Raw genomic sequence first — 56242 nt, 5'->3', positions numbered from 1 at the left:
CTCGCCGACCGCACCGAGCGCGATCACGGCGGCGCCGAACGGCGTTCTCAGGTCGCCCGAATCACGCAGGATCGGCATGATCGTGCCGAGGGCCGTGGAGGTCAGGGCGATGCCGACGAACGCGGCAGCCGACAGATGGGGCGCGATGAGGGCGGCCAGGCCGATCCCCGCGGCGAGCGAGATGATCCAGCCGATCGCCGCGCGACTGAGCGGCCGGCCGCGGATCGTACGGAAGTCGATCTCGTTGCCCGCGAGGAAGAAGAGCATCGCGAGCCCGAAGTCCGCGAAGAACTCCGCGAAGTCGTCGGGCACGATCCATCCGAGGATCGCGGGGCCGAGCAGCAGTCCCAGCACGATCTCGAACACGACGAGCGGCACCGCGACCCAGCGCGCGACGGCCTGCACGAGGAGAGGGGCCGCGACGGCCACGGCGGGGATGAGCACCAACGTGCCGATCGAGTACTCCACGCTCGCACCCCCGTGTCCGCCGCCGCCGCACGCACGTGCGTCTGCCCGCGATGCTAGCGGACCGGGCGACGCGCGGGTCGGGGTCGTCGGATGCCGCGAGCACGGGCGTTTCGTTCCGCGAAACGTCCCGGCGGTATCGTCGTGGAATGCGCGACCTTCAGGCGAGAATCATCGCGGAACTCAATGTCAGTCCGGCCATCGACCCCGCCGACCAGGCGCGAACCCGGATCGACTTCATGAAGGCGTATCTCCGCACGACGGGCGCGGCAGGCTTCGTGCTCGGCATCAGCGGCGGCCAGGACTCCACGCTCGCCGGGCGACTCTGCCGGCTCGCGGTCGCGGAGCTCGAGGCGGAGGGCGACCCGGCGCGATTCGTCGCGGTGCGACTCCCGTACGACGTGCAGCACGACGAGGCCGACGCACAGGTCGCGCTCGATTTCATTCAGCCGCCGGAGACCGTCGTCTTCAACATCGAGCGGGCGGTCGACGGCCTCGCCGCCGAGTTCGCCGACGCGACGGATGTGGCGCTGAGCGACTTCGGCAAGGGCAACGTCAAGGCCCGCACGCGCATGATCGCGCAGTACGCACTGGCGGGCGAGGGGCGGCTCCTGGTCGTCGGCACCGACCACGCGGCCGAAGCCGTCACCGGATTCTTCACGAAGTTCGGCGATGGCGGCGCCGACATCCTCCCGCTCACCGGACTCACGAAGCGCCAGGGGCGGGCGGTGCTGCACTACCTCGGCGCGCCCGAGCTCTTGCACCGGAAGGTGCCCACGGCCGACCTTCTCGACAGGAATCCGGGGCAGTCCGACGAGGCGAACCTGGGGTTGAAGTACGACGACATCGACGCCTACCTCGAGGGTGAGCAGATCGACCCCGCCGTCGCCGAGCGCATCGAGGCGCGGTTCCTGCAGACGCGGCACAAGCGGGCGGTGCCGGTCTCGATGTTCGACGACTGGTGGATCTGAGCCCTGCGTCGGCGCATCATCGGTCGTCACGGTGCAGAGAGCGACCCGGATGCCGCGGGCTCACGTCCGGGCGTCGTGGAGCGTCTGCGTCGGGGCGGTGTCGGTGCCCTGCGGGGCGGAGTCGAGCGACGCCGGGGCCTGATACCGCTCGTGGTGCTGCTCCGCGATCCAGGCGTCCTGCGCCACGACCGCGGCCTGCTCGGGCTCCTGGCGCTCGGCGCGCCACCGCAGGAGGTCGTTCTGGAACTGCTTGCGCGTCCGCGCCGGATGCCGCTGCCATTCGAGGAGGCGGTCGCGGAACTCGATGACCGCAGGATCGAGTTGGTATCCGAACGTCGCGGACGCGCGCTTCAGCTCGTGGAGCTGGTGCGCGGCCCAGTTCGCGGCGACATCCGACCCCGGATCGGCAGGAGTCTCACGACGATGTCGGCCTGGCCGACCAGGCGATCGGCGAGCACCTGCTCCTGCGGCGTGAGCGAGTTCCAGACGGACGCCTCGGTCGCGGCGTCGACGAGTGCGGCGATCGCCGTCGTTTTCGCCTCGCGGTCGCGCTGGGCGACGACGCGGCGGATCGCGGCGGTCGCGATCCAGGCCGCGAGCAGTCCGGCCGCGAGCACCGCGACGAAGAGCACGGCCGCCGTCAGCACGGTCGGCCGTGCGGCGTTCGAGGTGATCCAGGAGAATAGGTCGTTCCACCACTGCATGAGGGCAGGCTATCCCCGAGCGTCGCGTCGGAGGCGATGCGGCACGGCGCGCCCGCATCGTTGATCGGCATCGTCACCGCGACATCCGTCGGCGTGATCAGTCGGCCGCCGTGCCGTGCACCGCGAACGGCTCGATGCGGGAGATCTCGTCATCGGCGAGGGGAGGCGCGTCGAGGGCGGCGACGTTCTGCTCGAGCTGCGAGACACTCGATGCGCCGATCAGCGCGGAGGCCACCAAGCGCTGCCGCAGCACCCACGACAGCGCGAGTTGCGCGACGGTCTGCCCGCGCTCGTTCGCGATCGCATCGAGTCCGCGCAGGCGTTCGAGGTACTCGGTGCTGATCCGGTCGGGCGAGAGGAATCGACTCGTCGCGGCCCGCGAGTCCGCCGGGATGTCGCCCGACAGGTAGCGGTCCGTGAGGAGCCCCTGGGCGAGCGGCGAGTACACGATGCTCGCCGCGCCGACCTCCTCGAGCACGGGGAACAGGCCGTCCTCGATGTGCCGGTCGAACATCGAGTACCGGGGCTGGTGGATGAGGAGCGGCACGCCCTCCGCGTCGAGGGCCGCCGCGGCATCCCGCGTCTGCTCGGGGGAGTAGTTCGAGATGCCGACGTAGAGCGCCTTGCCCTGGCGCACGGCGCTCGCGAGTGCGCCCATCGTCTCCTCGATCGGGGTCTCGGGGTCGGGCCGGTGCGAGTAGAAGATGTCGACGTAGTCGAGGCCGAGCCGTGCGAGGCTCTGGTCGAGCGAGGCGAGCAGGTACTTTCGAGAGCCGAACTCGCCGTACGGGCCGGGCCACATGTCGTAGCCCGCCTTCGACGAGACGATGAGCTCGTCGCGGTACGGAGCGAGGTCGGTGGCGAGCAGCCGCCCGAAGTTCTCCTCGGCGCTGCCGGGCGGCGGGCCGTAGTTGTTGGCCAGGTCGAAGTGCGTGATGCCGAGGTCGAACGCGCGCCGGACGATCGCCCGCTGGGTGTCGAGCGGTCGGTCGTGCCCGAAGTTGTGCCACAGGCCGAGCGAGAGTGCAGGAAGCTTCAGCCCGCTTCGCCCCACGCGGTTGAAGGGCATCCGGTCGTAGCGGTCCGGAACAGCGGCGAAGGTCATGCCCGCTACTCTATGGGCGACGACTCGACCACTCGTCCTCGCCAGCGCCGTCGTGCCGAGAGTTGTGCACGATGGTGTTCCGTCTGGCCCGGTCGGACGGCGGGGGCCGCGATGCTGGGTGGCGACGCGGCATCCGGAGCCTGGTCCGGCACGAGCAGCTCCGGATGCCGCGAGCCGCCGACTCGCGGCGGCGAAACAGTCGAGGAGTGGAAATGACCGACAACATCACCGTGACCGGGGTCGTGGGCAGTGACCCGCGACTTCACGTCACGAACCAGGGACTCGCGATCGCGTCGTTCCGTCTCGCGTCGACGAGGCGGTACTTCGACCGCGCCAAGGGCACATGGGAAGACGGGGAGACGAACTGGTACACCGTCTCGGGCTTCCGCCAGCTCGCGCACAACGCGATGGCGTCCGTGGGCAAGGGAGAGCGCATCGTCGTGCACGGGCGGCTGCGGCTGCGTGCCTGGGAGAGCGGCGAGAAGTCCGGCACGGCGGTCGAGATCGAGGCCGACTCGATCGGCCACGACCTCGCGTGGGGCACGACGAAGCTCACCAAGGTGCGGGTGGCTCGCGAGTCCACTGGCGGCGAGCCGGTGGAGGAGGATCGAGGAACCAGCGTGGAAGCATGGCCGGGCGTCGCATCGGCCGTCGCCGAGCACGCGGTGGAGGATGCATCGGTCGACTCGGAGTTCGGTGCGGCCGAGGTGTTCGCCTCGGGCGACGAAGTGGGACGACACGAGGTCGCGGTCTGACCGCCGTGGACGACCGCCCGGTCGAGTCGGCACGTCGCATAGACTCGGCTGGGCGGCCGGCACCCGCCGAGGCAGGGGAACGGTGGCACGTCGACCGGGCATCCGTGCGTTCCTGGCGCTGGTCGCGGCCACAGTGTTCGTCGGCGCCGCGGGCTGCACGGTGTCGCCGTCCGCCCGACTGAGCGCGACGGCCACTGCCGAGACCTCGGCGGCGGCCCCGCCGACCGAACGGGCGGCGCACCTCCCGACCCTGGATCCGACGCGCTCGGCGGAGGAGAATCTTGCGTTCTTCGATTCGGTGAACGTCGGGGTCGTCGCCGCGAACGCGGAAGCCCGAGGGCGCGACTTCATCGACGCACTCGTCGCCGCGGGGTTCGACAGATCCCGGATGGAGATCACCGCAGATCGCACGACCGTCGACCTGCCGGCCGACTCGGTGCAGTTCGCTGTGCTCTTCCAGGGCCGGTGCCTCGTGGGCCAGTTCGGGGTTGCGTCGGGCGGATACCACGGCGCGGTGCGACCCGCGCTCGGCACCGGAGGCTGTCTCGTGGGCCAGACGCGCCCCATAGACTGGTAGCGACATGGCGGAATACATTTACTCGATGGTGCGCGCCCGCAAGGCGGTCGGCGACAAGGTCATTCTCGACGACGTCACGATGGCGTTCCTCCCAGGGGCGAAGATCGGCGTGGTCGGTCCGAACGGCGCGGGCAAGTCCACGATCCTGAAGATCATGGCCGGGCTCGACCACCCATCCAACGGCGAGGCACGGCTCACGCCCGGCTACTCGGTGGGCATCCTCATGCAGGAGCCCGTGCTCGACGAGACCAAGACCGTGCTCGAGAACGTGCAGGAGGGTGTCGGGCCTATCAAGGCGAAGATCGACCGGTTCAACGAGATCTCGCACGCGATGGCCGAGCCCGACGCCGACTTCGATGCGCTGCTGGCAGAGATGGGCACGCTCCAGGAGGACATCGACGCCGCCGACGCGTGGGACCTCGACTCCCAGCTCGAACAGGCCATGGACGCGCTGCGTTGCCCCCCGGGCGACGAACAGGTCTCGGTGCTCTCCGGCGGAGAGAAGCGGCGCGTCGCGCTGTGCAAGCTCCTGCTGCAGAAGCCCGACCTGCTCCTCCTCGACGAGCCCACCAACCATCTCGACGCCGAGAGCGTGCTCTGGCTCGAGCAGCACCTCGCCAAGTATCCCGGCGCCGTGCTCGCCGTCACCCACGACCGGTACTTCCTCGACCACGTCGCCGAGTGGATCTGCGAGGTCGACCGCGGCCGCCTGTATCCCTACGAGGGCAACTACTCGACCTACCTCGAGAAGAAGCAGGAACGACTCACCGTCCAGGGCAAGAAGGACGCGAAGCTCGCCAAGCGCCTCGCCGATGAGCTCGACTGGGTGCGCTCGAACGCGAAGGGCCGCCAGGCGAAGTCGAAGGCGCGCCTCGCCCGCTACGAGGAGATGGCGGCCGAGGCCGAGCGCACCAGGAAGCTCGACTTCGAGGAGATCCAGATCCCCGCGGGCCCTCGCCTCGGCGACATCGTGCTCGAGGCGAAGGATCTCGAGAAGGGCTTCGGCGATCGAGTGCTGATCGACGACCTGAGCTTCACCCTGCCGCGCAACGGCATCGTCGGCATCATCGGCCCCAACGGCGTGGGCAAGACCACGCTCTTCAAGACGATCGTCGGCCTCGAACCGCTCGACGACGGCAAGCTGAAGGTCGGCGACACCGTCAAGGTCTCGTACGTCGACCAGTCGCGCGGCGGCATCGACCCGAAGAAGACGCTGTGGGAGGTCGTCTCCGACGGCCTCGACTACATCCAGGTCGGCAAGACCGAGGTGCCCAGCCGCGCCTACGTCTCGACGTTCGGCTTCAAGGGGCCCGACCAGCAGAAGCCCGCCGGTGTGCTCTCCGGTGGTGAGCGCAACCGACTGAACCTCGCGCTCACCCTGAAGCAGGGCGGCAACCTCCTGCTCCTCGACGAGCCCACCAACGACCTCGACGTCGAGACCCTCTCGAGCCTCGAGAACGCGCTGCTCGAGTTCCCCGGCTGCGCGGTGGTGATCACCCACGACCGGTGGTTCCTCGATCGCATCGCCACGCACATCCTCGCCTACGAGGGCACCGACGAGAACCCGTCGTACTGGCACTGGTTCGAGGGCAACTTCGAGTCCTACGAGGCGAACAAGATCGAACGGCTCGGCCCCGAGGCCGCGAAGCCGCATCGGTCCGCGTATCGCAAGCTCACCAGGGACTGACATGCGGCTGCACGTCCCGACGCCGCTTCGCTGGTCCGACCTCGACGCGTACGGCCACGTGAACAACGCCCGGATGCTGAGCCTCCTCGAGGAGGCGCGCATCCAGGCGTTCTGGGTGAGCGACGACACCTCCGAGCATGCCGTCGGCGCCTCGACCGCGGTGATCGACGCGACCCCGGGCGCGAACACGATCACCCTCATCGCGCGGCAGGAGATCGAGTACCTCGCTCCGATCCCGTACCAGCGCCAGCCGGTCGACATCGAGCTGTGGATCGGTCGCATGGGCGGGGCGAGCCTGGACGTCTGTTACGAGGTCTACTCGCCCGCCGGGGTGGAACCTCGCGTGCTCTACACGCGCGCCGTGACGACCATCGTGCTCGTCGACGCCGCAACCGAACGCCCGCGACGCATCGAGGCGCACGAACAGTCTGCGTGGGCACCGTACCTCGGCGAACCAGTGGAGTTCCGCCGCCGCTGAGGCCGGATGCAGGCCGAGCCGGCCCCGCGAGCTCAGGGTTCGAGCGGCTCGTCGCTGAACGAGCCCTCCCACACCGCCCGGGTGCCGGCCTCCCCGATCCGCACGAGCGTCCAGGTGGAACCGACCGCGATCGCGAGGGCCGCGACGGTGAGGATGACGCTCACGATGACCCGGATGCCCCGGCCGAGACCGGTCCCCGCCGAATCCTCCGCGCGGCGTGCCGCGACGATCTCGACGACCGCCCAGGCGGCGATCACGACGGCGATCACGAGCAGCGCGATGAGCCACGGCACGATGTCCTCGCCCTGCGCAGTGTGCGCCTGGATCAGTGGGGCAGGGGGCACGCGCACCTCGAGCCACTTGCCGGCCTCGATCGTGAGGAGGCCGAGCGGGAGCAGCAGGGCGGCGGCGATGAGCACCGGAAGCCAGAGGATCCGCCTCGCCGCAGGCCACGCTGCGATCACGATGAGCGCCAGGGCGAGGAGGGGCGTCAAGACGATGACCGCGTGCACGAGCAGCACGTGCAGCGGCAGCCCCGCGAACGTGTAGCCCATCTCAGGAGGCCGCGACGATGCGATCGCCCGAGACCGCGACCGGTATGGGCGAGAGTGCGTCGAGAGCGGGCCCCTGGAGTACGTCGCCGGTCGCGGCGTCGTACCTCGAGCCGTGGCACGGGCAATGGAACTCATCGCCCGCGGCGGCCACGACGCACTGCTGATGCGTGCAGATCGCGCTGAACGCGACGACCTGGCCCGCCGTCGGCTGGGCGATCAGCGCGTCCTCGCCGTTGATCTGTGCGGAGATGCTGCCGCCGACGGGAACGTCGGACAGCGCCGCGATGTCGTCGCCCACGGCAGGCGCGTCGGGTGCCGAACTCGGCTGGGCGGGCGTCTCGTCGGTGACGGTGGGCGGAGGAGTCGTGTTCGGGGAGGCGGTGTCGCTCGGGGCATCCGCCATACAGCCGGCGAGCGCGAGCGCACTGCCGACCGCGCCGACCGATCCGAGCGTCAACACCGTTCGCCTCGTGAAGTCCGCGGGATCCGTCATCGCATGCGCTCCTTCGTTCACATCGCTCGCGCACGGTGCGCGACCGATGACCCCATTCTGGGCCTGCAACTGCAGCCAGACCGGGAACCCACAGGATTCATTCAGTCGAATACATCCGGGTCGGGCACGCGGACCATGCCCTCCTGCGCGACGCTCGCCACGAGCACGCCGTCGCGGGTGTAGATGCGGCCGAGGGAGAGTCCCCGCCCGCCGCTCGCGGAGGGTGACTCCTGCACGTACAGCAGCCACTCGTCGACGCGTGCATCACGGTGCCACCACATGGCGTGATCGAGGCTCGCGACCTTCAGGCCGGGGGTCGCCCAGGCGATGCCGTGGGCCCGCAGCACGGGCTCGAGGATGGAGTAGTCGCTCGCGTACGCGAGGGCGGCGCGGTGCAGCTTCGGGTCGTCGGAGAGCCGTCCGAACGCCCTCATCCACACCGCCTGCTGCGGCATCCGCTCGCCGTCGACCCTGAGGTAGACCGGTGATGGGATGTGCCGCATGTCGAACGCGCGTTCGTTCGACCAGTACCGGGCCACGTCGTGGTCGAGGCCCGCCAGCACATCGGCCGTGGTCGGGAGGGTCTCGGGGTCGGGCAGCTCCGCGGGCATGTCGAGTTGATGCTCCACGCCGTCATCGCCCCGCTGGAACGAGGCGATGAGCGACAAGATGGGTTGGCCGTTCTGGTAGGCGTGGGTGCGCCTCGTCGAGAACGAACGGCCGTCGTAGAGCCGATCGACCGAGAAGGTGATGGGGTGGGCGACGTCGCCCGGCCGCAGGAAGTATCCGTGCATCGAATGGATCGTGCGGTCCGCGGGCACGGTGTGCATCGCGGCGACGAGCGACTGCGCGAGCACCTGCCCGCCGAAGACGCGCCCGAGCGGCATCCACTGCGAGGGGCCGGTGAAGATGTCCTCCGTGGTGCGGGCACCCGTGTCGGTGAGGCGCAGGGTGCTCAGCAGTCCATCGATGGATCCCGTCATCGTTCCTCCGTGTCGGTGGGCGGTGACCGCCCGGCACAGGCGGACGCGGCCCGCCGGTGCGGCAGCGCACCCTTGGTAGTTTAGACAGCTGATGGTTCAACAACTCACGCTCGCAGACAGCTTCTCCCTCGGCGACCTGCACACCTACCTGCAGCGCGCCGGGCGCGTCGACGACGGCTCCGTGCGCCTCGTCGCCGGCTCCGGCATCCTCGCGGTGTACACGGCCATCCTCTATCCGCGCGGCATCCTCGACGAGAGCCCCACCGTGCTCGGCCTGCGCACCTTCGAGCTGTTCGAGACCGACGACTTCGACGTGGTGGTGCCGATGCGCTCGTTGGTCGAGCGCATCGTGCGGGCACGAGGCGAACTCGGCGACGACGAGTCGCGTCCGGTCGCGATGACGCGGCCGCCAGAGGTCAACACCGTCACTTGGGCGGGGATCTCGCCGCCACGAGGCGGGTGGCGGGCGCTCGGCGAGACGGATGCCGCGACGCTCGAGTCGGCGGCCCGGGCCGGCATCGAGGAGGTCGCCGAGGCGATCCCCGAGGGAACGGGCGAGCATCTCGTGCAGCGTGTGCGGTCCGAAGTGTGGGGCCGCGGCGTCGAGGGGCTCGAATACGTCCCCGCCGGTGCCGCGTTCGGCGCCTACAGCCTCGGCTTCCTCGGGGACGACCCCGTGCGCCTGTTCGAGACGGGCCCGTGGACGCGGCTCACGTCGCGACGGGGCCATGTGCTCGTGCGGCGCAGGCCGTGGACGCTGAAGTCCTGATCGGGTCTCGATACGCGTCGTGCTGCGCGCGGCGCTACCCGACCACCGTGCGGCCGGCGATCGACCGCCCCGCCGCACGGCCGGTGAAGAGGCATCCGCCGAGGAAGGTGCCCTCGAGCGCCCGGTAGCCGTGCACGCCGCCGCCGCCGAACCCTGCCGCCTCGCCGACCGCGTACAACCCGGGCACGACCGAGCCGTCGGCGCCCAGCGCCCGCGAGTCGAGGTCGGTCTGGATGCCGCCGAGACTCTTGCGGGTGAGCAGGTGCAGCTTCACCGCGATGAGCGGGCCGGCCTTCGGGTCGAGGATGCGGTGCGGCGTGGCCACCCGGATGAGCTTGTCGCCGCGGTACCTGCGTGCGCTGCGCACCGCGGTGAGCTGCAGGTCCTTGGAGAACTCGTTGTCGAGCTCGCGGTCGCGGGCGACGATCTCGCGCTCGATGTTCGCGACGTCGAGCGGCACGTCGGGTGAGAGCGCCCGCATGCCGTCGAAGAGCTCGGCGAGGTTGTCGGCGACGACGAAGTCGACGCCGTGTCGCTTGAACGCCTCGACCGGGCCGGGGGCGCCCGATCCGAGGCGGTCGGCGAGCAGCTTCAGGTCCTTTCCGGTAAGGTCGGGGTTCTGCTCGCTGCCCGAGAGCGCGAACTCCTTCTCGATGATCTTCTGCGTGAGCACGAACCAGGAGTGGGCGTGCCCGGTCGCCACGATGTGCTCGAGGGTGCCGAGTGTGTCGAACCCGGGAAAGAGGGGCACCGGGAGCCGGCGGCCCTCGGCATCGAACCAGAGCGACGACGGCCCGGGGAGGATGCGGATGCCGTGTGACGGCCACACCGGGTCCCAGTTGGTGATGCCCTCGGTGTAGTGCCACATGCGGTCGCGGTTGACGAGCCGTGCGCCGGCCCGCTCGGCGATCGGGAGCATGCGCCCGTCGACGTGGGCGGGAACCCCCGAGAGCATGTCGGCGGGCGCCGTGCCCATCCGTTCGGGCCAGTACTGTCGCACGAGCTCGTGATTGCCGCCGATGCCGCCGGATGCCACGACCACCGTGGGGGCGCGCAGCTCGAAGTCGCCGACGACGTCGCGGTTGCTGGGCCCGCCGCGCCCCGCGGCATCCGGGGCCAGGACCGCGCCGCGAACCCCCGTGATCGCACCTGACTCGGCGACGAGCTCGTCGACGCGGTGCCGATGGCGGAACTCGACGAGACCGGCCGCCGCCCCTGCCCGCACGCGTGCGATGAACGGCGCGAGCACGCCGGGGCCGGTTCCCCACGTGATGTGGAACCGCGGCACCGAGTTGCCGTGCCCGATCGCGTGGTATCCGCCGCGTTCGGCCCAGCCCACGACGGGGAAGAAGCGGAGGCCCTTCTCGCGCAGCCATGCGCGCTTCTCGCCGGCCGCGAACTCGAGGTAGGCCTCAGCCCAGCGACGCGCCCACTCGTCCTCGTCGCGGTCGAAGGCCGCCGTGCCCGCCCAGTCCTGTCTCGCGAGCTCGAGCGAGTCGCGCACGCCCATGCGACGCTGCTCGGGGGAGTCGACGAGGAACAGCCCGCCGAACGACCACCACGCCTGGCCGCCGAGACTCGCCTCGGGCTCCTGATCGACGATGACGACCCGCCTGCCGGCGTCGACGAGCTCCGAGGCCGCCACGAGGCCGGCCAGGCCGGCGCCGACGATGATCGCGTCGGGCTCGAAGAGGGGTGCGGGGGAGGCGGCCACGTGGACTCCTTCGTCTCGGGTGGTGCGTGTCGGTTCTGGCGAGCGCCCCGGGGCGCACGTCGTCTCAGTCGTCGAACGTGTTGACCATCGCGAAGGCGGCGCGCTGCAGGTAGTCCCAGAGCGTCTCCTCGGCGAGCGGGGGCAGGTCGAGCGTATCGACCGCATGTCGCATGTGGGCGAGCCAGCGATCGCGCGCCTCGGGATTCACCTTGAACGGCTGGTGCCGAAGGCGGAGCCGGGGGTGGCCGCGCCGCTCGCTGTAGGTGCCAGGACCGCCCCAGTACTGCACGAGGAACATCGTGAGGCGCTCGGCGGCGGGGCCGAGGTCCTCCTCGGGATACATGGGCTTCAGCACGGGGTCGCCGGCGACGCCGCGATAGAACTCCGCCACGAGTCGCTCGAATGTCGGGTAACCGCCGACGGTCTCGAAGAACGAGGGCCCGAGCGCCGCACCGTTCTCGCTGCCGCGGAGCGGGACGCTCGCGGGCCGCACGGGCCCGGATGCCGCGGACGCCGTCGTCTCGTTCACGTCACTCACGACCCGCCTCCCGTCTTCACGGCCGTCGGCGCCGTCTTCGGCGGCTTGGCCCCCTTGACCCTGGTCGCGCCCTCGAAACCGGTGAGCACGACACTGCTGAGGTTCGGGACCTTCACGTCCATCGCGTCGAGCGAGCGCTTCAGGCGCATCCGCAGTTCGCGGGCGATGTCGTCCTTCGCCGAGGTCCGCACCTTCATCACGACGCGGATGACCATCGCCTCCGCCGAGATCGACTCGAGACCCCACACCTCGGGCTTCTCGAGCACCCGGGAGCGCCACTTGCCCGAGTGCGAGAGCTCCGTCGCCGTGCGCAGCAACTCGGCCTCGACGGCATCGACATCGACGTCGTACGGTACGGCGAGGTCGAGGATGACGCGCGACCAGCCCTGCGACATGTTGCCGACGCGCAGGATCTCGCCGTTGCGCACGAACCAGAGCGTGCCGTTGACGTCGCGCACCTTCGTGATGCGGATCTGCACCTCCTCGACGATGCCGGTCGCGGGGCCGAGGTCGACGACGTCGCCGACGCCCAGTTGGTCTTCGACGACCATGAAGAGCCCGTTCAGCACGTCCTTCACGATGTTCTGGGCGCCGAAGCCCAGTCCGGCGCCGATGGCCGCCGAGAGGAGCGCGAACGACCCGAGAATCGAGGAGTCGATGACGTTCACGATCATGAGCGTCACGATGATGAAGAGCGTCACGTTCACGACGTTCCGGAGCACCGTGCCGAGGGTTCGGGTGCGCTGCACGACGCGCACGGCAGCGAGCGGCGAGGCCTGCAACGCCTGCGTGTCGGTGACGTCCTGCTTCTTCTTCACCCCCGAGACGATGCGGGTGACGACGCGGTCGATGACGAAATGCAGCACCCAGCGGATGAGGAGCGCGATCGCGAGGATCACCACGATCGCGAAGAGCTTCCCGACGATGGTGCCCCAGTTGTCCGCCCAGAACTGCGCGATGCCCGCCCAGAAGTCGCCGCTGAGCGGGGTCTCCTCGATCGGCGGCGCGATGGGCTCTGCTGCGGCGGACATGGTGTGAAAGTCTACTGAGTCGCGCCCGTGAGCTCGCTGGCATCGCGGGCGCGCGCCGCGAGCGCACGCTCGAGTTCGTCGAGCTGCTCCGAGACGAGGCGGTGCAGCGGCGCGGGGGCCGGGTTCGCGTCGAGCCACGAGCGTGCCATCGCGGCCAGCCCTTCGTCGACGAGCGGCGATGGGAAGAGCCGTGACACAACGAGCGACGCCATCGTGAAGCTCCGGTTCGCCCAGACATCCTGCAGCATCGCGAAGTACTCGCCGGCGGCCCCGGCGAGCAGCTCGGGCTGGGTCGTGCGGCGCCACCCCTCCGCGATCGCGCGAGCGAGGTCGTTCGAGAGGCCCGTATCGGTCGCGACGCGTCGCCACGCGGCATCCTTCACCGCCTGGTCGGGCCGTGCGGCGCGAGCGGTCTCGGCGAGCTGCCGACCCTTCGCGGTGTCGTCGAGGGCGAGCGCGGCGTCGATCTCGTCGTCGGATGCGGCGCCGAGCACGGCGCGCGCGGTCACGAGCTCCCAGCGCAGGTCGAGGTCGATCTCGAGCCCGTCGAGCTTGATCGAGCCGTCGAGGAGGCTGCCGAGCACGTCGGCGTGCGCCTGGCTCGCGGCGAGGCGCGTGAACGCCTTGACGAACTGCAGCTGCGCGTCCGAGCCGGCGGGCGCGAGCTCGGCGATGGCCCACAGCGCGTCGCCGGTCTCGGTCGCGAGGCGCTCGCGGTGGTCGCCGGCGAGGTAGCGGGAGACGGCGAGCTCGAGACGGTTGAGCGCGAGGCCGCGCGAGGCCGACTGCGTCTCGTGGCCGACGCTGCCCAGCACGAGCCGCACGAAGGCGCTCGCGGGCAGCTCGGCGTCGCGCACGGCATCCCAGGCGGAGCCGAGCACCACGGCACGGGCCACTGGATCGGAGAGCTCGCCGGGGCGGGCGACGGCGGTGGCGAACGACGTGGCGTCGAGCCGCACCTTCGCGTAGGTGAGGTCGTCGTCGTTCACGAGGAGGAGGTCGGGTCGGGGGAGCCCGACGAGCTCGGGCACGGCGGTGGTCGCGCCGTCGACGTCGAGCTCGATCCGCTGCGTTCGCACGAGCGCGCCGCGCCCGTCGGCGGTATAGCAGCCGATCGCGAGCCGATGGGGTCGGAGCGTCGGATGCGTCGGGGCCGCCGTCTGTTCGACGTGCGCCGTGGTGATGGTGCCCGCGCCATCCGTCTCGATGACCGTCCGCAGGGTGTTGACGCCCGCCGTCTCGAGCCAGAGTTCCGACCAGCGGGCGAGGTCGCGGCCGCTCGCACGCTCGAGCTCATCGAGGAGGTCGCGAAGGGTCGCATTGCCGCCCGCGTGCGCGGTGAGGTACGCCCCGACGCCCCGCTGGAACGCGTCGAGCCCGACCCACGCGACGAGCTGCTTCAGCACCGAGGCGCCCTTGTCGTAGGTGATCGCGTCGAAGTTCACCTCGACGTCGCCGAGGTCTTCGATGGACGCGACGATGGGGTGCGTCGAAGGCAGCTGGTCCTGTTCGGCGGCGTGCGTCTTCTCATCGCTCGCGAACGTCGCCCAGACGCCGGTGAACTCGGTCACCTGCTCGGTCGCCAGGGTCGACGCCCAGGTGGCGAACGATTCGTTGAGCCACAGGTCGTTCCACCACTTCATGGTGACCGAGTTGCCGAACCACATGTGCGAGAGCTCGTGGAGCACCACGATCGCCCGCTGCTCGCGGCGGGCGTCGGAGACCCGCGAGCGGAACAGGTAGCTCTCGTTGAACGTGACGGCGCCGACGTTCTCCATTGCGCCCCAGTTGTACTCGGGCACGAAGATCTGGTCGTACTTGCCATACGGGTAGGCCACGCCGAACGCGGTCTCGTAGAACGCGAGGCCGGCCTGCACCGTCTCGAACATCACGTCGGGCTCGGCGTGCTGCGCCAGCGAGGCGCGGGTGAACAGGCCGAGCGGGATGTCGCGGCCGTCGACGCTGCGAGCCGACCCGAGCCATGCGGAGTACGGCCCGGCGATGAGGGCGACGATGTAGCTCGAGATCGCGGGGCCGGCCTCGAACGACCAGGTGGCGGATGCCCCGTCGGCCGCGGTCCCTGAGCCTGTCGGACGGGGCGTGGGCTCCGGCGTCGGCGCGTTGCTCAGCACCGTCCAGCGTGCGGGCGCGGTCACGGTGAAGCGGAACGAGGCCTTCAGGTCGGGCTGGTCGAACACCGCGAAGACGCGGTTCGCCTCGGCGACGGCGAACTCGGTGTACAGGTACACTTCGCCGTCGACCGGGTCGATGAAGCGGTGCAACCCCTCGCCGGTGTTGGTGTACCGGGCGTCGGCGACGACACGGAGCTCGTTCTCGGCGGCCAGCCCGTCGAGACGGATGCGCGTCCCGTCGCTGACGAGAGCGGGGTCGAGCGTCTCACCGTTCAGCTCCACGGCGTGCACCGCGTCGGTGCACGCTTCGATGAACGTCGACGACCCCGGGATGCTGTTGAACCGCACGACAGTCTCGCTGCGGAAGGTGTCGCCGCCGTTCGTGAGGTCGAGGACGACCTCGTAGACCGGGGCGCTCACCGTGACGGAACGATCCGCCGCTTCGACACGCGTGAGGTTGGCAGCAGGCATGGATGAACCTTCCGTGTCGGGGTGCCCAGCCAGCCTACCGACGGTCGCCACCGGGGCGCGGCGCGAGCAGGCCGTGCTCATACGCGAGGATCACGAGATGTACGCGGTCGCGTGCGTCGAGCTTCTGCAGGATGCGCCCGACATGGGTCTTCACGGTCGACTCCGACACGTGGAAGCGTGCTGCGAGGTCGGTGTTGTTGAGGCCCTCGGCGATGGCGACGAGGATCTCCCGCTCGCGCGGTGTCAGCGTGTCGAGCAGCGACGGCGGGTGCGAGCCGGCGGCACCGGCCAGCGGCAGCTCGTCGGCGAACATCTCGATCATCCGCCGCGTGATGCGTGGGGCGAGGGCGGCCTCGCCCGCGTGCACGGTGCGGATTGCGCTCACGAGCTCCTGTGGGCGCACGTCCTTGAGGAGGAAACCGCTCGCGCCCGCGCGGATCGCGGCGAAGGCGTACTCGTCGAGGTCGAAGGTCGTGAGCACGATGATGCGCGGCGGCCGTTCGCCCGCCATCACGGCGGCGGTCGCGGCGATTCCGTCGACTCCCGGCATGCGCACGTCCATGAGCATGACGTCGATGGCCGTGGATCGTGCCAGGTCGATGGCGACTGCGCCGTCGCCGGCTTCGCCGATGACCTCGAGGTCGGGCTCTGCCTCGAGCACCATGCGGAAGCCGGTGCGCACGAGCGCCTGGTCGTCGACGATGGCGACGCGGATTGCGAAGGGTCGGTCGTCGGTCATGCGCCCTCTTCGGTTCGGTCGGATCCTATGTGCAGCGTGGAGCGGAGACGCCATCCACCTGCGGGCCGGGGTTCAGCGTCGAAGGTGCCGCCGTACAGTGCGACGCGCTCGCGAAGCCCGGCGAGTCCGCGACCGGCGCCCGCCATCTGGGGTGCGCTGTGCCGGGCGTCATCTTCGACCGTGACCTCGACCTCGTCATCGCGCCGCTCGATGCGCACGTCGACGTGCTGCGCCCCCGTGGCGTGGCGCAAAGCGTTCGTCAGTCCCTCCTGCACGACGCGATACATGGTGAGTTGCAGCGCGGGCTCGGTCACCGCGGGCCCCGAAGTGGTGAGGCGCACCGGCAGCCCCGCCTCGCGAAAGCCGTCGACGAGCGCGGGTATGGCCGCGACATCCGGCTGCGGCGATCGGTCGGCGGCCTGATCAGCCGGCCCGGTCAGCACGCCCAGCATGCGGCGCATCTCACCGAGGGCGTCGCGCCCGGCGTCGGCGACGTTCCGCATCGCGTCGGCGGCGCGCTCAGGATCGCGGCCGGCGGTCGCCGCCGAACCCTCGGCGAGCGTGATCATGACCGTCAGGCCGTGCGAGACGATGTCGTGCATCTCGCGGGCGATGCGCGAGCGCTCCTGCGCCGCGGCGAGCTCTGCCTGCTGGTCGCGTTCTCTCGCGAGGTCGTGGGCGCGGGCGATGAGCGCATCGAGGTACCGGCGGCGGTTGCCCACCGTCACGCCGATGAGCGTCGCGATGAGCATGAAGAGCGCGAACGCGATCGACGAGCCCAGCGGTTCGAGATCGAACGGCTCGACGATGAGGATGTCGCCGAGTCGAGCGGCGAGGAATGACGTCAGCGCGGCGACGCCCACCGACACGCCGAAACCGATCCAAGCCGACCGCGACGAGTCGTAGACGGCGACCGCGTAGAGGGCGAACAGGATCGCGATGATCTCGATGGATCCCGCCGGCGCCGAGACCAGGCACACGAGCAGGCCGAGCCCCAGCACGATCCGGGGGCGCGTGCGGCGGAGTAGGAAGAGCGCGACGGCCGCCGCGAGGATCGACGCGACTTCGACGATGGCGAACCACACCGGGAGTCCGTCGACGACGGCGGTGACGATTGCGGTGATGATCGTGAGGAGTCCGTAGGTGCCGGCGATGAGCCCGTCGCTGAGCCGCGGATGCCGGCCCCAGAACTGCCGGAACACACCGGGCGGCCGGGGCAGGCGCGGCTCGCCCCCGACCACGGCATCCGGGTGGTCGGGGGCGAGCCACGGCTGGGTCATGGACAGGACTCTACGCGTCGCGCTTCACGAGCAGCGTGGCAGCACCGGCGACTGCGGCGGCGACCCAGCCGAGTACGACGAGCAGGTCCTGCCAGGCCGCGAGGGTCTCGGTGCCGGTGACCTCGGTCGGTGCGAACATGTTCGTGCCCGCCGTCGAGAGCAGGTACGGATGGATGTCCTGGGCCCAGTCCGCCGGGACCAACTGCAGCACGGTCGGCACGACCAGGATGAGCGCGAGCACGACGCCGATGCCGCCGGCGCTCGAGCGCACCATGGTGCCGACTCCGAGCGCGAAGACGCCAAGCAGCGCCAGGTACAGTGAGGCGCCGAGCAGCGGCATGAAGACGTCGGGGTCGGTGAGGCTCGCCGAGACGTCCTGACCGGCGAACACCGCGGCCGAGACGACGTAGGCGCCGATGCCGGCCACGAGGCTGACCACATAGGTCACGACGAACAGCACGGCGGCCTTCGCCGCGAGCGCCGGGAGGCGCGTCGGCACCGCCGTGAACGTCGAGCGCGCCATGCCGGTGCTGTACTCGCCGGTGATGACGAGCACGCCCAGCACGGCGACGACGAGCTGCGCGAGGAACACGCCGAACGTCGAGGACTGCACGAACAGGCCGACCTGATCGGCGGCCGAGGCGCCGGGAGCGTCGGGTGCGCTGAAGCCGTCGTTCGCGATGGTGAACGACAGCATGAGCGAGAGACCGAGCATGATGACGACGACGGACAGGTACGACCAGACGGTCGAACGCAGGCTGCGCAGCTTGATCCACTCGGAGCGGAGGATGCCGCCGAAGCTCAGCGACATCGCGGGCGAGCGCAGGGCGGTTCGCGGTGCGGTGGGGGTGATCGTGGTCATCGGAGTGCCTCCGTGCGGTATTCGACGGCGTCGGCCGTGAGGGCCATGTAGGCCTCCTCGAGCGACGCGTTCTGGGGGGTGAGTTCATGGATGGCGAGCGAATGCTGCGCGGCGAGGTCGCCGATGCCGGATGCCTCGAGGCCGGTGACCTCGAGCACGCCCGCCTCAGCACGCATCACGGTGACGTCGGGCCCGGCGAGCAGGTCGGCGAGCTGCGTCGCGTGCGGCGATCGCACGTGCACGCGCGACCGGGTGCCACCGGCGATGACGTCGGAAACCGGGGCATCGGTGATGAGGCGTCCCTTCCCGAGCACGATGAGGTGGTCGGCGGTGAGGGCCATCTCGCTCATGAGGTGCGACGAGAGGAAGACGGTTCGACCTTCTGAGGCGAAGTGTCGGACGAACTGGCGCACCCACAGCACGCCCTCGGGGTCGAGGCCATTGACGGGTTCATCGAGGATGAGCGTGGCAGGATCGCCGAGCATCGCAGCCGCGATGCCGAGACGCTGGCCCATTCCGAGCGAGAACCCGCCCACGCGCTTGCGCGCGACGGATTCGAGGCCCGTCAGCTCGATGACCTCGCGCACCCGCTGCCGGCCGATGCCGTGCGTGGCGGCCATGGCCAGGAGGTGGTTCTCGGCGGTGCGACCGGTGTGCACGGCCTTCGCGTCGAGGAGCGCACCGACCTCGTGGAGCGGAGCGCGGTGGTGTGCGTACGGCTTGCCGTTGACCGTCACGCTGCCGCCGGTCGGGCCGTCGAGGCCGACGATCATGCGCATTGTGGTCGACTTGCCGGCACCGTTCGGGCCGAGGAAGCCGGTTACCTGCCCGGGGCGCACGGTGAACGAGATGTCGCCGACGGCGGTCTTCTCGCCGAAGCGCTTGGTGAGTCCTTCTGCAGTGATCATGTCGTCGACGCTACGGACGCTCCGAACACTGCACATCGGCCCCCGGAACGGTTTCGGGGCGGCCGGCGATGGTACCGAGGTACCATGCTCACCGCCCCGAAGGACGATCTGCGGCTACACGTCCTGCCCATCGCGCGCCTGCGCGGCGAGGGCGCGGTCGATCCCGGCGAGCCGCTCGACGACGAGGCGACGGAGCGCCGGCACGTCGGGGTGCGTGTCGAGCCATTCGCGGCTCGCGTCGGCGAGGGCGCGGTTCGCGAGCGGCGACGGGTACAAGCCGTCGACGAGCTTCTCGGCGATCGCGTAGCTGCGCTCATGCCACACGCGCTCGAGCATGTCGAAGTACCGCTCGACGAACGGCTCGAGCAGTGCCGTGTCGTCCGCGCGGAGGAAGCCCTCAGCGGTCTCGCGCACGACGGTGTTCGTCGCCGTGTCGACGTCGACGAGGGACGCCCAGGCGCGCTGCTTGCCCTCGGGGGTCTGGATCGCGGCGCGCGCGTGGGCGGCCGACTGCTGGCCGGTCGCGGTGTTGTCGCTCGCGAGCCGCTCATCGATCTGGGCGTCGCCGGCGCGGCCCGAAGCGACGAGCGCGATGAGCAGCTCCCAGCCGAGGTCGGTGTCGATCTCGAGGCCGTCGAGCTCGAGGGATCCGTCGTACAACGCCCCGAGTTCGTCGACATGCGAGCCCGCCTCGGCGAGGGTCGCGAAGTTCGTGACGAATTGGAACTGCGCGTCGCTGCCGGGCGCGGCCTGCTGCGCGAGCCTCCAGAACCCGTCGGCGAGCGTGCGGCGCGCCTCGGCGCGTCGTTCGGGTGCCGTGTAGGCGCTCGCCGCGAGCACTGCGTTCGCGAGCACGATGCGCAGCGTCGTCGACTCGGTCTCGCTCGCGATGTTGCCGAGCACGAGCGCGAGGAAGTCGCTCGCCCGGGTCTCGGCATCGCGCGTGGCATCCCACACCGATCCCCATACGAGCGCGCGGGCCAGGGGGTCCTCGATCTCGGAGAGGTTCGCGAGGGCGACGCCGTGCGACGCCTCGTCGAGCCGGATCTTCGCGTATGCGAGGTCGTCGTCGTTGATCAGCACCAGGTCGGGCCGTGCGGACCCGGCGAGCTCGGCGACCTCTGTGCGCTCGCCGTCGACGTCGAGCTCCACGCGGTGGTCGCGCACGAGCCTGCCGCCCGTGAGGTTGTAGAACCCGATCGCGAGGCGATGCGGGCGGATCGTCGGGTGCTCGGCCGTGGCCGACTGCAGCACCGCGAAGGAGGTGATGGTGCCGGCGTCGTCGGTCTCGATCTCGGGACGCAGCGTGTTCACGCCGGCGGTCTCGAGCCAGAGGCCCGACCAGCCGGAGAGGTCGCGTCCGCTCGCGGTCTCGAGCTCGGCGAGCAGGTCGGCGAGGGTCGTGTTTCCCCACTGGTGCTTCGTGAAGTACGCCGACACCCCGGCGAAGAAGGCGTCGACGCCCACCCAGGCGACGAGCTGCTTCAGCACCGACCCGCCCTTGGCGTAGGTGATGCCGTCGAAGTTCACCTGCACGTCTTCGAGGTCGTTGATGGTCGCGACGACCGGATGCGTCGACGGGAGCTGGTCCTGGCGGTATGCCCAGCTCTTCTCCATCGCGTTGAAGGTGGTCCATGCGCCTGCCCACTCGGTGGCCTCGGCAGTGGCGATCGTCGACGCCCACTCGGCGAACGACTCGTTCAGCCACAGGTCGTTCCACCACTTCATGGTGACGAGGTCGCCGAACCACATGTGCGCGAGCTCGTGCAGGATCGTGACGACTCGGCGCTCGCGCACGGCATCCGTCACCTTCGAACGGAACACGTACGACTCGGTGAAGGTCACCGCGCCCGCGTTCTCCATGGCGCCGGCGTTGTACTCGGGCACGAAGAGCTGGTCGTACTTTTCGAACGGGTACGGCACGCCGAACTTCGCCTCGAAGTACTCGAAACCCTGCTTCGTCTTCTCGAAGATGTAATCGGCGTCGAGGTACTGCGAGAGGCTCATGCGGCTGAACACGCCGAGCGGAATGGTGCGTCCGTCGGCGCTCGTGAGCTCATCGCGCACGACGGCGTACGGGCCGGCGATCAGCGCGGTGATGTAGCTGGAGATGCGCGGCGTGGGCTCGAACGTCCACGTCGCGCGGTCGATGCCGTCAGAGCCGGTCCCTGAGCTTGTCGAAGGGGGCGTGGGGGAGTTCGACACGACCTCCCAGTGCGCCGGCGCGGTCACGGTGAAGCGGAACGCCGCCTTCAGGTCGGGCTGCTCGAACACCGCGAACATGCGGCGCGAGTCGGGAACCTCGAACTGGGTGTAGAGGTACGCCTCGCCGTCGACGGGGTCGACGAAGCGGTGCAGGCCCTCGCCGGTGTTCATGTAGTTGCCGTCGGCCACGACGACGAGTTCGTTCGAGGCGGCGAGGTCGGGCAGCTGGATGCGCACGCCGTCGCTCACTTCGGCGGGGTCGAGCTCGACGCCGTTGAGCGTGACCGAGTGCACGGCGGCGGTGATGGCGTCGATGAACGTCGAGCCACCCGGCGCGGTTGCCGCGAACCGCACCGTCGTGGTGGTCTTGAACACCTCGGGTCCGGTGGTGACGTCGAGCACGACATCGTAGTCGTGCACCGTCACGAGCGCCGCGCGCTCCTCGGCTTCTGATCGGGTGAGGTTCTCTCCGGGCACGCGCGCTCCTTCGCATATCGACGCGGCTCGTGGCCGCGGGCAACGTGACCCAGCCTAGACCCGGCCGCAGCGAGCAGCAGCCTTGCCGGATCGCGTGAGGACGAGGTACCGCATGCCGACCCTCCGAACTCGGGTAGCGTGACCGCATGCGCGCCAGTGTCGATCCCAACGCACCGACCTCCGAGCGATACCGGGTGTTCGCCGAGGTGGAGGCACGGGGGATGTCGGCCACGTACGAGGCGTGGGCGCTCGGTCTGGCGGATGACCCGGGCACGATCGCCCTCGTCGACGAACTGCCGTCGGCGAAGCGGCAGCCGAACCTCGTGTTCTCGGCCGCCCGCTTCCATGGGGCGCCGCTCGGTCCGTACGCACTGTTCCGCGACTGGCTCCGCGCGCACTGGATCGAGGTGCGGGCGACTGCGCTCACCCATGCCACGCAGACGAACGAGGCGGCCCGGTGCGCATTGCACGTGCCCGCGCTCGCCGGGATACCGGGGCCGCTCGCGCTGCTCGAGGTCGGGACATCCGCAGGTCTGTGTCTGTATCCCGACCGATACAGCTACCGCTACTCGGGTCATCCGCAACTCGACCCCGCCGACGGCCCGAGCGAGGTCGTGCTCGACTGCGCCGTCAATGGGCCGGTGCCCGTGCCCGATCGCCTGCCTGAGATCGTCTGGCGCGGCGGCATCGATCTCAACCCGCTCGACGTGACCTGCCCGGATGACCTCGCCTGGCTCGACGCGCTCATCTGGCCCGAGCACGACGACCGGCGCACCCGATTGCAGGCTGCAGCACGCATCGCCGCGACCGACCCGCCCCGCGTCGTCGCGGGCGATCTCAACGAGCGCCTCGCCGCGCTCGCCGCCGCGGCGCCCGCCGACGCGACCCTCGTCGTCTTCCACACGGTGGTGCTGATGTACCTCGACCCCGCCGGCCGCGAGCGCTTCGCCGAGACGGTCCGCGCGCTGCCGGGCCACTGGCTCTCGGTGGAGCCGCGCACGGTGCTCCCGAGCATCTCCCTGCGTGACGACGTGGCCAACGACAGCAGTGACCTCGTGCTCGCCGTCGACGGCGTGCATCGCGCGTGGGCGCATCCCCACGGGCGAGCGCTGCGGTGGGTGCCGAATCCCTAGACTTGGGCCCATGCGCATCCATATCGCGACCGACCATGCCGGCCTCGAATTCAGCCGCACGCTCGTCGACCACCTGACCAACGGGGGTCACGAGGTCGTCGACCACGGCCCGACCGAGTACGACGCCCGCGACGATTATCCGGCCTTCTGCATCAACGCGGCCCTCGCGGTGGCTCGTGACCAGGCCGACGGCATCCGCACGCTCGGCGTGGTGTTCGGCGGCTCGGGCAACGGCGAGCAGATCGCCGCGAACAAGGTGCGCGGCATCCGTGCGGCCCTCGTGTGGAGCATGGACACCGCCATCCTCGCCCGGGAGCACAACGACGCGAACGTCATCTCCATCGGCGCCCGCCAGCACACCGTCGAAGAGGCGATCCGCTACATCGACGCGTTCATCGCCGAACCGTTCTCGGGCGACGAACGGCACGTGCGGCGCATCGCGCAGCTGGCCGAGTACGAGACCACCGGTGACATCGCCGGCAAGGGCGTCGACGCAGCGGTGGATTCGGCCGGCGAAGCGTAGGAGACCGCATGCCCGAGGGACATTCCGTCCACCGCATCACCCGCCAGTTCGAGCGCAACTTCGTCGGCCGTCTCGTACGTGCGTCGAGCCCGCAGGGCCGGTTCGCCGAGGGCGCGGCCGACCTCGACGGGCGACGGATGACGGATGCCCGCGCGGTGGGCAAGCAGATGTTCCTCGGATTCGAGGGCGACCGCTGGCTGCGTGTGCACCTCGGCATGTACGGCGCGTGGGACTTCGCGGGCGACATCCTCATGGACGCGACGATCGCGTCGGCGAACGGGCGCATGGGGCAGACGAACCAGCGCGGCACATTCCTCGAGGGTCCGAACCCCGATGCCGTCGTCTTCGACACGGCGGGCGAGAACTCGATCACCTCGATCGGTGCGCCCAGGCGCACGCGCCTGCGCATGTCGGAGTCGGAGACCCTTCGACAGGCTCAGGGACCGACGGGCAACGAGCTCGAGACGTTCCCGCCCGATCCCGTCGGCCAGGTGCGCGTGCGCCTGCTCACCGAGACCGTGAGCGCCGACCTGCGCGGCCCCACCGCGTGCGAGGTGCTCGACCCGGCACAGGTCGAGGCCGTCGTGGCGAGGCTCGGGCCCGACCCGCTCATCGACGAGGGGAAGGCCGCCGAAGACCGGTTCGCGGCATCCGTCACCAGGAAGTCGACGCCGATCGCGCTGCTGCTCATGGACCAGAACGTCGTCGCGGGCATCGGCAACGTGTACCGCGCCGAACTCCTGTTCCGCGCCCGCCAGAACCCGCACACGCCGGGCCGCGACGTGCCCGAGGAGCACGTGCGGCACCTGTGGCACGATTGGTCGAGGCTGCTGCGCATCGGCGTGGAGACCGGCCAGATGATGACGATGGACGACCTCGATCCCGAGGCGTACCGTGCGGCCATGGCGAACCGCGCCGACCGGCACTGGGTGTACAAGCGCGAGGGCCTGCCCTGCCGGGTGTGCGGCACGAACATCGTGCTCGAGGAGCTGGGCGCGCGCAAGCTCTACTGGTGCCCCTACTGCCAGGCCTGAGGAGACAGATGCGACAGAACCCCAGTTTCACTCTCGCGAGCGAGGAGGGCGTGAAGCGCCTCATCCGCGAGCATCCGTGGATGACGATCGTGAGCATGACGGATGCCGCGGGCCTCGTGGCGTCCCACTACCCGGTGCTCCTCGACGAGACCGCTGACGGCATCGTGCTGCTCACGCACGTGGGGCGCCCCGACGAGGTCGTGCACGAACTCGCTCGTCACGAGGTCATGGTGATCGCGCAGGGTCCGCACGGCTACATCTCACCGGGGTGGTACGACGCGAATCCGGCCGTGCCCACCTGGAACTTCGTGACCGCGCACCTGTACGGCACCCCCGGGCTGCTCGAGCACGACGAGAACCTGCGGGTGCTCGAGGCGCTCGTCGACCACTTCGAAGGCCCGATGCCCGAACCGCGACGCATGCGCGGCACCGCCGAGGACTCGGCCTACGCCGACCGGATCGCGACCGGCACGGTCGGCCTCCGGATTCCGATCACCCGGTTCGTCGCGAAGAACAAGATGAGCCAGAACAAGCCGGCCGAGACGGTGAACCGCATCATCGGCGAGCTCGAGGGCGACGGTCCGTACGCGAGTGCCGCGCTCGCCGCCGAGATGCGCCGCACGCACGAGGCGTTGCGGGCGGCCCGAGCATGACGGCGACGCCGAATCGGCCGGTGGCGGATGCCGCGCCGCCCCTGCTGCTCGCGAACGCGCGGATCCCGGCGCGCGACGGCCGAGTCGACGTACACGTCGACGGCGGCGTGATCGCCTCGATCTCGCCCGCCGGTGCCGCCGGTACCGTCGACCGGCCAGCCGCGGCGCGACGCCTCGACCTCGACGGCCGCTGGGTCATTCCGGGTCTGCACGACCGGCACGTGCACTTCTCGCAGTGGGCGATGGTGTCGCGCCGGCTCGACCTTGCCGGGGTGGACTCGGCGGCCGCGGCTGCTGCACTCGTCGCGGCATCCGTCGATGCCGGCGAGCGCGAGGTCATGGGCTTCGGCTACCGCGACGGACTCTGGGCGGATGCCCCGAGCCGGGCGATCCTCGACGAGGTCTCGGGCGACACTCCGGTCGTGCTCGTCTCCGCCGACCTGCACTCGTGCTGGCTGAACTCGGCGGCGGCTCGCCGGTACGACGTCGGGGAGGTCGCGGGGGAGAGCGGCGTGCTCCGCGAGGGTGACTGCTTCCGGCTCGTGAGGCGACTCGACGACGTCGCCGACGACGTGCTCGACGGCTGGGTCGCCGACGCTGCAGCGAACGCGGCAGCGCGCGGCGTCGTCGGCATCACCGACTACGAGATGCGCTGGAACCGCGACGACTGGGCCCGCCGCGTGGGCGGCGGCATCCGCTCGCTGCGCGTTTGCTTCGGCGTCTACACGCAGCACCTGGAGCGGGCGATCGCCGAGGGGCTGCGCACGGGCGACGAGGTGCCCGCGACGGGCGGACTGGTGACGGTCGGCGGTTACAAGGTCATCACCGACGGCTCCCTGAACACGCGCACGGCGTGGTGTTTCGACCGATACCCCGGGCTCGGCGACGGCGACCACCCGTACGGGCTCGCCACCGTGCCCCACGACGAGCTCGTGCCGCTGATGCGGCGAGCGGATGCCGCGGGCCTCATTCCGGCCGTGCACGCCATCGGCGACCGGGCGAACGCGGTCGTGCTCGACGCGTACGCTGCAGTCGGCTGCGCCGGCTCGATCGAGCACGCCCAGCTCCTCCGCCGCGAGGATGTCGCGCGCTTCGCCGCGCTCGGCATCGTCGCGAGCGTGCAGCCCGAACACGCCATGGACGACCGCGACGTGGCCGACCGGTACTGGGCCGGCCGCACCGATCGCGCGTTCATGCTCGCCGAGCTCGCCGCGGCCGGAGTCGAGCTCGCGCTCGGCTCCGACGCCCCAGTGGCGCCGCTCGATCCGTGGGTGGCGATCGCCGCGGCCGTCGGACGCACCCGCGACGGGCGCGAGCCGTGGCATCCCGAACAGGCGATCGAGGCCCGGGCGGCGCTCGCCGCATCGACGGGCGGCCAGGGCACCGAGGTCGCGGTCGGCGCCCCCGCCGACGTCGCAGTGGTCGAGTCCGATCCGCTCGCGGCATCCGTCGACGAACTCCGGCGGATGCCGGTCGCGATGACGCTCCTCGCCGGCCGCACCACTCACTCGGTGATCGAGTAGCGTCCGGGGGGAAACCCCCGCCCCGATCCGGCCGTTCCCCGGCTGGGGCGACGGGGTCTGCCTCGCGAGGCTGGAAGCATGTCAGCTTCACGCCCGCTCCCAGCCCGGATGCGCCGGCCCCGCGCCACCGCCGGCGCTCTCGCCGCCGTCGCCGCCGGAGTGATCGTGGCCGCGGCATTCGCCGGATGCGGACTCGTCGGACCGAGCCCCGTCTCCACCGTCGGCAAGGTCGACTTCGAGACGCCCCTTGCGATCCCGCCGCTCGCCGAGTCGACCGTCGACGCCGACGGCACCCGCGTCTTCATGCTCGACGCGCAAGCCGGCACCACCGAGTTCACGCCCGGCGTTCCGAGCGCCACGTGGGGGTTCAACGGCTCCTACCTCGGCCCCACCCTCGTGGCGACGCGCGGCGAACGCGTGCGCGTCGACGTCGCGAATTCGCTCGACGTGCCCACGACCGTGCACTGGCACGGCATGCACCTGCCCGCCGAGATGGATGGGGGCCCGCACCAGATGGTCGACCCGGATGCCACGTGGTCGCCCGAGTGGCGCATCGACCAGCCGGCGGCGACCCTCTGGTACCACCCGCACCCGCACGGCGAGACGGAGTCGCACGTGCAGCGCGGCCTCGCCGGGATGTTCCTGCTGAAGGACGACGCGGAGGCGGCGCTCCCGCTCCCGCGCGAGTACGGCGTCGACGACATCCCCGTCATCGTGCAGGACACGGGCTTCTCGGCCGAGGGCGTGCGGGAGGGTTCGCAGCGCGGGTTCGCGGGCGGTCTCGGCGACGAACTCCTCGTGAACGGCACCCGCGGCCCGTACCTCGAGGTCGGCGACGAGCTCGTGCGCCTGCGCCTGCTCAACGCATCGACCGCGCGCACCTACGCGTTCACGTGGAGCGACGGTCGCCCCGTGGAACTGATCGCCACCGACGGCGGGCTGCTCGAGGCATCCGTCGAGCTCGACCGCATCATACTCTCACCCGGTGAACGCGCCGAGGTGCTCGTACGGGTGACGCCGGGGGAGCGGCTCGTGCTGCGCTCGGAGATGACCGCCGACGCCGCGGGCATGATCGACTCGATCGCCGCGATGAACGGCGGCACCGACTCGTTCGACGTGCTCGAGATGCGCGCAGCCGACCGGCTCGACCCATCGCCGGCAGTTCCCGACCGACTCGCCGAGGTGCCGCCGGTGGAGGAGAGCCAGGTGGTCACGAGCCGCACGTTCCATCTCGACGGCTTCAACATCAACGGGCACCAGATGAAGATGGGCCGCATCGACGAGACCGTCACGGTCGACACCACCGAGCGCTGGACGGTCACGAACACGACGCAGATGCCGCACAGCTTCCACGTGCACGACGTGCAGTTCCGCATCGCGTCGATCGACGGCGCGCCGCCACCGCCCGAGCTCGCGGGGTGGAAGGACACGATCTTCGCCGCCCCCGAGACGGAGTTCGAGCTGATCCTGCGATTCGAGGACTATGCCGATCCCGACACTCCGTACATGTACCACTGCCACCTGCTGTGGCATGAGGACCAGGGCATGATGGGCCAGTTCGCCGTCGTCGAACCCGGCCAGTCTGCCACCATGACAGAAGGAAGCACCGACCATGAGCACTGAGAGCCTGACGACCGAGACCATGACCACCGAGACCACGACTGCCGGGCGAGCGGATGCCGCGCCGCGCCGCCGCGGCTACGGCGCCCTCTGGGCGAGCGTTCCCCGCGAGTTCGCGTTCCTCATCCTCACGATGCCCATCGCGATCATCGGCCTGAGCCTGATCTCGACCATCTTCTTCACCGGACTCGGACTCATCTTCCTCGTGTTCGGCATCTTCATCGTCGTGGCCGCGATGTTCATCGGGCGCGGATTCGGCATGCTCGAACTCGTGCGCCTGCGATGGGCGGGCCGACCCGCGGTCACCCCGCCGCGCTGGGACCACGCCGATCGCAACCAGGGCTTCTGGCGCACGATGTTCGCGCCGTTCATCGACGGGCACTACTGGCTGTACCTCCTGCACGGCCTGATCATCAACCCGATCATCAGCATCGTCACGTGGAGTCTCACAGTCGCGTGGACCGCCGTCGCACTCGGCGGCACGACCGGCTGGATCTGGCAGCGGTTCATCCCCGAGAACGAGCAGGACCTGTGGATCCACGACGTCGTGCTCGACTTCCTCTTCCCGGGCAACGTCTTCGACATCGACCCGGTCGTCGGCGAGCGCGTATTCGAGTTCATCGTCGGGGTGATCTTCCTCCTGACGCTGCCGTTCGTGTTCCGCGGCCTCACACTGCTGCACGACGTCATCGCGCGGGGTCTGCTCGGCGCATGGCGCTCCGAGGCCCTCGAGGTCGAGGTCGCCCAGCTGGCGGCCTCGCGCGGTGCCGCGGTGCAGGCGGAGGACGCCTCGCTCCGCCGGCTCGAGCGCGACATCCACGACGGCCCGCAGCAGCGTCTGGTGCGCCTGCAGATGGACCTCGCGACGATCGAACGCCGGCTCGAGCGCGATCCCGATTCCGCTCGGGAACTCCTCGGCGAAGCACGCGACCAGGCACGCGAGACCCTCGATGAGCTCCGGGCCCTCTCCCGCGGGTTCGCGCCGCCCATTCTGCAGGACCGCGGTCTCGCCGTGGCCCTCGAGTCGCTCGCGCTGCGGAGCCCCGTGCCCGTCACGGTCGAGATCGACCTGTCGGATGCCGCGCTCCCCGCGCCGATCGAACGCAACGCGTACTTCATCGCCGCCGAGCTCCTCACGAACGCCGCGAAGCACGCCGAGGCGAGCGCGATCCGCCTCCGCGTCGGCACGCGCGACGAGGGCGCGGCCGGATACTGGATCGACGTGTGGGTGACCGACAACGGCCGCGGCGGGGCGGCGCCCACGCCGGGGCATGGTCTCGCCGGCCTCGACGAGCGGGTGCGCGGTCTCCGCGGCATGCTCGTGATCGACAGCCCCGCGGGCGGGCCGACGTCGATCGGCGCGCACGTGCCGTTCGTGCCGCTCGCGGCATCCGACAGCGCATGACTCCTCGCTAGTGTTGGGGGCATGACGTATGCCGCCCGCAGCCCCTTGCGCATCGTGCTCGCCGAGGACTCGGTGCTGCTGCGCGAGGGGCTCGTGCGGCTGTTCGACGAGGCCGGCTTCGAGACCGTGGCCGCCTACGGCGACGCCGACTCGCTCCTTGCAGAGATCGACGAGACGAGGCCCGATCTCGCCGTCCTCGACGTGCGCATGCCGCCCACGTTCCGCGACGAGGGCGTGCGTGCGGCGATCGATCTGCGTCGGCGGATGCCCCGGCTCGGCGTGCTGCTGCTCAGCCAGTACGTCGAGGGCACGTACGCCCACGAACTGCTCTCGTCGGGCGAGGGCGGCATGGGCTACCTGCTGAAAGACCGGGTCGCCTCCCTCGACGAGCTGGAGGACGCGGTCGAGCGCGTGAGCCAGGGCGGCACGGTGCTCGATCCGCAAGTCGTGGCCGAACTCCTCTCGCGTCGCAGCGACCCGCTCGCGACGCTCACCCCGAGAGAGCGCCAGGTGATGGCGCTCATGGCGGAGGGGCGCACGAACGCCGGCATCGCCACGCAGCTCTACATCGGCGTGGGCGCAGTGGAGAAGAACGTGACCTCGATCTTCCAGAAGCTCGCTCTCGAGGACTCGGGCACCGATCACCGGCGCGTGCTCGCGGTGCTCACCTGGCTGCAGCGCTGACCTCTACTCAGGGTGCGGCGCGGCGCAACGGTACGTGAGTGCGCAGCACCTGCCGGTAGCTGCGGTAGCCCTTGAGCATCCACAGCACGAACTGCGCCGCGGCGATGAACGCGCCGACTGCGACAGACCACCCGATCGAGTCACTCGACGCGAAGACGAGCGCCCCCACGAAAAGCCCGACAAGGGCGGTGTTCACCACGAGCATCAGCATCATCGAGCTGGCGAACACCTGGGATCGGTCGCGCACGGCGAACGGATAGTAGGTCGCCACGGCACCCGAATCGTCGTCGGTCGTGCCCGTCATGAAATAGCGCCCGATGCCGGGGTCGAGATCGAGGTAGGCGCCGCGAAGGCGGTTCATCGCCAGGACGTAGACGAGGTCCTCGGTCGCTGTGTTGAAGACCCGGAGCTGCGTGATCACGCCGAGCAGCACGAGCAGGGCCAGCACACCGAGGGCGGCGACGCCGAACCATCCACGGAACCCGGTGGCGTTGCCGAGTACACCGAGGGTGATGAGCCCAGCCGACACGAGGGTGAGGAAGATCGCGATCCGCGTGAGCACCTCGCTCTGCGTCGTCGATCGTGAGGCGAGCAGGCTCCAGTGCTCGGTGGCGAGCATCTGCGCGCGCAACGACTTCTGCGCATCGGTGAGCCGTGCGACATCGTCGTCCGGGGACGACGCGGGCCCGGGAGCATCCGCCGTCATAGCGGCATTCTGCACCCGGGCCCGTTCAGCCCGCCATCGCGGGTCGGCTCGGCGGCTACTTCACGGCCACGTGCGAGAAGAGGAACCAGCGGTCTTTGTCGAGGCCGCGGCGAATCTCGATCGCGACGTCCTGGCTCGCGGGGTCGAGCTCCTCGAGTCCCTCGATCGCGTCGTTGACCTTCTCGGTCGCGAGGTCGATCTGCGCGACCACATCGGCGATCGCCTCGTCGTACGGCTGGAATCCGAGCTTCGGGTTCGCGGCGCCGCTCTTGTCTGCGACCGACTTCAAGCGGCCGTCGACCGGCAAGCCGAGCGCGACGACACGCTCCGCGGCCACATCGGCCCAACCCTGTGCGTGGGCGACGACCTCGTCGAGCAGCTCGTGTACCGCGATGAAGTTCACTCCGCGCACATGCCAGTGCGCCTGCTTGCCGTTGACGGCGAGGGCGACGAGCTCCTGCACCACCGGGGTCAGGTACTGGGCGACGCCCGCCGCGACATCCGCGCTGTTGCCCTTCGGGGCCTTGAGCGCCTTGCCGGCCTTCGAGCCCTTCGACTTCGGAGCGGCCTTGGTGTCTGTCATCGTGATCCACCTTCCTTGGAGCGTCGGTCGGGTTCAACGCTACGCCGACGGCCGGGCAATTCAAGGAAGGGAAGGCTCGGCTGGCCGGGGTTGACACGGGCGCCCGTCAATGCCGCGAGTCGGGATGCTCGTCGCCGATGTGCCCGGGTGCGTTGACGGAGAGGACGCGCTGCACGAACGCCTCGTACTCCGACATGTAGTGGCGCAGGAACTCGGCCGTGCTCTCGTTCCCGACCTCCCCGTCGTCGCCGAAGTCCTCAGAATTGAATGTGATGTAGGCCTCGGGCGCGTTCAACTGCGGGGCATCCAGGAAGCTCAGCACGCTGCGCATCGAGGACTGCATCACGGCGGTGCCGATGCCTCCCGGGGAGGCGCCGATGATGCCGGTGGGCTTCCGAGCGAACGAGTTCGTGCCCCACGGGCGCGAACCCCAGTCGATGGCGTTCTTCAGCGCGCCGGGGATCGACCGGTTGTATTCGGGGGAGACGAAGAGGATCCCGTCGGATGCATCGATGGCCTGCTTGAGTGCTCGCGCCGGAGCCGGGAAGTCCGCGTCGTAGTCCTGGCTGTACAGCGGCAGGTCGCGGATGGGGATCTCGGTGAACTCGAGCCCGTCAGGCGCGAGCTTGATGAGGGCCTTCGAGAGCACACGGTTGATCGAGGTGCTCGAGAGGCTCCCGACGAAGTAGCCGATCCTGTGCGTGGACATGGTGTGTCCCTTCCGGCCGATCCGGACGCGCGGGTTCGGCGTGTGGATCGCGCGAGTGGCAACGCATCGCGCTCCGGACTCGGACCCTCTCACAGTAGGCGCGTCGTGGCAGAGCTGCCAGGGCTTGGCCCGGGCGGATCGGCCCGACTTCAGCGACGACGTTCTCGGAGCGGATGACGGGAATCGAACCCGCGTAATCAGTTTGGAAGACTGAGGCTCTACCATTGAGCTACATCCGCGAGCGCCCGCGCGGCGGGCACTGGATCATCGTAGTACACGGCACGGGTCGGTCCTGCACGGTGCGCGCGCGGCATCCGTTCAAGGGAGCACGCGCATGGGTGGACGAGGGACGGTCGAGGCGCTGATCGCGACGCTGAACGCCGGAGACGTCGACGGCATGGATGCCGTCTTCCACGAGGATGCCGTCATGGAGTGGCCGCAGTCCGGTGAACGCATCGTCGGCGGCGACAACCGGCGCAGCGTGTACCGATCCTTCCCGCGACTTCCGAAGATCACGCCGAGGCGCCTGGTCGGGGAGGGCGATCTCTGGGTCGCCGAGGCCACCCTCGACTACGGCGACGGCGCGGTCTATCAGACGGTGTTCATCTTCGAGCTGCGCGATGGCAAGATCGCGAAGGAGACGGCGTACTGGAGTGAACCGTTCCCCGCACCGGAGTGGCGTGCGGAGTGGGCCGAGCGAATGTGACGGATGCCGCGGCAATCCGCTCGGCTATCGCAGCGTCGTGATCGAGCGGATGGTGCCGCGCGCAAGTCGCAGTTGCCGCTCGTACGTCGCCGCGAGCGCGATCAGGATCACGCCCGCGATGCCGAGCCACAGCCACCACCACACGGCTTCGTACAGCCAGGTGATCCACGGCCAGAGCTGTGCGATCGCGTGCACGAGCAGCACCGAGCCGCCGACGAGCAGCGGCGCCTGCAGCCGGCGCATCGTTCCGACGAGCACCGCGACCGCGGCGACGACGCCGAGGGCGACGATCCGCCACAGTTGCGGATCGGTGAAGTCGGCGAAGAGAGCCGGGATCATCAGCACCGCGAGGCCGGGCGCCAGCGCGGGCCAGCTGCCGAGGCCGGGGGAGCGCCGCATCCGGAACGCCCCGGCGCCGACGAGTGCGACGCCGACCGACGCCGTGACGATGTCGAACGGATCGACCTCGCCGGGCACCAGCACCACGATTCCCCCGAGCACCAGGACGCCGAGCGTGCTCCACGCGAAGATCGGCCCCGCGGCCGGTCGGACGGGCACGGCCGCGCCGGCGATGTGCGCGACCGCGAGCAGCGGGAACAGCACGGCTGCGCGCAGCACCGGCTGCTCGCCCGACACGACGGCGAGCAGCGTCGGAACCGAGGCGGTGACGACGGATGCCGCGAGCAGCGCCTCGCCGATCACGTCGGGCTTCGATCCGCCCCGCGCCCAGATCACCGCGATGGCGCCACCGGCCGCGAGCGCGATCACCGGCCAGAACTCGACCGGCACCTCGCTCGACTCGCCGAGCGCGACGGCGGCGCCGCGCACCAGAGCGGCGCCCGTGAGCGCCACCCAGCCGGTCGCGACGCCGAGGAGCCGGATCGGAACGCCTCTGGCGGCTTCGGGGAGGAATGCCGCTGCGACGGCGATCACGGTGCCGGATGCCACGAGCACGAGCGTGCGGAGCTCTGAGGCGCCGCTCGAACCGACGCTCGGCAGCACGGCGACGACCGCGGCCGTCGCGAACAGCGTGGTACGACCGCCGGCACGTGACAGGGCGGTGCTGCGGCGCCACGTGACGAGCGCGCCGGCCGCGGCGAGGGCTGCGGCGAGGGGCAGCGTGTAGGCCTCGACGTCGTCGACCCCGTCGCCCGAGAGCCACGACCATGCGGCGCCGACCAGGAAGATGGGACTCAGCCACGAGAGGTGCCGGATCGTGGCAGGACCGCCGATCGGGTCGCCGCCCTGCGACGCGACGAGGATCGGCACGGGGGCGAGGAGCAGCAGGAGGAGCCACTGCTGGTCGCCCGCGACGCTCCAACTCGCGAGTGCGATGAGGCCGGCGAGTCCGAGCGACGCGCACCACGCGATGCGGACGGCGCGCGAATCGCCAGGCACGAGGAGCGCCGCGAGCGCGGCCGCGAGCAGCACCGCGCCGGCCGCACCGAGGACCGCGGGAGGACCATCGGGGATTCCCGCCAGAACCCGGTCGAACGCGACGGCGAGGAGCATCGGGCCCGTTGCCGCGAGCAGCACCTTCACGAGCGTCGGGAGCGGCGCGCGAAGGGCGACGATGACGACGACCGCGGTGAGGGCGGCGGGCAGCCAATCCAGTGCCGCCTCGGCGTCGAACGCGGCCATGACGGCGGCGATCGTCGACGCGGCGAGCAGCGGCACGGCGAGGCCGATCCGGTCGGCGTCGGAGATGCCCCGCACGAACAGGACGACGGCGAGGAGGCCCGCCCCCACCGCGCCGAGCCACATCAACGGGGAGTCAAAGGGCGCGGCAAGGGGGGCTCCCGCGGCCTCGAGCCACAGCGGGATCGTGAACGCCGTGGCGATGGCGAGCAGCACGGCCACGACGAGATGCGCCGTGCCCACTCCGCGAGCGGCGGCCGCGGACCAGACCCGCCGCGCGCGCAGGCGGCCGGCGACGGCCATCGCGAGCACCCCGGCGATCGTCCAGGGCCACACGTCGACGTTCGAGTATCCCGTCCAGACGGCGAGTGCGGCGCCGGTCATCCCGAAGACCGCGAGAACCGGCAGAAGTGCCGGAACTCGCCTCGACACGCGGCTCGACGCGATGACGAGTGCGCCGGCACCGACGGCGACGAACATCGCCACCGGAACGGCGGCTCCCGGCGCGATCGCCCCGATGACGAGCGCTCCGCCGATGGCGGCGGCGATCGGTATCGCGGCGAAACGGCGCAGGGAGCCGAGGATCAGCAGCACGGCAGTTGCTTCCGCGGCGAAGGCGAACGGCACGAGCATCGTTCCGAGGTCGAGCTCGGCCGGAGCCCACAACACTCGCTCGTCGGCTGCGACCTGCCACGGAGGAGTGCTCGCGATCAGGCGAACGCCGATTGCCGCGGCCCCGACCACGAGTCCCGGAAGAGACGCGGCCGCCGTCACCGCGGCCGAAGCGATGAGTGCGGCGCGCGCTTCAGCGCCAGTACGGGCGGGCGGTCGGGAGAGTCCGGCGAGGACCGCCGAGACCGCCCCCGCCGAGGCGGGCGCGAGCCAGATCGCCGCGCCCGCATCGAGCTCAGCGCCGATCTCGACTGCGGGCGCAAGGGTTGCGGCGAGGCCGGCGCCGATCGCGGCCGCACGACCCCAACCCGGTGCCACCCCACCGCGTGCGATGCGCACCGCGACAACGAGCAGCAAGCACGCGGCGGCCACGGCGGCGAACGCCAAGGTCGCGCTCCACCGAACATCGGGCATCGCCCAGGATGCCGATGCGAGAGCCACCCCGCCGCCGGCGAATCCCGTCGACACGAGGATCGTGCGCTCCGGCGATCGGGGCGCCACGGCGACGGCCGCGGCGGCGAGCGTTGCGGCGACGAGGCCGCCGAACCAGAAACCCGTGGCGGTCTCGGGGTCGATCGCGTCGCCGAGCAGGAACGCTGCGATCGGCGTGAGTGCAGCGGCCGCGTACCCCGGCACACGGATGCCGCTCAGCGCCCGTGCTGCGGCAAGCAGGCCCGACATGACGGCGAACGCGATCCCGGTGTAGGCGGCCGTGTTCAGGGCGTCGGTGCCGAACAGTCCGTTCGCGCGCACGATCCACACGTCGAGCAGCAGCAGCACGACGGCGACGGATGCCACGCCCTCGGCCGTGCTCGGAAGGCGCCGTGCCCGCAGCATCCACGCGACCCCGAGCACCAGCACGCTCGCCGCGGCGATGATCACCGAGCGCGTTTCGAGGCTCGCGACGAGGTAGGCGACGAAGAGGAAGACGATCGCCGTGATCGAGATGAGCAGCACGCCGAGGGTGAGGAGGAGCACCTGCACCCCCGACCGGCGCGGACCACCGTCGTGGTCACGGGGCGCGGATGCCGCGGGGGTCGGCGGTTGCGGGCGCGTCGCCGCCGCGGCATCCGGAACCGATGGCCTCGACGCTGCCGTCGAAGCGACCGTCATTGCCGGCTCGCGCGCCGGAACGCCTGACGGCGACGACTCCTGCGCCGCCTGCGCCTCGCGCATCCGGGTGATGACCTGCTGGCGTCGTCCCTCCTCCTCGAACACCCGGGTCGAGACGGCGAGCAGCTCGACCGCCGCGGGAACGCCCAATTCGAGTCCGCACTCGATGCAGCGCGAGGAGTACAGGCGACTGAAGCAGGCGGGGCAGAGCGTCGTGTCGACGAGTTGTGCCGGATCGGCGGGCCAACGGCGGAGGTCCCGCGCTTCCAGGCGGGTGAGGCGGTCGGTCATGGGCACACTCTGCCACGCGCCGAGAGCGTGTCGTGTCGGATCATCCACAGCACCGCTCGGGACGCGATCGCCACGACGCGCGTCGGGCGACCGCTCCACGGGTGCAGTAGACTTTCGTGGGTCCATCCGTGCTTCGGCGTGCTCCGGCGTGCCGCACAGATGTATCGGACGAGTTGAGTCAGCGACTCGGGGCGTAGCTCAGCTTGGTAGAGCGCCCGCTTTGGGAGCGGGAGGTCGCAGGTTCGAATCCTGTCGCCCCGACGAGTCGACCAGACTCGACACGAACTTCCACACAACAGGAGATCTTCCACATGCCGACCACTTCGGTTGAGAAGCTGAGCCCGACGCGCGCCAAGCTCACCATCTCGGTGACGCCCGAGGAGCTGAAGCCCAGCATCGCCCACGCCTACGAGCACATCGCCGAGCAGATCAACGTGCCCGGGTTCCGCAAGGGCAAGGTTCCGCCGCCCATCATCGACCAGCGGGTCGGCAAGGCCGCCGTACTCGAGCACGCGGTGAACGAGGGCCTCGACGGCTTCTACCGCGCCGCGGTCACCGAGCACGAGCTCCGCCCGCTCGGCCGCCCCGAGGCCGACATCGTCGAGTGGCCCGACGAGAAGGACTTCTCCGGCGACCTGCTCCTCGCGATCGAGGTCGACGTGCGCCCCGAGGTCGAGCTGCCCGAGTATGCGGGCCTCGAGCTCACGGTCGACTCGGTCGAGGTCGGCGACGACGAGGTCGACGCCGAGCTCGAGCGCCTCCGCAGCCGCTTCGGCACCCTCATCACAGTCGACCGCCCCGCGTCGAACGGCGACTTCGTGACCCTCGACCTCGTCGCAGTGATCGACGGCACCGAGGTCGACACGGCGAGCGGCATCTCCTACGAGCTCGGCTCGGGCGAGTTGCTCGAGGGCATCGACGAGGCTCTCGACTCGCTCACCGCCGGCGAGACGACCACGTTCGCCTCGAAGCTCCTCGGCGGCGACCACGAGGGCGAGACCGCCGAGATCACGGTCACGGTCTCCGCCGTCAAGGAGCGCGAGCTCCCCGAGGCCGACGACGACTTCGCGCAGATCGCGAGCGAGTTCGACACGCTCGACGAGCTCACCGCGAGCCTCAAGGAGCAGGTCGGCCGCAACAAGTCGTTCGGGCAGGGCTCCCAGGCCCGCGACCTCCTCGTCGACAAGCTCATCGAACTCGTCGACGTGCCCGTCGCCGACAGCGTCATCGACGACGAGGTGCACCGTCACCTCGAGTCCGAGGGCCGTCTCGAGGACGAAGAGCACCGCGCCGAGGTCACCGAGTCGAGCACGAAGGCGTTCAAGACGCAGATCATCCTCGACAAGATCGCCGAAGCAGAGGGCGTGCAGGTCAGCCAGGAGGAGCTCACCCAGTACCTCGTGCAGGGTGCCGCACAGTACGGCATGGACCCCAACGAGTTCGTGCAGGTCCTCAGCCAGAACAGCCAGATCCCCGCCATGGTCGGCGAGGTCGCGCGCAACAAGGCGCTCGCGATCGCTCTCGGCAAGACGAAGGTCACGGATGCCGCGGGCAACGCCGTCGACCTCTCCGAGTTCACGGCCGTGGCCGGCGACGACGAGTCCGAGGCCGATGCTGCCGATGCGCCTGCGGCCGACGAGGCGCCGGCCGAGGAGAAGAAGCCGGCCCGCAAGCGTGCCGAGAAGGCCGACGCCGAGTAGAGCCTGTTCGCCAAGGACATGGAAGGGCCGGGCGAATCGCCCGGCCCTTTCCCGTGTCCCGCCCGTCCGCGTCCGGGCGGCTGCGCGCTCGACCTCTCCACGACCGTTTGCCGGCCGACGACCGAAGCGGTCCGTACTCCACCCCGCAAGAGGTCGTGGGCGGCGAGGTAGCGTCGTGGGAACAGTAGGGAGCAGCGATGACGAGTGACTGGCAGGCACGGGTCGACGCCGTCTGGGCGGCATCCGGCGAGCTGGGCGACGACGAAGTCGTTCGCCGGATCGATGCGCTCGCGGCTGAGCGGCCGTCGGATGACCCGCTCGCCCTCTTCGAGCGTGCGGGTGCGCGCGACTCGGCCGGACTCGAGGCGGAGGCCGAGGGGCTCTACCGGGAGGCGCTCGCGCGCGGCCTCGGCGGCTCCGAACGAGTGCAGGCGCACATCCAGCTGGCCTCGACAATGCGCAACCTCGGTCGATCGCTCGAAGCGGTCGAGCTCCTCGACGTGATCGAGCCCGACTCGGGCGACCTTCGCGATGCGGTCGTCGCATTCCGCGCGCTCGCACTCGTCGACGCGGGTGAGGCTCGCCGTGCGGCATCCGAGGCCCTCGCAGCGCTCGCCCCCCACCTGCCTCGCTACCGCGTTTCGCTCGCGGCATACGCCGCCGACCTCGTCGCATCCGCCTAGGGCGAACAGCCCGGTTCGCGTGTGTTGCACCGGATAGATTCGAGTGAACGCGACAACCGAAACGGAGCGACACATGGCCGAACCGACACCGCAGCCCGGTGTTTTCGATCGACTGCTGAAGGACCGCATCATCTGGCTGGGTTCCGAGGTTCGTGACGAGAACGCCAATGAGATCGCCGCGAAGCTGCTGCTCCTCGCCGCCGAAGACCCGAAGAAGGACATCTACCTCTACGTCAACTCGCCCGGTGGTTCGATCACCGCGGGCATGGCGATCTACGACACCATGCAGTTCGTGCCGAACGACATCGTCACGGTCGGCATCGGCATGGCCGCTTCGATGGGGCAGTTGCTCCTCACCGCCGGAACCAAGGGCAAGCGCTACATCACCCCGAACGCGCGCGTGCTGCTGCACCAGCCGCACGGCGGCTTCGGCGGCACGGCGAGCGACATCCAGACGCAGGCGCAGCTCATCCTCGACATGAAGAAGCGGCTCGCCGAGATCACCGCGGCGCAGACCGGCAAGTCCGTCGAGCAGATCAACTCCGACGGCGACCGCGACCGCTGGTTCAATGCGCAGGAAGCCCTCGAGTACGGGTTCGTCGACCACATCCGCGAATCGGCCCTCGACGTGTCCGGCGGCGGCGGCACCGATCAGGCGTAGCAGCGAGAGAAGAGAGAACGAGCGAATGAACATCCCTGCTTTCGGCGGCACCGCCTTCAACGGCCTCCAGGCCCCGGGCTCACGTTACATCCTGCCCAGCTTCGAGGAGCGAACGGCCTACGGCTACAAGCGGCAAGACCCCTACGCCAAGCTCTTCGAGGACCGCATCATCTTCCTCGGCGTGCAGGTCGACGACGCGTCGGCCGACGACATCATGGCGCAGCTCCTCGTGCTCGAGTCGATGGACCCCGACCGCGACATCATCCTCTACATCAACTCGCCCGGCGGCTCGTTCACCGCCATGACCGCCATCTACGACACGATGCAGTACATCCGCCCTGAGATCCAGACGGTCGTGCTCGGCCAGGCGGCCTCGGCGGCTGCAGTGATCTCCGCGGCCGGCACCCCGGGCAAGCGCCTCGCGCTGCCGAACGCGCGCGTGCTCATCCACCAGCCGGCGATGGGCGAGGCCGGTCACGGGCAGGCCTCCGACATCGAGATCCAGGCGGCCGAGATCATGCGCATGCGGTCCTGGCTCGAGGAGACCCTGTCGCGCCACTCCAACCGCACTCAGGAGCAGGTGAACGCCGACATCGACCGCGACAAGATCCTGTCCGCCGAGGAGGCCCTCGACTACGGCCTCATCGACCAGGTGCTGTCGTCGCGCAAAACCCTGCCGGCGCTCACGCGGTAGTCGTTTCCGGGCCAGCGCGGCGGGTGCCCCGACGAGTGTCGGTGACATCCGCCGCGTTCTGTTCTCTCGGGATGCCGCAGGGCGGACATTCCGGCTCGTTCGTGCCGCGGCATCCGCTCGCCGACGGGCGGTTCGCGGACCGCGAACTCCCGCGAACTGCCAATCCGGGCGCGCCATGACGCGCAGTCCCGATCTCGGGCTAGGCTCGGATCAGACTCGCGACAGGGAGGGTTCGATGGCACGCATCGGGGAGAGCGCTGACCTGCTGAAGTGCTCCTTCTGCGGGAAGAGCCAGAAGCAGGTTCAGCAGCTCATCGCGGGGCCGGGCGTCTACATCTGCGACGAGTGCGTCGAGCTCTGCAACGAGATCATCGAGGAGCGACTCGCCGAGGCGGGCGAGTCCGAGACGGGCGAGTTCGAGCTGCCGAAGCCGAAAGAGATCTTCGCCTTCCTCGAGGAGTACGTCATCGGGCAGGATGCCGCGAAGAAGGCCCTCGCGGTCGCCGTGTACAACCACTACAAGCGTGTGCGCGCACGCACGACCCTCACCTCGGCCGAACACGCCCGCGACGACGTCGAGATCGCGAAGTCGAACATCCTCCTCATCGGGCCCACGGGCTGCGGCAAGACGTATCTTGCGCAGACCCTGGCGAAGCAGCTCAACGTTCCGTTCGCAGTGGCAGACGCCACGGCGCTCACCGAGGCCGGCTACGTCGGCGAAGACGTCGAGAACATCCTCCTGAAGCTGATACAGGCGGCCGACTACGACGTGAAACGTGCCGAGACGGGCATCATCTACATCGACGAGATCGACAAGATCGCCCGCAAGGCCGAGAACCCCTCGATCACGCGAGACGTGTCGGGCGAGGGCGTGCAGCAGGCGTTGCTGAAGATCCTCGAGGGCACGGTCGCCTCGGTGCCGCCCCAGGGCGGGCGCAAGCATCCGCATCAGGAGTTCATCCAGATCGATACGACCAACGTGCTGTTCATCGTGGCGGGCGCCTTCGCGGGTCTCGAAGACATCATCTCGTCGCGTGCCGGCAAGCGGGGCATCGGCTTCGGCGCCCCGTTGCACTCCAAGCAAGACGAGGCCGAGCTCTTCAGCGAGGTGCTTCCCGAAGACCTCCACAAGTTCGGCCTGATCCCCGAGTTCATCGGCCGGCTCCCGGTCGTCGCGACCGTGACCCCGCTCGACCGCGATGCGCTCATGGAGATCCTCACCGTGCCGCGCAACGCCCTCGTGCGGCAGTACCAGCGCATGTTCGAGCTCGACGGCGTGGAACTCGACTTCGAGGAGGCCGCCCTCGAGGCGATCGCCGACCTCGCGGTGCTCCGCCAGACCGGAGCCCGCGGGCTCCGAGCCATCATGGAAGAGGTGTTGGGGCCGATCATGTTCGAGGTGCCGTCGTCGACCGGTGTCGCGCGCGTCGTCGTGACGAAGGCCGCGGTACTCGACAACGCCGCGCCGACGATCGTGCCGCACAAGCCGCGTCGCGCCGAGAAGTCCGCCTAGGCGTCATCGGCCGCCCGACGAGTGGCGTCCGCATCCGTCGGTCCGCTGGAAGGAAGCAGGGCGGGTGTCAGGCGAGGTCGTCGTCGGTGCGTGCGCCGAAGACGATCTCGTCCCAGCTCGGCATCGACGCGCGACCCTTCTTCGAGCCGCGAGCGGCGCCGGTCGGCCCGGTCGCCGACTTGCCTCCCCAGAGCGAGCGTGCGGCGGTGCCCGGCTTCTCCTCGGAGACGGGCTTCACGGCCGGCTGCGCCTCGGGCGCCGGCTTCGGCGTCTCGGCGACCGGCGCCGGCACGAGCGGAAGGTGCGGTCGCGGCTGTTCGGTCTCCACGACGGTCGCTTCGCGTTCACCTCGGCGACGGCGGAGCGCCTCGAGCAGGTCGGCGGTCTCACCGAGTGCCTGCGCCGGCTCGTCAGCACGCTTGATCGCCGCACGCGCCACGGCAGGGCTCGAGGGCGGGGTGGTACGCGCGTACGGGAGCGGCTCGAGGTGCGGCGCCGTGTCGTGCTCGCCGTGATCGCCCTCGTCGAACGTGAACGCACCGCTGTCGAAGCGTGACTCGTCGGCGTCGGGACCGACGGCGCGGAGCTTCGGGATGAGACCACCCTTGAGTTCGCCCTGCTGGGAGAGCGTCGTCGCCTCGGAGTTCATCGGATGCAGCGACTGCGTGCGCGGCTCGAAACCCCACCGGGCGTCGTGGTCGATCGTGTCGGCGGTGAACTCGAGCTTGACGATCCAGCCTCGTTCCTCGTCCTTCCAGCTCGCCCACCGTTCGCCGTGCGCGCCGAGCTTCGCGAGACGGTCGCGGATGACGCCGCCGAACGTCGCCGGATCGTCGCCGGGCTCCACTTCGGCCGACACGTTCACGGGAACCGCGAGCGCCGAGGTCACGACATGTTCGCGCTCGGCGATGACCGGACCCTCGAAACGCCGGATGTGGTCGAGCGACGCACCGGTGACCTTCGCGACCTCCTCGGCCGAGAGCCCCGATCGGATCAGCGCCTGCACTTCGCGTGGTGACGGCTTGGGTCCGGTGTTCGTCTCGGGTTGTGCCTGGCGGATCCTGGACTGCAGCACTTCGTCGATCTCGATCCGGAAGCGCGCTCCCTCGTCGGAAGCGGCGAGCAACGCGCCGTTCTCGACTCCGATTACCTTGAGTTCCTGCATAGCGACAAGCCCTTCCGTGCCTTCGTCTCCGCCCAAGAATGCCACGCCGCACGCGGTGCAGGAGGGAATAGCGCGGGCGCGCCGGAAGTTGAGCACGTAGCAGCAGATCCCGACTCGCGAAGTGGTTTGCGTACGCAACCGATTTGATGCAGACTATGGCCGCCGAATCTTCGGCGAAGAGGAAATGGATGGGAATGGCAACGGACTACGACGCACCGCGCAAGACCGAGGACGACTCCGAGTCGATCGAGGCCCTCAAAGAGCGCGTGCCCGACAAGATGTCGGGAGTGGTGGACGTCGACGACGCCGACAACCCCGGAGGCTTCGACCTGCCGGGTGCCGATCTCTCCGACGTCGAGCTCGACGTCGTGGTGCTTCCGCCGCAGGCCGACGAGTTCACGTGCGTGAACTGCTTCCTCGTGAAGCACCGCTCGCAGATCGACCACGAGACCAAGCTCGGTCCGATCTGCCTGGAGTGCGCGTCCTAGGCGTCGCCCTCCGCACGCTCCGGCCGTCGTGATCCGTTGATCGCGGCGGCCAGTTCTGTCGGATGGCGGCTGGAGAGCAGCCAGTACGGTGCAGGGTCGGCCGGGTCGGCGATCGGCACTCTCACGACCGGGTGCACCCAGCCGCGGATGACGAGGTACGCGCGGGCGTCGAGCCCGGTACCGCGCTCGAGCCGGGCGTCCTCGTCGAAGGCCGGCACGGCGACGCCCGTGTGGACGAGCGCGATCTGTGCACGACCGGCGCGGAGCATCTCGTCATGCACCTCGATGACGGGTGCGGTCATCGTGAGCGAGCCCGCCGCCGCGAGATAGAGGACGACCCCGGTCGCGATGCCCGCGGGCAGCGAGACCGGCGCGAGCACCAGGATGCTCGCGGGCACGAGCAGCAGACTCGCGATGTAGATCCAGGGTGTCGGCCACAGTTTCTCGCGGTAGTCGGGCATGGGTCTATTCGATCAGACTTCTGCACTACCCTCGAACGGTGACCGATTCCGTCGATGTGCTGATCACGTCCGACCGCCTCCCCTCGTACGCCCATCCCGGTGATGCAGGCGCCGATCTCCACGCCGCCGAGTCCGTGGTCCTCGCCCCAGGCGAGCGTGCGACGGTCGGCACGGGCGTCGCCATCGCCCTGCCCGACGGCTACGTCGGGTTCGTCGTTCCGCGCTCCGGGCTCGCGTTCAAGCACGGTCTCACGATCGTGAACGCCCCGGGCACCGTCGACGCGGGCTACCGCGGCGAGATCAGGGTCGCGCTGCTGAACACCGACGCGGCCGAGCCGTATGCGATCGAGGCCGGCGATCGGATCGCCCAGCTCATCGTGATGCCGGTGAGCCGCGCGCGGTTCGTGGAGGTCGAGCGGCTTCCGGGGAGCATGCGCGGCGAGGGGGGATTCGGGTCGACGGGATTCGGGGAGCACAAGTCAGGAGTGAATGCGTGAGCGACAACGAGAACATCGACGACATCCCCGTCGACCACCCCAAATCGGCGCCCGAAGACCGGGCCGTCGCCGGTCCGCTCGACGAGTCGGAGGCGAACCCGGTCCGCCCCTACGTTGACCTCGGCGGTGTCAAGGTCCTGCCCCGCGAGGGACTGCACCTCCGCCTCGAGGTGGAGGAGGGCACGAAGCGCGTCGTCGCGATCGGCCTCGACTACGCCAAGTCCACGCTGCAGGTGCAGCCGTTCGCCGCGCCCCGCACCAGCGGCCTGTGGCACGAGATCCGCGCGCAGATCGCCGAGCAGATCGCCCGCCAGGGCGGAACGACGACCGTGCGCGACGGCGCGTTCGGGCCCGAGTTGCTCGCGCAGATCCCGGTCGCAGCAGTCGACGGGCAGCCAGGGCACATGCGGCTCGCGCGCTTCATCGGCGTCGACGGACCGCGCTGGTTCCTGCGCGGCGTCATCGCCGGGGAGGCCGCCGTCGAACCCGACGCAGCGGCGCAGGTCGAAGACCTCTTCCGGTCGATCGTCGTCGTGCGCGGTTCCACGCCCATGCCGCCGCGCGACCTCATCCCGCTCCGGATGCCGGCGGCATCGCCGGGCACGCCCAACGCCTAGCGCGATGCCGGAATCCGACGCCGACCCGCAGCCCCGCTCCGACGCGCGAGCGGATGCCGCGGCATCCCCGAACCCCGACGCGGGGGAGTTCGCCCGCCAGTTCGCCGCGGCCGCGGAGAAGAGCGGCCTCGGCGCGCTCGCACGCGACGAGCGGCTGAGCGGCCGTGACCTCCTGGGAGCGGTCGGCGGCGTGCGCGGCATCCTCGAGGCGCTCCTGCCAGGCCTCGTGTTCCTCGTGACCTACAGCGTGCTCACGAGCTTCGCCGGATGGGAGACGCAGGCTGCGCTCGTGCCGTCGCTCGCGGCATCCGTCGGGCTGGCGGTGGTCTTCACCATCGTGCGCATCGTCGCGAAGGGGCAGCCCACGCAGGCCATCGCGGGGCTCATCGGCGTGCTCGCCTCGGCGGCGCTGGCGCTCTGGACCGGCGACGCACGCGACAACTACGTGCTCGGGTTCTTCACGAACGCCGCCTACGCGCTGGTCCTGCTCGTGTCCCTCCTCGTGCGGTGGCCCGTGCTCGGGCTCGTCGTCGGATTCCTGATGGGCGACGGCCTCGCCTGGCGTGAGGACCGGCGCAAGTACCGAGCGGCCCAGTTCCTCACGCTGGTCTGGATCGGCCTGTTCGTCGCCCGCCTGCTCGTTCAGGTGCCCTTCTACCTCGTCGACAACGTCGAGGCCCTCGGCGCGACGCGCCTGCTCATGGGCGTGCCCCTCTACGCGCTCGTGCTCGTCTTCTCCTGGCTTGTGGTGCGGGCCGTGTACCCGTCGTCGGCGAGGTCGGCGCAGTGATAGAGTTATCTTGACGTCAAGATAAATCCGTACGCCCGTGCGGATCCCGTCGACGGGCGAGCCGCTTAGGTTAGCCTTGCTGGAACAGCCGCCTGTCTGACGGACAAGATGGAGTGCCGCCCGCGTGTTCGCGCGGCATCCGCGAAGGAGAGGACATCGTGTCTGCAGTGAACAGTTTCGGGGCGAGGGACACGCTCCAGGTCGGCGAAGCCTCGTACGAGATCTTCCGCCTCGACACCGTGCCCGGTCACGAGAAGTTGCCGTTCAGCCTGAAGGTCCTCCTCGAGAACCTGCTTCGCACCGAGGACGGCGCGAACGTCACGAAGGAACAGATCGAGGCGCTCGGCTCCTGGGTGCCCACCGCCGAGCCCGACACCGAGATCCAGTTCACGCCCGCCCGCGTGGTCATGCAGGATTTCACCGGAGTGCCGTGCATCGTCGACCTCGCGACGATGCGCGAGGCGGTCGAAGCGCTCGGCGGCGACCCGAACAAGATCAACCCGCTCGCTCCCGCCGAGATGGTGATCGACCACTCCGTGATCGCCGACCTCTTCGGCACCGAGAACGCCCTCGAGCGCAACGTCGAGATCGAGTACGAGCGCAACGGCGAGCGCTACCAGTTCCTCCGCTGGGGACAGTCCGCCTTCGACGACTTCAAGGTCGTGCCCCCGGGCACCGGCATCGTTCACCAGGTGAACATCGAGCACCTCGCGAAGGTCACGTTCACGCGCGAGGTGGGCGGTGTGCTGCGCGCCTACCCCGACACCTGCGTCGGCACCGACTCCCACACGACGATGGTCAACGGCCTCGGTGTGCTCGGCTGGGGCGTCGGCGGCATCGAGGCCGAGGCGGCCATGCTCGGCCAGCCGGTGTCGATGCTCATCCCGAAGGTCGTCGGCTTCAAGCTGTCGGGCTCGATCCCGACCGGCGTGACCGCCACCGACGTCGTGCTCACGATCACCGACATGCTCCGCAAGCACGGCGTCGTCGGCAAGTTCGTCGAGTTCTACGGTTCCGGCGTGGCATCGGTGCCGCTCGCCAACCGCGCGACCATCGGCAACATGAGCCCCGAGTTCGGTTCGACCGCCGCGATGTTCCCCATCGACGACGTGACCCTCGATTACCTTCGCCTCACCGGGCGCAGCGAGCAGCAGGTTGCACTCGTCGAGGCGTATTCGAAGGCTCAGAAGCTCTGGCACGACCCCGCCGACGAGCCCGTGTACAGCGAGTACCTGGAGCTCGACCTCGGCACGGTCGTGCCCTCGATCGCCGGGCCCAAGCGGCCGCAGGACCGCATCGAGCTCAGCAAGTCGAAGGAGGCGTTCGAGAAGGACCTGCTGAACTACGCCGAGGTCGATCACGACCTCGTCGACCTCGAGGGTGCCGAGTCGTTCCCGGCCTCCGACCCGCCGAGCAACACGCCAGAAGACGAGTACAGCCGGCACGAGCACCACCACCGCAGCCACGCTCCGGCCAGCGCGTCGAACCCGACACCGGTGAGCCTCCCCGACGGCCAGAAGTTCACCCTCGACCACGGTGCCGTCGCGATCGCGGCGATCACCTCGTGCACGAACACGTCGAACCCATCGGTCATGCTCGCCGCGGGCCTGCTCGCGCGCAACGCGGCGAAGAAGGGGCTGAGGGCGAAGCCGTGGGTCAAGACCACGCTCGCGCCGGGTTCGAAGGTCGTCACCGACTACTACGAGAAGGCAGGGCTCACGAGCTACCTCGAAGACCTCGGCTTCTACACGGTCGGGTACGGCTGCACCACCTGCATCGGCAACTCCGGACCGCTGATCGACGAGATCTCCGCGGCGGTCAACGAGCAGGACCTCGCGGTCAGCGCGGTGCTCTCGGGCAACCGCAACTTCGAGGGACGCATCAACCCCGACGTGAAGATGAACTACCTCGCGAGCCCGCCCCTCGTCATCGCGTACGCCCTCGCCGGTTCGATGAACTTCGACTTCGAGGTCGACGCACTCGGCACCGACACCGAGGGCAACGACGTGTTCCTGAAGGACATCTGGCCCGACGCGGCCGAGGTGCAGGACACGATCGACTCCTCGATCAACAAGGACATGTTCACGCACCAGTACGCGAGCGTGTTCGAGGGCGACGAGCGCTGGCGCAACCTCGAGACGCCGACCGGCGCCGTCTTCGAGTGGAACGACGCGTCGACCTACGTGCGCAAGCCGCCGTACTTCGACGGCATGACCATGGAGATCACCCCCGTCACCGACATCTCGGGCGCTCGGGTGCTCGCGAAGCTCGGCGACTCGGTCACCACCGACCACATTAGCCCGGCCGGTTCGATCAAGGCCGACAGCCCGGCAGGCCGGTACCTCACCGAGCACGGCGTCGACCGCAAGGACTTCAACTCCTACGGCTCGCGCCGGGGCAACCACGAGGTGATGATCCGCGGCACGTTCGCGAACATCCGCCTGCGCAACCAGTTGCTCGACGGCGTCGAGGGCGGCTTCACACGCGACTTCTCGCAGCCGGACGGCCCGCAGTCCTTCATCTACGACGCGAGCCGGAACTACCAGGCGGCGGGCACCCCGCTCGTCATCTTCGGCGGCAAGGAGTACGGCTCCGGCTCGTCGCGCGACTGGGCGGCGAAGGGCACGAGCCTCCTCGGCGTGAAGGCCGTCATCACCGAGAGCTTCGAGCGGATCCATCGCTCGAACCTCATCGGCATGGGTGTCGTGCCGCTGCAGTTCCCGGCGGGTGAGTCGGCCGACTCGCTCGGCCTCGACGGGACCGAGATCGTCTCGATCACGGGGCTCGAGCAGCTGAACGGAGGCACGACGCCCCGCACCGTCCACGTCGTGGCCGAGCCGAGCGAGCACTCCCCGGCGGGCAAGCAGACGATCGAGTTCGACGCCGTCGTGCGCATCGACACCCCGGGAGAGGCCGACTACTACCGCAACGGCGGCATCCTGCAGTACGTGCTGCGTTCGCTCGTCTGATCGATTGCGCCCCGACACGCGGCGGGGCCGGCGTCCTCGGATTCCGGCCCCGCTGTTCGTCGTCGGGCCGAGATCGGTGGCAGGCGGCGTCGCGTAGAATCGGGGGATGCCCCGTCCGGCGAGGCTCGGTGAAAGGCGGTTCCGGATGTCCCTGCTCGAAACCATCTCCACGCCGCGCGACCTCGACGCGCTGAGCCAGGGGCAGGTCGAGCAACTCGCGCGCGAGGTGCGCGAGTACCTCGTGGCATCCGTCTCCAAGACCGGCGGACACCTCGGCCCGAACCTGGGAGTCGTCGAGATGACGATCGCGATCCATCGCGTCTTCGACTCGCCGCGCGACGCGATCGTGTTCGACACCGGGCACCAGTCCTACGTGCACAAGCTGCTCACCGGGCGCAGGGACCTCTCCACCCTCCGCCAGACGGGCGGGCTCGCGGGGTACCCGCAGCGCTCGGAGTCCGAGCACGACATCGTCGAGAGCTCGCACGCATCGAGCTCGCTCTCGTGGGCCGACGGCATCTCGAAGGCGTTCGAGATGACCGGCCAGCTCGACCGCCACGTGATCGCCGTCGTCGGCGACGGCGCCCTCACGGGCGGCATGACGTGGGAGGCGCTCAACAACATCTCCGACGACAACACGCGCAAGCTCATCGTCGTCGTGAACGACAACGGGCGCTCCTACGCGCCCACCATCGGCGGCATGGCACGGTTCCTGAACACCGTGCGCACCAAGCAGACCTATCGCAGCCTGCACCTGTCGAGTCGCCGTGCGTTCGATCGCATGGGCGGGCCGGCTCGGGCCTTCTACCGCGGTGTTCGCGGCGGCCTGCACGGATTCCTCGCCCGCTTCACCAACAACGAGGCGCTCTACTCGAACCTCGACATCAAGTACATCGGGCCGGTGGACGGCCACGACGAACACGCGATGGAGGCGGCGCTCCGTCAGGCGAAAGACTACGGCGCGCCCGTCATCGTGCACGCGATCACCGACAAGGGTCGCGGCTACGAGCCCGCGCGCCGCGACATCGCCGACCAGTTCCACGCGGTGGGGCAGATCGACCCCGAAACCGGCGAATCGCTCGAGACCGCTTCGGCGCCGTCGTGGACGAGCGTCTTCGCCGAAGAGCTCGTGCAGCTCGCAGAGCGCAACGACCGCCTTGTCGGCATCACCGCCGCGATGCTGCGTCCGACCGGGCTGCACCGCATGGCCGAGCGCTTCCCGAACCGCGTCTTCGACGTCGGCATCGCCGAGCAGCACGCGGCCACCTCTGCGGCCGGGCTCGCGTTCGGCGGCTTGCACCCCGTCGTCGCCGTCTACGCCACGTTCATCAACCGCGCCTTCGACCAGGTGCTCATGGATGTCGCCCTGCACCATGCAGGGGTCACGTTCGTGCTCGACCGCGCCGGTGTCACCGGCCCCGACGGCCCGAGCCACCACGGCGTCTGGGACCTCTCGATCCTCCAGGTCGTGCCGGGGATCCGGATCGCCGCTCCACGCGACTCCGTTCGTCTCGCCGAGGAGCTCGCCGAGGCCGTCGCCGTCGACGACGGGCCGACGGTGCTCCGTTTCCCGAAGGGAACAGTCGGCGTCGACTTCGATGCGATCCGCCGCACCCAGGACGGCGTCGACGTGCTCGCCGAATCCGAGCGCAAGGACGTGCTGCTCGTCACCGTCGGCCCGATGGCGGGAATCGGCCTGCAGGTCGCGGAGCGACTCGAGGCGCACGGCATCGGGGCGACGGTCGTCGACCCGAGATGGGTCATCCCGGTGCCGGCGAGCGTCATCGGCCTCGCTCGCGAGCATCGCATCGTCGTGAGCCTCGAGGACGGCATCCGCGTCGGCGGCATCGGCACCCGGATCCGCCAGGACCTCCGCGAGGCCGGCGTCGACACGGCCGTCACGGAGATCGGGCTGCCCGACGAGTTCCTCGAGCACGGTTCGCGCGGCGACATCCTCGAGCGCGTCGGCCTCACGCCGCAGCACATCGCCCGCGACGTCACTGCGATGGTGCTCGGGTCGAAGCTCCCGCACGCACGCGATGCGGGCGTCGAGAGCCTGTCGACCGACACGCGCCCGCAACCGCGCGTCTGACCCGGCCGGGTTGCCGGCGGCATCCGGCACCCGTCCATGCGACGGATGCCGCGGCACCGCGCCCGACGGCGAAGCGGCCTCCGGCTGTTCGCCGAAGGCCGCTTCGCCGGATAGCCGTGATCAGGCGCCGACACCCCTGACGGGCGGGTGGTGGAACGTGTCGCCGAAGACGCGTTCGGAGGCGCCGACCCGGTCGAGGTAGGGCGTCACGCCGCCCATCTGGAACGGGAAGCCGGCACCGAGGATCATGCAGAGGTCGATGTCCTCGGGGGCGGCGACCACGCCGTCCTCCAGCATTCGGTGCACCTCGTCGGCCAGTCCGTCTTGCAGGCGGGTGAGGATCTCGTCGGTCGAGAGCGGGCTCGTTCCGCCCGACACGATCTTCAGGGCGCCCTTGTCGAATCCCTTGATTCTGCCCTTGTCGTCCTTGTCGAGGAGCGTGCCGTGGTCGGCCAGCCGGTGCAGGTTCTCGCTGCGGTGGAACCGGTCGGGGAATGCCGCGTGATGGGTGTCGAGCACGTGCGCACCGACCTTGAGGCCCACGAGGTCGAGCAGCTGCGACGGCGGCATCGGCAGGCCGAGCGGCGCCATCGCCTCGTCGACGACCTCGAACGGCGTGCCGTTGTCGACGGCGTGCATCGCCTCGCCGAGGAGCTTGGCGAGCACGCGGTTCACGACGAATCCGGGGGTGTCGGCCGTGATGACGGCGTTCTTCTTGAGGTTCTTCGCCGTGACCATCGCGGTCGAGAGCGTCGCGTCATCCGTGCGCGGGGTCTTCACGACCTCGATGAGCGGCATGACGGCGACGGGCGTGAAGAAGTGGAAGCCGACGAGCCGCTCGGGGTGGGCGAGCTTCGCGCCGATCTGCTCGACCGACAGCGACGAGGTGTTCGTCGCGAGCACCGCGTCGGGCGAGATGAACCGCTCCACCTCGGCGAACAGGTTCTGCTTGATCTCGAGCTCCTCGTAGACCGCCTCGATGACCCAGTCGCAGTCGGCGAAGTCGGCCTTGTCGATGGTGCCGGTGACGAGCGCCTTCAGGCGGTTCGCCTCGTCGGCGGAGATGCGGCCCTTGCCGAGCAGCGCGTCGATCTCGCCGGAGATGTAGGCGACTCCCTTGTCGACGCGCTCCCGATCGATGTCGGTGATCACGACGGGAACCTGCAGCCGGCGCACGAAGAGCAGCGCGAGCTGGCTCGCCATGTAGCCCGCGCCGAGCACGCCCACCTTCGTGACCGGTTTCGCGAGCGCCTTGTCGGGGGCTCCGGCAGGTCGCTTCGCGCGCTTCTGCACGAGGTTGAATGCGTAGACGGATGCGTGGAGCTGGTCGCCCGTGGCGAGCTCGGCGAGCATGTCGTCCTCGCGTGCGAACGCCTCGGCCTTCGTGCCGCTCTTCGCCGCCTTCATGAGCTCGAGTGCGGCATACGGCGACTTCGGCACGGAGCCGATGCGGCTCCTCAGCATCTTCGTCGCGATGCCGATCGCGGCATCCCACTTCACGAGGCGCTCGACCTTGCCGGGTTCGTTCGGGCGCTTCACCTTGATGCGGCCCGAGACCACGTCGTCGGCCCAGCGGATGGAGTCCTCGAGGAAGTTCACCGACGGGAACAGTGCATCGGCGATGCCGAGCTCGAGCACGTCGGCGCCCTTCAGGGTGCGGTTCTGCTTCAGCGGATTCTCGATGACCACCTTGAGGGCGTTCTCGATGCCGATGAGGTTCGGGAGCAGATACGCGCCGCCCCAGCCGGGGACGAGTCCGAGGAACACCTCGGGCAGGGCGACCGCGGGCACCGAGGCATCCACGGTGCGGTAGTCGGCGTTGAGCGCGATCTCGAGCCCGCCGCCGAGGGCGAGGCCGTTGATGAACACGAAGGAGGGCACGCCGAGCTCGGATGCCTTGCCGAGCGCGTGGTGGCCGAGCTGGCCGAACATGCGAGCGGTCTGCTTGTCGGGGATCTCGGCGACCTTCGAGAGGTCAGCGCCTGCGGCGAGGATGAACGGCTTGCCGGTGATCGCCACGGCGTGGATCTCACCCGCGGCGGCGCGCTCCTTCAGGGCGTCGAGGGTCTTCGCGTACCCGAGCAGCGAGACCGCGCCGAGTGTGTTGGGCCGGGTGTGGTCGCGCCCGTTGTCGAGCGTCACGAGGGCGAGGGTCTTGCCTCCCGAGAGCGGGATGTCGCGCACGTAGGAGTGCGTGACGACCTCGTCGCCGGCGCGCGCGGTCAGGGAGTCGAAGTCGATGGTCGTGTAATCGGTCATCCTCGGGCCTGCTTCGCCTTCTTCGCCTTCTTGTCGAAGCTCGGGTTCTCCCAGATCATCGTGCCGCCCTGCCCGAGGCCGACGCACATGCTCGTGATGCCGTAGCGCACGTCGGGGCGTTCGGTGAACTGGCTCGCCAGTTGGTTCATGAGGCGCACGCCCGACGAGGCGAGCGGGTGGCCGACCGCGATCGCGCCGCCCCACGGGTTCACGCGAGGGTCGTCGTCGGCGATGCCGTAGTGGTCGAGGAAGGAGAGCACCTGCACGGCGAACGCCTCGTTCATCTCGAACAGGTCGATGTCGTCGATCGTGAGGCCCGCCTTGCGCAGTGCCTTCTCGGTGGCGGGGATCGGGCCGATGCCCATGATCTCGGGGTCGACGCCGGCGAAGGCGAAGCTCACGAGCTTCATCTTGGGCGTGAGGCCGTACTCCTTCGCCGCGGCACCCGAGGCGAGGAGCGCAGCCGTCGCTCCGTCGTTCAGCCCGGAGGCGTTCCCGGCGGTGATCCGGCCGTGCGGGCGGAACGGCGTCTTCAGCGTTGAGAGGCCTTCGAGCGTCGTCTCGGGTCGCATGACCTCGTCACGCGTGGCCAGGCCCCAGCCTTCCTCCGTGCGGATGGCGACGGGCACGAGATCCTGCTGGATCTTGCCGGCTTCGTACGCGGCGGCGGTCTTCCGCTGGCTCGCCAGCGCGTAGCGATCGCTCCGCTCCTTGGTGAGCTGCGGGAACCGGTCGTGGATGCGCTCGGCGGTGGCTCCCATCACGAGTGCGTCCTCGCCGACGAGCTTCTCGCTGACGAAGCGCGGGTTCGGGTCGACACCCGACCCCATCGGGTGGTGGCCCATGTGCTCGACGCCGCCGGCGATCGCCAGGTCGTACATGCCGGAGGCGATCGAGCCCGACATCATGGCCGCGGCGGTCATCGCGCCGGCGCACATGCGGTCGATCGCGAATCCGGGAACGGTCTTCGGGAGTCCGGCGAGGATCGCGGCCGAGCGACCGATCGTAAGGCCCTGGTCGCCGGCCTGCGTCGTGGCGGCGATCGCGACGTCGTCGATGCGCTCCCTGGGGGCACTCGGGTTGCGCTCGAGCAACCCCACCATGGCCTTGACGACGAGATCGTCGGCCCTGGTGTTCCAGTACATGCCCTTTTCGCCGGCTCGACCGAACGGGGTACGAACCCCGTCGACGAACACCACATCAGCTCGTTCAGCCACGCTGCAGCTCCCTCATTCTGGTCAGGATGCCTCGATCCTACGAAGCCGGCCGGAGGACTCTGAATCGCTTGACGGAACCTACGAAGCCCCGCTCGCGGCATCCTGAACCGTTTGTGACGCCTCGACAAACGCATTCGCGATCGTCTGTGCGGTTGCGTCAACCTGCCAGGGGCGTGCTCCGAGTGCGACGAGCGCTCGCCCCAGGGTCGCCACGCCCGGTGTGGCGGGCGGTGCCCATGCCACGCGTCGCAGGTGATCGGGTGTCAGCAGGTTCTCGACGGGAAGCTCGAGGTTCTCGGCGATCTCGGCGAGCGCGGCCTTGGCGAGACGCAGGCGCGCATCGGCCTCGGGATTCCGCATCGCCCACGAACGCGGGGGAGGGGGCGAGTCGCTCGGCACCCGCACGGCGGGCAGGTCGTCGGTGCCGAGGCCGCGTTCGACCGCCCCCCACCACCGGTCCAGTTCCGAACGGCTCGCGCGGCCGGTGAACTCGCGGAGGTCGGCCAGCGCCCGCCGCGACTGCGGCAGGGCCTTCGCGACGACGAGGATCGAGGCATCCGGAACCATTCGGCCGGGCGCCGTGTCGAGCTCGCGAGCGCGGGCATCACGCGCAAGCCAGAGCTCACGGGCGACGGCGAGATTCCGCTGGCCACGCACTCCGTGGATTCCCGAGAGGCGACGCCAGGGCTCCGCCGCCGACGGCTTGGCCTCGCGGTGGAGCACCGCATCGAACTCCTGCCCTGCGAGCTCGGCCTTGCCCGTGTCTGCGAGGCGCTCGACGAGACTGTCCCGCACGTCGACGAGGAGTTCGACGTCGAGCGCGGCGTATCGGAGCCACGACTGGGGCAACGGCCTGGTCGACCAGTCCGACGCCGAATGCTCCTTCGCGAGCCGGATGTCGAGGAGCTCCTCGACGACCGAGGCGAGCCCCACCCGCGGCATCCCGAGCAGGCGCGCCGCGAGCTCGGTGTCGAAGATGCGCTCGGGGTCGAGCCCCACCTCCCGGAGGCAGGCGAGATCCTGGCTCGCCGCATGCAGCACCCACTCCTCGGCATGGATGGCCCGTTGGAGCTCGGAGAAGTCCGGGATTTGCGGCGGGTCGAACAGGAACGTACCGGATCCCCGCCGGTACATCTGGATGAGATATGCACGCTGCGAGTACCGGAAGCCGCTCGCGCGCTCGGCGTCGACGGCGATGGACCCCTCGCCGGCGGAGAGACGTCTCACAGCGTCGCCGAAGTCGGCGGGAGAGTCGATCACCCGGAATTCATCCACGGTCGGACCTCCGTCGGGGCAGGGTGGTCACCCCCTCGGAACGGGGCGGCAGGCCTGCCAGCATGCACAACAACTCGCCCCAGCCTTCCACATGCGGGCCGACGGCGGCATCGAGCGGCGTCCACGAGGCGCGCACCTCGATCTGGGCGCCGTCGCCCTGGCGAGCGAGTTCACCGAACCCGGTCGAGAGGATCTTCGTCGCCGTTCCCGACGCCGCGATGTACCGTGCACCTCGCGCGTCGAGGGCGTCGACGAGCCAGGACCACGCGA

General features: G+C 69.8%; 52 protein-coding genes and 2 tRNA genes (2 of these 54 running past the window's edge). 27 read left to right on the top strand and 27 right to left on the bottom strand.

All coding sequences use genetic code 11. The annotated features are described in order from the left end of the window. On the bottom strand, positions 1-468 hold the 5' end (the start) of the coding sequence (locus tag ACFWN7_RS01610) for a cation:proton antiporter (RefSeq protein ID WP_376936915.1). 753 nt of this gene lie to the left of the window's left edge; only the first 468 of its 1221 coding nucleotides appear in the window; the start codon lies at positions 466-468; the stop codon falls past the left edge of the window. A gap of 146 nt (positions 469-614) precedes the next feature. On the opposite strand from ACFWN7_RS01610, the gene nadE reads away from it, so the two are divergent. Further along, positions 615-1436 carry an ammonia-dependent NAD(+) synthetase gene (gene nadE / locus ACFWN7_RS01605; protein WP_376936914.1) on the top strand — a complete coding sequence of 274 codons (822 nt, stop codon included), beginning with the start codon at positions 615-617 and terminating at the stop codon, positions 1434-1436. A 60-nt stretch (positions 1437-1496) separates the two neighbouring features. On the opposite strand, the gene ACFWN7_RS01600 is transcribed toward nadE, so the two are convergent. The 3 genes from ACFWN7_RS01600 to ACFWN7_RS01590 all read right to left on the bottom strand — a co-directional run bounded on the left by ACFWN7_RS01600 (position 1497) and on the right by ACFWN7_RS01590 (position 3245). Beyond that, the gene (locus ACFWN7_RS01600) at positions 1497-1622 is read right to left on the bottom strand and encodes a hypothetical protein (protein WP_376936913.1); all 126 of its coding nucleotides are present in this window, start codon (positions 1620-1622) and stop codon (positions 1497-1499) included. Between the two features lie 164 nt (positions 1623-1786). Beyond that, positions 1787-2140, bottom strand: coding sequence for a hypothetical protein (locus ACFWN7_RS01595; protein ID WP_376936912.1), 354 nt, complete (start codon positions 2138-2140; stop codon positions 1787-1789). Between the two features lie 97 nt (positions 2141-2237). Then, complete coding sequence (locus ACFWN7_RS01590; RefSeq protein WP_376936911.1) at positions 2238-3245, bottom strand: aldo/keto reductase; 1008 nt, start codon at positions 3243-3245, stop codon at positions 2238-2240. A 212-nt stretch (positions 3246-3457) separates the two neighbouring features. On the opposite strand from ACFWN7_RS01590, the gene ssb reads away from it, so the two are divergent. The 4 genes from ssb (at position 3458) to ACFWN7_RS01570 (ending at position 6742) form a co-directional block, all read left to right on the top strand. Beyond that, on the top strand, positions 3458-4000 hold the full coding sequence (gene ssb, locus ACFWN7_RS01585) for a single-stranded DNA-binding protein (RefSeq protein ID WP_376936910.1): 543 nt from the start codon (positions 3458-3460) through the stop codon (positions 3998-4000). An 82-nt stretch (positions 4001-4082) separates the two neighbouring features. Continuing rightward, a complete protein-coding gene (locus tag ACFWN7_RS01580) occupies positions 4083-4577 on the top strand; it encodes a DUF6993 domain-containing protein (RefSeq protein WP_376936909.1) in 495 nt (164 codons plus the stop codon). A 4-nt stretch (positions 4578-4581) separates the two neighbouring features. Then, entirely contained in the window at positions 4582-6264 is a 1683-nt protein-coding gene (gene ettA, locus ACFWN7_RS01575; protein WP_376936908.1) for an energy-dependent translational throttle protein EttA, read from the top strand. 1 nt (position 6265) lies between these two features. Next, on the top strand, positions 6266-6742 hold the full coding sequence (locus tag ACFWN7_RS01570; RefSeq protein WP_376936907.1) for an acyl-CoA thioesterase: 477 nt from the start codon (positions 6266-6268) through the stop codon (positions 6740-6742). Positions 6743-6774: 32 nt separating this feature from the next. Here the strand turns inward: ACFWN7_RS01570 and ACFWN7_RS01565 are convergent, their stop codons facing one another. From ACFWN7_RS01565 to ACFWN7_RS01555, 3 genes are all read right to left on the bottom strand, one after another. Then, the gene (locus ACFWN7_RS01565) at positions 6775-7296 is read right to left on the bottom strand and encodes a hypothetical protein (protein ID WP_376936906.1); all 522 of its coding nucleotides are present in this window, start codon (positions 7294-7296) and stop codon (positions 6775-6777) included. Between the two features lies 1 nt (position 7297). Next, positions 7298-7789: a Rieske (2Fe-2S) protein gene (locus ACFWN7_RS01560; RefSeq protein ID WP_376936905.1), complete on the bottom strand. Its 492-nt coding sequence runs from the start codon at positions 7787-7789 to the stop codon at positions 7298-7300. A 101-nt stretch (positions 7790-7890) separates the two neighbouring features. Beyond that, positions 7891-8772, bottom strand: a complete 882-nt coding sequence (locus ACFWN7_RS01555; protein WP_376936904.1) for an acyl-CoA thioesterase — start codon at positions 8770-8772, stop codon at positions 7891-7893. Positions 8773-8863: 91 nt separating this feature from the next. Here ACFWN7_RS01555 and ACFWN7_RS01550 point away from each other — a divergent pair, with 91 nt between their 5' ends. Next, a complete protein-coding gene (locus ACFWN7_RS01550) occupies positions 8864-9541 on the top strand; it encodes a hypothetical protein (RefSeq protein ID WP_376936903.1) in 678 nt (225 codons plus the stop codon). Between the two features lie 34 nt (positions 9542-9575). On the opposite strand, the gene ACFWN7_RS01545 is transcribed toward ACFWN7_RS01550, so the two are convergent. The 9 genes from ACFWN7_RS01545 to pepN (ACFWN7_RS01505) all read right to left on the bottom strand — a co-directional run bounded on the left by ACFWN7_RS01545 (position 9576) and on the right by pepN (ACFWN7_RS01505) (position 21898). Next, positions 9576-11255 carry an FAD-binding dehydrogenase gene (locus ACFWN7_RS01545; RefSeq protein WP_376936902.1) on the bottom strand — a complete coding sequence of 560 codons (1680 nt, stop codon included), beginning with the start codon at positions 11253-11255 and terminating at the stop codon, positions 9576-9578. A 64-nt stretch (positions 11256-11319) separates the two neighbouring features. Further along, positions 11320-11748, bottom strand: coding sequence for a globin (locus ACFWN7_RS01540; protein ID WP_376937098.1), 429 nt, complete (start codon positions 11746-11748; stop codon positions 11320-11322). A 41-nt stretch (positions 11749-11789) separates the two neighbouring features. Next, complete coding sequence (locus ACFWN7_RS01535) at positions 11790-12824, bottom strand: mechanosensitive ion channel family protein (RefSeq protein ID WP_376936901.1); 1035 nt, start codon at positions 12822-12824, stop codon at positions 11790-11792. 11 nt (positions 12825-12835) lie between these two features. Beyond that, positions 12836-15427, bottom strand: coding sequence for an aminopeptidase N (pepN, locus tag ACFWN7_RS01530; RefSeq protein WP_376936900.1), 2592 nt, complete (start codon positions 15425-15427; stop codon positions 12836-12838). A gap of 34 nt (positions 15428-15461) precedes the next feature. After that, complete coding sequence (locus ACFWN7_RS01525; protein ID WP_376936899.1) at positions 15462-16166, bottom strand: response regulator; 705 nt, start codon at positions 16164-16166, stop codon at positions 15462-15464. After that, on the bottom strand, positions 16163-17446 hold the full coding sequence (locus ACFWN7_RS01520; protein ID WP_376936898.1) for a sensor histidine kinase: 1284 nt from the start codon (positions 17444-17446) through the stop codon (positions 16163-16165). Before ACFWN7_RS01520 ends, ACFWN7_RS01525 begins: the two co-directional genes overlap by 4 nt. A gap of 10 nt (positions 17447-17456) precedes the next feature. Beyond that, complete coding sequence (locus ACFWN7_RS01515) at positions 17457-18308, bottom strand: ABC transporter permease (RefSeq protein WP_376936897.1); 852 nt, start codon at positions 18306-18308, stop codon at positions 17457-17459. Continuing rightward, a complete protein-coding gene (locus tag ACFWN7_RS01510) occupies positions 18305-19216 on the bottom strand; it encodes an ATP-binding cassette domain-containing protein (RefSeq protein ID WP_376936895.1) in 912 nt (303 codons plus the stop codon). Before ACFWN7_RS01510 ends, ACFWN7_RS01515 begins: the two co-directional genes overlap by 4 nt. A gap of 114 nt (positions 19217-19330) precedes the next feature. Then, complete coding sequence (gene pepN, locus ACFWN7_RS01505; RefSeq protein WP_376936894.1) at positions 19331-21898, bottom strand: aminopeptidase N; 2568 nt, start codon at positions 21896-21898, stop codon at positions 19331-19333. Positions 21899-22044: 146 nt separating this feature from the next. On the opposite strand from pepN (ACFWN7_RS01505), the gene ACFWN7_RS01500 reads away from it, so the two are divergent. The 8 genes from ACFWN7_RS01500 (at position 22045) to ACFWN7_RS01465 (ending at position 30473) form a co-directional block, all read left to right on the top strand. After that, complete coding sequence (locus ACFWN7_RS01500) at positions 22045-23031, top strand: DUF2332 domain-containing protein (RefSeq protein ID WP_376936893.1); 987 nt, start codon at positions 22045-22047, stop codon at positions 23029-23031. Between the two features lie 10 nt (positions 23032-23041). Next, positions 23042-23554 (top strand): ribose-5-phosphate isomerase, encoded by a 513-nt coding sequence (locus tag ACFWN7_RS01495; RefSeq protein ID WP_376936892.1) that lies wholly within the window; start codon positions 23042-23044, stop codon positions 23552-23554. Positions 23555-23562: 8 nt separating this feature from the next. Beyond that, positions 23563-24588, top strand: coding sequence for an Fpg/Nei family DNA glycosylase (locus tag ACFWN7_RS01490; protein WP_376936891.1), 1026 nt, complete (start codon positions 23563-23565; stop codon positions 24586-24588). A gap of 8 nt (positions 24589-24596) precedes the next feature. Then, on the top strand, positions 24597-25241 hold the full coding sequence (locus ACFWN7_RS01485) for an FMN-binding negative transcriptional regulator (RefSeq protein WP_376936889.1): 645 nt from the start codon (positions 24597-24599) through the stop codon (positions 25239-25241). After that, a complete protein-coding gene (locus tag ACFWN7_RS01480) occupies positions 25238-26764 on the top strand; it encodes an amidohydrolase (RefSeq protein WP_376936888.1) in 1527 nt (508 codons plus the stop codon). Before ACFWN7_RS01485 ends, ACFWN7_RS01480 begins: the two co-directional genes overlap by 4 nt. A gap of 78 nt (positions 26765-26842) precedes the next feature. Next, on the top strand, positions 26843-28387 hold the full coding sequence (locus ACFWN7_RS01475; protein WP_376936887.1) for a multicopper oxidase family protein: 1545 nt from the start codon (positions 26843-26845) through the stop codon (positions 28385-28387). Then, positions 28377-29789 (top strand): sensor histidine kinase, encoded by a 1413-nt coding sequence (locus ACFWN7_RS01470; protein WP_376936886.1) that lies wholly within the window; start codon positions 28377-28379, stop codon positions 29787-29789. Before ACFWN7_RS01475 ends, ACFWN7_RS01470 begins: the two co-directional genes overlap by 11 nt. A gap of 21 nt (positions 29790-29810) precedes the next feature. Beyond that, positions 29811-30473: a response regulator gene (locus ACFWN7_RS01465; RefSeq protein ID WP_376936885.1), complete on the top strand. Its 663-nt coding sequence runs from the start codon at positions 29811-29813 to the stop codon at positions 30471-30473. 7 nt (positions 30474-30480) lie between these two features. Here the strand turns inward: ACFWN7_RS01465 and ACFWN7_RS01460 are convergent, their stop codons facing one another. The 4 genes from ACFWN7_RS01460 to ACFWN7_RS01445 form a co-directional block, all read right to left on the bottom strand. Then, entirely contained in the window at positions 30481-31179 is a 699-nt protein-coding gene (locus ACFWN7_RS01460; protein WP_376936884.1) for a hypothetical protein, read from the bottom strand. Positions 31180-31234: 55 nt separating this feature from the next. Then, positions 31235-31762 carry a Dps family protein gene (locus ACFWN7_RS01455; RefSeq protein ID WP_376936883.1) on the bottom strand — a complete coding sequence of 176 codons (528 nt, stop codon included), beginning with the start codon at positions 31760-31762 and terminating at the stop codon, positions 31235-31237. Between the two features lie 106 nt (positions 31763-31868). Beyond that, a complete protein-coding gene (locus ACFWN7_RS01450; protein ID WP_376936882.1) occupies positions 31869-32471 on the bottom strand; it encodes an NADPH-dependent FMN reductase in 603 nt (200 codons plus the stop codon). A 168-nt stretch (positions 32472-32639) separates the two neighbouring features. Next, positions 32640-32710, bottom strand: a tRNA-Gly gene (locus tag ACFWN7_RS01445). A gap of 95 nt (positions 32711-32805) precedes the next feature. On the opposite strand from ACFWN7_RS01445, the gene ACFWN7_RS01440 reads away from it, so the two are divergent. Next, the gene (locus ACFWN7_RS01440; RefSeq protein WP_376936881.1) at positions 32806-33177 is read left to right on the top strand and encodes a nuclear transport factor 2 family protein; all 372 of its coding nucleotides are present in this window, start codon (positions 32806-32808) and stop codon (positions 33175-33177) included. Between the two features lie 24 nt (positions 33178-33201). On the opposite strand, the gene ACFWN7_RS01435 is transcribed toward ACFWN7_RS01440, so the two are convergent. Further along, on the bottom strand, positions 33202-36891 hold the full coding sequence (locus ACFWN7_RS01435; RefSeq protein WP_376936880.1) for an SCO7613 C-terminal domain-containing membrane protein: 3690 nt from the start codon (positions 36889-36891) through the stop codon (positions 33202-33204). Positions 36892-37078: 187 nt separating this feature from the next. On the opposite strand from ACFWN7_RS01435, the gene ACFWN7_RS01430 reads away from it, so the two are divergent. The 6 genes from ACFWN7_RS01430 (at position 37079) to clpX (ending at position 42142) form a co-directional block, all read left to right on the top strand. Next, positions 37079-37152: transfer RNA gene (locus tag ACFWN7_RS01430), tRNA-Pro, on the top strand. A 50-nt stretch (positions 37153-37202) separates the two neighbouring features. Beyond that, positions 37203-38591: a trigger factor gene (gene tig / locus ACFWN7_RS01425; protein ID WP_376936879.1), complete on the top strand. Its 1389-nt coding sequence runs from the start codon at positions 37203-37205 to the stop codon at positions 38589-38591. Between the two features lie 197 nt (positions 38592-38788). Next, on the top strand, positions 38789-39274 hold the full coding sequence (locus ACFWN7_RS01420) for a tetratricopeptide repeat protein (RefSeq protein WP_376936878.1): 486 nt from the start codon (positions 38789-38791) through the stop codon (positions 39272-39274). Positions 39275-39347: 73 nt separating this feature from the next. Next, a complete protein-coding gene (locus tag ACFWN7_RS01415; protein ID WP_376936877.1) occupies positions 39348-39935 on the top strand; it encodes an ATP-dependent Clp protease proteolytic subunit in 588 nt (195 codons plus the stop codon). A gap of 25 nt (positions 39936-39960) precedes the next feature. After that, complete coding sequence (locus tag ACFWN7_RS01410; protein ID WP_376936876.1) at positions 39961-40629, top strand: ATP-dependent Clp protease proteolytic subunit; 669 nt, start codon at positions 39961-39963, stop codon at positions 40627-40629. Positions 40630-40864: 235 nt separating this feature from the next. Next, on the top strand, positions 40865-42142 hold the full coding sequence (clpX, locus tag ACFWN7_RS01405) for an ATP-dependent Clp protease ATP-binding subunit ClpX (RefSeq protein ID WP_376936875.1): 1278 nt from the start codon (positions 40865-40867) through the stop codon (positions 42140-42142). Between the two features lie 67 nt (positions 42143-42209). Here clpX and sepH read toward each other — a convergent pair whose 3' ends face one another. Beyond that, positions 42210-43307, bottom strand: coding sequence for a septation protein SepH (gene sepH / locus ACFWN7_RS01400; protein ID WP_376936874.1), 1098 nt, complete (start codon positions 43305-43307; stop codon positions 42210-42212). A gap of 194 nt (positions 43308-43501) precedes the next feature. Between sepH and ACFWN7_RS01395 the strand changes: the two genes are divergently transcribed. Next, positions 43502-43795 carry a DUF4193 domain-containing protein gene (locus ACFWN7_RS01395; protein ID WP_056729312.1) on the top strand — a complete coding sequence of 98 codons (294 nt, stop codon included), beginning with the start codon at positions 43502-43504 and terminating at the stop codon, positions 43793-43795. Here ACFWN7_RS01395 and ACFWN7_RS01390 read toward each other — a convergent pair. Continuing rightward, the gene (locus ACFWN7_RS01390; RefSeq protein ID WP_376936873.1) at positions 43792-44256 is read right to left on the bottom strand and encodes a DUF3093 domain-containing protein; all 465 of its coding nucleotides are present in this window, start codon (positions 44254-44256) and stop codon (positions 43792-43794) included. The genes ACFWN7_RS01395 and ACFWN7_RS01390 overlap by 4 nt on opposite strands. 38 nt (positions 44257-44294) lie before the next feature. Between ACFWN7_RS01390 and dut the strand changes: the two genes are divergently transcribed. The 5 genes from dut (at position 44295) to dxs (ending at position 51221) form a co-directional block, all read left to right on the top strand. Further along, entirely contained in the window at positions 44295-44753 is a 459-nt protein-coding gene (gene dut / locus ACFWN7_RS01385; RefSeq protein ID WP_376936872.1) for a dUTP diphosphatase, read from the top strand. Further along, a complete protein-coding gene (locus tag ACFWN7_RS01380; protein ID WP_376936871.1) occupies positions 44750-45370 on the top strand; it encodes a DUF3710 domain-containing protein in 621 nt (206 codons plus the stop codon). The genes dut and ACFWN7_RS01380 overlap by 4 nt, the downstream gene beginning before the upstream one ends. Before the next feature lie 4 nt (positions 45371-45374). Beyond that, a complete protein-coding gene (locus ACFWN7_RS01375; RefSeq protein ID WP_376936870.1) occupies positions 45375-46160 on the top strand; it encodes a DUF3159 domain-containing protein in 786 nt (261 codons plus the stop codon). A gap of 158 nt (positions 46161-46318) precedes the next feature. Further along, positions 46319-49129, top strand: a complete 2811-nt coding sequence (gene acnA / locus ACFWN7_RS01370) for an aconitate hydratase AcnA (RefSeq protein ID WP_376936869.1) — start codon at positions 46319-46321, stop codon at positions 49127-49129. A 145-nt stretch (positions 49130-49274) separates the two neighbouring features. Further along, positions 49275-51221 carry a 1-deoxy-D-xylulose-5-phosphate synthase gene (gene dxs, locus ACFWN7_RS01365; RefSeq protein WP_376936868.1) on the top strand — a complete coding sequence of 649 codons (1947 nt, stop codon included), beginning with the start codon at positions 49275-49277 and terminating at the stop codon, positions 51219-51221. Between the two features lie 120 nt (positions 51222-51341). Here the strand turns inward: dxs and ACFWN7_RS01360 are convergent, their stop codons facing one another. The 4 genes from ACFWN7_RS01360 to ACFWN7_RS01345 form a co-directional block, all read right to left on the bottom strand. Continuing rightward, the gene (locus tag ACFWN7_RS01360) at positions 51342-53480 is read right to left on the bottom strand and encodes a 3-hydroxyacyl-CoA dehydrogenase NAD-binding domain-containing protein (protein ID WP_376936867.1); all 2139 of its coding nucleotides are present in this window, start codon (positions 53478-53480) and stop codon (positions 51342-51344) included. Continuing rightward, entirely contained in the window at positions 53477-54697 is a 1221-nt protein-coding gene (locus ACFWN7_RS01355; protein WP_376936865.1) for a thiolase family protein, read from the bottom strand. The genes ACFWN7_RS01360 and ACFWN7_RS01355 overlap by 4 nt, the downstream gene beginning before the upstream one ends. Before the next feature lie 78 nt (positions 54698-54775). Continuing rightward, the gene (locus ACFWN7_RS01350) at positions 54776-55972 is read right to left on the bottom strand and encodes a ribonuclease D (protein ID WP_376936864.1); all 1197 of its coding nucleotides are present in this window, start codon (positions 55970-55972) and stop codon (positions 54776-54778) included. Beyond that, positions 55965-56242: the 3' end of a DUF3000 domain-containing protein gene (locus ACFWN7_RS01345; RefSeq protein WP_376936863.1), read on the bottom strand. 313 nt of this gene lie beyond the right edge of the window; the window shows 278 of its 591 coding nt (coding positions 314-591); its start codon lies off the right edge, out of view — the gene reads right to left on this strand; the stop codon is at positions 55965-55967. The genes ACFWN7_RS01350 and ACFWN7_RS01345 overlap by 8 nt, the downstream gene beginning before the upstream one ends.

Source organism: Agromyces sp. NPDC058484, from assembly GCF_042720415.1.
Classification (GTDB): Bacteria; Actinomycetota; Actinomycetes; order Actinomycetales; family Microbacteriaceae; genus Agromyces.
The sequence above is the reverse complement of the archived record's forward strand: the minus strand, read 5'-3'. Positions and strand labels throughout refer to the sequence as shown.

Bases quoted from the DNA above. Each gene is read 5' to 3' on its own strand.
- ACFWN7_RS01525 (WP_376936899.1), bottom strand. From the start codon at position 16,166: ATGACCGACGACCGACCCTTCGCAATCCGCGTCGCCATCGTCGACGAC.
- ACFWN7_RS01490 (WP_376936891.1), top strand. From the start codon at position 23,563: ATGCCCGAGGGACATTCCGTCCACCGCATCACCCGCCAGTTCGAGCGC.
- ACFWN7_RS01570 (WP_376936907.1), top strand. From the start codon at position 6,266: ATGCGGCTGCACGTCCCGACGCCGCTTCGCTGGTCCGACCTCGACGCG.
- ACFWN7_RS01420 (WP_376936878.1), top strand. From the start codon at position 38,789: ATGACGAGTGACTGGCAGGCACGGGTCGACGCCGTCTGGGCGGCATCC.
- ACFWN7_RS01450 (WP_376936882.1), bottom strand. From the start codon at position 32,471: ATGTCCACGCACAGGATCGGCTACTTCGTCGGGAGCCTCTCGAGCACC.
- ACFWN7_RS01460 (WP_376936884.1), bottom strand. From the start codon at position 31,179: ATGACGGCGGATGCTCCCGGGCCCGCGTCGTCCCCGGACGACGATGTC.
- ACFWN7_RS01495 (WP_376936892.1), top strand. From the start codon at position 23,042: ATGCGCATCCATATCGCGACCGACCATGCCGGCCTCGAATTCAGCCGC.
- ACFWN7_RS01550 (WP_376936903.1), top strand. From the start codon at position 8,864: ATGGTTCAACAACTCACGCTCGCAGACAGCTTCTCCCTCGGCGACCTG.
- ACFWN7_RS01440 (WP_376936881.1), top strand. From the start codon at position 32,806: ATGGGTGGACGAGGGACGGTCGAGGCGCTGATCGCGACGCTGAACGCC.
- ACFWN7_RS01590 (WP_376936911.1), bottom strand. From the start codon at position 3,245: ATGACCTTCGCCGCTGTTCCGGACCGCTACGACCGGATGCCCTTCAAC.
- ACFWN7_RS01560 (WP_376936905.1), bottom strand. From the start codon at position 7,789: ATGACGGATCCCGCGGACTTCACGAGGCGAACGGTGTTGACGCTCGGA.
- dxs (WP_376936868.1), top strand. From the start codon at position 49,275: ATGTCCCTGCTCGAAACCATCTCCACGCCGCGCGACCTCGACGCGCTG.
- ACFWN7_RS01455 (WP_376936883.1), bottom strand. From the start codon at position 31,762: ATGACAGACACCAAGGCCGCTCCGAAGTCGAAGGGCTCGAAGGCCGGC.
- ACFWN7_RS01485 (WP_376936889.1), top strand. From the start codon at position 24,597: ATGCGACAGAACCCCAGTTTCACTCTCGCGAGCGAGGAGGGCGTGAAG.
- ACFWN7_RS01435 (WP_376936880.1), bottom strand. From the start codon at position 36,891: ATGACCGACCGCCTCACCCGCCTGGAAGCGCGGGACCTCCGCCGTTGG.
- ACFWN7_RS01480 (WP_376936888.1), top strand. From the start codon at position 25,238: ATGACGGCGACGCCGAATCGGCCGGTGGCGGATGCCGCGCCGCCCCTG.
- ACFWN7_RS01515 (WP_376936897.1), bottom strand. From the start codon at position 18,308: ATGACCACGATCACCCCCACCGCACCGCGAACCGCCCTGCGCTCGCCC.
- ACFWN7_RS01360 (WP_376936867.1), bottom strand. From the start codon at position 53,480: ATGACCGATTACACGACCATCGACTTCGACTCCCTGACCGCGCGCGCC.
- ACFWN7_RS01510 (WP_376936895.1), bottom strand. From the start codon at position 19,216: ATGATCACTGCAGAAGGACTCACCAAGCGCTTCGGCGAGAAGACCGCC.
- tig (WP_376936879.1), top strand. From the start codon at position 37,203: ATGCCGACCACTTCGGTTGAGAAGCTGAGCCCGACGCGCGCCAAGCTC.
- ACFWN7_RS01465 (WP_376936885.1), top strand. From the start codon at position 29,811: ATGACGTATGCCGCCCGCAGCCCCTTGCGCATCGTGCTCGCCGAGGAC.
- ACFWN7_RS01565 (WP_376936906.1), bottom strand. From the start codon at position 7,296: ATGGGCTACACGTTCGCGGGGCTGCCGCTGCACGTGCTGCTCGTGCAC.
- ACFWN7_RS01390 (WP_376936873.1), bottom strand. From the start codon at position 44,256: ATGCCCGACTACCGCGAGAAACTGTGGCCGACACCCTGGATCTACATC.
- ACFWN7_RS01395 (WP_056729312.1), top strand. From the start codon at position 43,502: ATGGCAACGGACTACGACGCACCGCGCAAGACCGAGGACGACTCCGAG.
- ACFWN7_RS01375 (WP_376936870.1), top strand. From the start codon at position 45,375: ATGCCGGAATCCGACGCCGACCCGCAGCCCCGCTCCGACGCGCGAGCG.
- ACFWN7_RS01475 (WP_376936887.1), top strand. From the start codon at position 26,843: ATGTCAGCTTCACGCCCGCTCCCAGCCCGGATGCGCCGGCCCCGCGCC.
- ACFWN7_RS01415 (WP_376936877.1), top strand. From the start codon at position 39,348: ATGGCCGAACCGACACCGCAGCCCGGTGTTTTCGATCGACTGCTGAAG.
- clpX (WP_376936875.1), top strand. From the start codon at position 40,865: ATGGCACGCATCGGGGAGAGCGCTGACCTGCTGAAGTGCTCCTTCTGC.
- ACFWN7_RS01595 (WP_376936912.1), bottom strand. From the start codon at position 2,140: ATGCAGTGGTGGAACGACCTATTCTCCTGGATCACCTCGAACGCCGCA.
- ssb (WP_376936910.1), top strand. From the start codon at position 3,458: ATGACCGACAACATCACCGTGACCGGGGTCGTGGGCAGTGACCCGCGA.
- ACFWN7_RS01535 (WP_376936901.1), bottom strand. From the start codon at position 12,824: ATGTCCGCCGCAGCAGAGCCCATCGCGCCGCCGATCGAGGAGACCCCG.
- pepN (WP_376936900.1), bottom strand. From the start codon at position 15,427: ATGCCTGCTGCCAACCTCACGCGTGTCGAAGCGGCGGATCGTTCCGTC.
- ettA (WP_376936908.1), top strand. From the start codon at position 4,582: ATGGCGGAATACATTTACTCGATGGTGCGCGCCCGCAAGGCGGTCGGC.
- sepH (WP_376936874.1), bottom strand. From the start codon at position 43,307: ATGCAGGAACTCAAGGTAATCGGAGTCGAGAACGGCGCGTTGCTCGCC.
- ACFWN7_RS01500 (WP_376936893.1), top strand. From the start codon at position 22,045: ATGCGCGCCAGTGTCGATCCCAACGCACCGACCTCCGAGCGATACCGG.
- ACFWN7_RS01555 (WP_376936904.1), bottom strand. From the start codon at position 8,772: ATGACGGGATCCATCGATGGACTGCTGAGCACCCTGCGCCTCACCGAC.
- ACFWN7_RS01410 (WP_376936876.1), top strand. From the start codon at position 39,961: ATGAACATCCCTGCTTTCGGCGGCACCGCCTTCAACGGCCTCCAGGCC.
- nadE (WP_376936914.1), top strand. From the start codon at position 615: ATGCGCGACCTTCAGGCGAGAATCATCGCGGAACTCAATGTCAGTCCG.
- ACFWN7_RS01520 (WP_376936898.1), bottom strand. From the start codon at position 17,446: ATGACCCAGCCGTGGCTCGCCCCCGACCACCCGGATGCCGTGGTCGGG.
- ACFWN7_RS01470 (WP_376936886.1), top strand. From the start codon at position 28,377: ATGAGCACTGAGAGCCTGACGACCGAGACCATGACCACCGAGACCACG.